This window comes from Bacteroidota bacterium (genome assembly GCA_037133915.1).
Taxonomy (GTDB): Bacteria; Bacteroidota; Bacteroidia; order Bacteroidales; family CAIWKO01; genus JBAXND01.
Genome location: JBAXND010000017.1, coordinates 1 through 57,671, shown reverse-complemented (window position 1 = coordinate 57,671; position 57,671 = coordinate 1). Strand labels below are relative to the sequence as shown.

The window sequence follows — 57,671 nt, the reverse complement described above, 5'->3', positions numbered from 1 at the left end:
CAATAATTACGGATTACCGGCCACCGTAACCGAAAACATTGCCGGTGCCGGCTATAGCTACAATTATGCGTACGATAATTATTTAAACAATACGGCCATTACCTATCCCAATGGCTTGTTGGTAAACAATGTTTACAATGTTTACGGGCAACTCACTGAAGTGAAAGCAAACGGAAATCAGGTATGGAAAAAAACATCGGAAAATGCTGCCGGCCAGATACTGCAGGAGCTGCAGAGCAACGGGATACTGACAACCTATAGTTACGATGCGCAGAATCGCCTGACTCAGATACAAAGCCCCATACAAAATGATGTGTACACGTATGAAAATACAACAGGCAATCTAATCAGTCGTTCTGACCAGTTGAATTTATTGAACGAAACATTTTCGTATGATAACCTCGACCGGCTTACCGAAGTAGTGATGAACGACATTTCTACCAAATCAATGAAATATGCGCCCAACGGTAACATCAACCGTAAAACCGATGCTGGAACTTACGTCTATGATGCCGTCAAACTGAACGCGGTATTAAGAATTGCAGGAACACCGGGCACAACGGCCATTCCATCGTTTACGCAGGATATCACGTATACCGCTTTTAATAAAATCCAGCAGATAAGCGAGAACAATAAAAAGATAATATATACTTACGGTCCCGGTCAGCAGCGCAATAAAATGTCGGTGTATAATGGCACCACTCTCGTGAAAAGCCGCATCTATTGCGGATTGTACGAAAAAGAAACCACCGCTGCAGGAGCCGTAACAGATTATTGTTATATTGCTACATCAAACGGTGTAACAGCAGTGGCAATAAACGGCTTGATAAACTATCTGCGTAAAGACAGACAGGGCAGCATAACAGGTCTCATTAACTGGAACAAGGTATGTCTTGAGCAATACAGCTATGATGCCTGGGGGCGCAGACGCAATCCGCAAACATGGGAATATTCAGGCTTTTCAACACCAACCATGCTTAGCAGAGGTTATACCTTTCATGAGCACCTCGATGATTTTGGTCTTATCAACATGAACGGCCGCTGCTACGACCCGGTTGCAGGGCGTTTTCTGAGTCCTGACCCGGTGGTGCAGGCCACAAACCTTACGCAGAGTTATAATCGCTACAGCTACTGCCTGAACAACCCGCTGAAATTTTCGGACCCGAGCGGAAACACCTATTATCGTTGTGATGCTACTGCGGGTTGGTCGAACGGCATCGATTATAAAAACTGGATGAAGTACATTGATGAGCATAAGAATGATTATGACGACATGTCGTATTATGGCATGATTACGGCCATTAATAATATAATCGGACCTGGGTGCAACGGTATGAGTGGTAACGCCAGTTCGGCAGAAATGATTTACCCGAATTCTGAGCACCATCGTGAAACCCGGGAAGCGACCGCCAACGGCACCTACATTCAGGCTCTGAACGGTATGGCAATGGGGAAATTGCTCTCAGCCATTATAACCGCCTGCCCTATTATTGAGAAATTTATTTCATTGCCGGTGAGTGATGGTCCTGATGATCCGCCAACGAAAAATAGCACAAATTTGCCATCTGGCAGAATTAAAGATGAAAGGGTTGTACTTGATTATATGGGAATCAAAGTGAGTTACTTTGTAATAACGAAAGACAACGATCCTTCTGCTGTTGTAATTACTACTGACCAGTACGGGAATTATAAAAGCACCTCGTATGGTTATGGACCGATAATTACTGCAACAGTTGGTGCAGATGGTTCACTCAAATTAGGAGGGTTAGGCAGTAATGTCGGATTTGATAAAAATTTCAACATAATTATGGATGGCGCCGTGCCAACCGGAACAACTTCGCGAGCCGGAGTAAGTGTAAAAATAAGTAGTGATTTTATTGAAAGTTTATTTCAATCTGCTGTTTCAATGGAATTTTTAGATTATTGTTTAATATTAATTGCGCTGTAACGTATATGTGCAAATTCAACTGTTGACCTGCCAATAAATAACTTAACTTATTATGAAAAAGAAAACTAAAATTTTTCTATTCTCCGGAATTATTGCAATGATACTTGTCGGAGGTGGAACATTCTATTATGCTAATATGTACCATGTAGAGTGGGAAAATTGTGAACGCTTCAGTTGGGTTTTCAAAGACTCTGCATGGTCAAATATTGATAAAGATTTGTGTTTAGGCAATGTAGGTAAAAACGATGTACATAAAGGGTACGTTTACAAAAGGAAGTACTATGTTGAAATTTGGGAATTTTTCAATTTGCATGATGCTAATCTGTCAGATGTTCCTTTCAATACAGATATTGTTTTAGATAAGGTCGAAATACAACGTGGCGAAATAATTCAGAAAGATGTATTCCCATGTCCACAGATTACAGTAAAATTTAGGCCGTATTTTAATAAAATGAATATCAATTTCAACGTGGGATCAAAGATTATCAAAACTTTAAATGCCCCTAAATATAAAGGATTTTACGGCAATACTTCAAGGATAACGCTTACAAATGAAAAAGATGAGAATGAAGTTATATTTGATTTTCATCAAGAGGACACTACTATTTTCCTCGCTGTTAAAAATTTCTCAAGATTCTATTTGATTATAGTAAATTCCAAAGAGAAATTCGATGACAGCATTCTTAATATTTTCAATTTGGAATAGAAATATTGCACGGCATCAATTAATTGTGAATAATATTGAGAATACAGGTCAAACCTAATATTGTAAAAAAAATAAAATTAATCACACACCATGCACCTTAGCAAAACAGACATTAAACAGATAAAATATGAATTACGCCCGGGAATAATATTTTCGATAATAGTCCTGTTCTTTGGCGGGCTGTTCAATGTGTTGTTTTTCACATCGGAAAATTACAACAGCCGGATATTATTTATTGTGGTGGCTGATGTTGTAATTATGTGCTCAAGCCTGCTGGTATTTTATGCAATGAATCGAAAGTACATCAAAGACCTGAGAGCCGGAACGAAACAGAGCAAAACGGGGACTGTTGAGAATAAAGAAGAAGAGATATCATATGAGGCAGGCAGCGGGAATTTACACATCCCCATTTTGGGCGATATTTTTCCAAAAATATGGGGACAGAAGATGAAAGAAAATACAAAGTTCTTTTTGATTATCAGCAACCGAAAATATGAGGTTGAAAAAGAATTTTACGACAAGGTGAACAACGGAGATTTATTGGAAATATATTTTTCTGAATACAGTGAAATATTACTAGGTCTGGAAATGAAAAAATGTCTGTCCGCCTCCGGCGGAAAAAATAACAAAAACAATTAAATCAAAAAATCATGAAAAAACACATTGGACAATTATGCAGTCGGTATAAAAACGGCTTGATTCTGATTTTAATGTTGTGGTACCTGCCATCAAATGCGCAATTCAGCGTGGGTGTGTCTTTGGGTCCGGGATGGGGGATTATAGGTTCTGAGTTCAAAACCCGCACCTGCCAGATGCTGTATTATTCGAATGCCGTGACGCGGGAAACAACCTACGCTGACACCAGTTTTTCATGCGGAGGCGGCCTGCACGCTGTATTAACAGGCGTCTACACCTTTACCAAATATCCCTGGCTCAGTGTTCAGCTGGGAGCCGGTTATGCAGGCGGGCAGAAACTTACTGTTAAAGGCGGATACCTGCAGGACGTGGCGGGCAATTCCGCTTATTTTGTTCACTACAATACCACATACCGACTGCGCGGCCGGACAGCATGGCTTGAGCCTGCACTGCGGTTTTCATATCCCGGAAAAAGATGGTCGCCCTACCTGAGTATTGGTCCTCAGATAAGCTACCACTTTATAGATGAAACAGCCGATTTGCAATGCGCCGTATCGCTTTCTTCATACCGTCCCTATCAAAGAATCAATACGCAATTGCAGTACCGGCGAGGCTTATCGGTGGGATTAGCATTAGCAGGCGGTATAGATTTAAATGCGGGAGCCGGCTTTCATGTGTTTCTTGAATGTGCAGCAGCATATGATAATTACACACCCAAATCAGCAAAAATGGTAAAATACAATTTAGATGGCGGCACCCGCTTACCGCAAATGACAACGAGTGCGAAAGAGTTTGAATTTACTGATAATGCAAATGCGTCATTTTATAACAAGGACGGAGAATTTGTTTCCTTATTACTGGTTGAACCCGATTATGCCGGAAACCCCCAACAGGAGCCCGATAAACCGTCGGAGTTGCGAAGCTATTCGTTCTCATTTTCGAATGTTGCCATTAATATTGGTTTGCGGATCACCATAAGTCGTTACGAATAAAAATAATTTACCTGAACATTAAACAAATAAATCGTCATGAAAAAATTATCAATCGTTATTATGTTGCTGCTTGTGGCTATGAGCCTGGGCGCACAAACATTCGAATACACCTACGACGCTGCCGGAAACCGGGTAAAGCGACAAATAGTTGTCATGAAAAATCTTGAATCGCACGACAGCCTTTCCGATGCTGCCAATACTCCCGTTTCGGAGCAATTGGGCGAGATGACCATAAACGTTTTCCCGAATCCCGTGGAACAGCGGCTTAATGTGAATATCGCGAATTTGCCGGCAGAAATTACGGGAAAAATCGGTCTTTTCGATATGGGCGGCCGTGAACTGATGAACAGAACAAACCTGAGCACTGCAAACACCTTTGACATAAGCACATTGCCCTCAGGCCTGTATATCCTAAGACTTACAGCCGGAAACGACCAAAAAGAGTGGAAGATTATAAAAGAATAGCGCCTTTTCTATTTTCTTATTTAGAATCAGAATAATTTGATTAATTTTATCCTGTGATCAATTATGCGATTCTATGAAAGAACGAATTCCTGAGCTGTTCAACGATGTAAAGCAGATTTTCACAGCTTACATTGAACTGAATAAACACCGGAAAACACCGGAACGCTACACTATTCTGAAAGAAATTTATCTGTTCGACGGTCATTTTGATATTGAAACACTCTATATCAGAATGAAAAACCGCCGTTACTCTGTAAGTCGCGCAACCCTATATAACACTATGGATCTGCTTCTCGACTGCGGTTTGGTTACCAAGCACCAGTTCGGAAAAAACGCGTCGCAATACGAAAAATCATACAAGTTTAAACAGCACGACCATATCATCATTATGGAAACGGGCGAAGTGATTGAATTTTGCGATCCACGTATTCAGGAGATTAAAAGCTCTCTGGAAAAAACTTTGGGTTTAGAAATTGCACACCATGCACTCACGTTTTTTGCCCGTAAAAAATCGACCGAACAATAAACTGCAATAAGACCTATGAAAGTAGATGTAATACTCGGGCTTCAGTGGGGCGATGAAGGCAAAGGCAAGGTGGTTGATGTAATCAGCCCCGGTTATGACATTATTGCACGGTTTCAGGGCGGTCCCAACGCAGGACACACCATAGAATTCGACGGCGGCCGTCACATTCTGCATTTATTGCCAAGCGGCATTTTTCATAAAAACACGACCAACATTATTGGCAATGGCGTAGTGGTGGATCCGCTTATCATCATGAAAGAAATTGCCGGCCTCTTGCCTTTTGGCATCAGCGCCGAACAAAATCTGATAATCTCCAAACGCGCGCATCTTATTCTTCCTTCCCACAGGCTGCTCGACGCCTGTTTTGAAGCCATCAAAGGCAATCTTAAAATAGGTTCAACACTTAAAGGAATATCGCCCGTCTACACCGATAAAGCCGCGCGAAGCGGCCTCAGAGCCGGAGATATTTTTTCAGAACGCTTTTTTCAGAAATACGGACAGCTTAAACAGGCACACCTTCTAACCGCCCAGAGTACCGGACACGATTATCGGCACATACTTATCGACGGACTTCCGTTTGGGGAGTACGAAGAAAAATGGATGGATGCCGTGCAGCAGATGAAGAAGCTGCGCTTCGAAGAAACCGAAGTTTTCATCAACGAAGCATTGCGTTCCGGAAAAACGGTACTTGCCGAAGGCGCGCAGGGAAGTTTGCTTGATTTGGAATTCGGGAGTTACCCATTTGTCACTTCTTCAAATACGGTATGTGGCGGCGTTTGCACCGGTTTGGGCGTATCGCCTCACAGCATCGGTACGGTTTACGGCATTTTTAAAGCCTATTGCACCCGCGTGGGCAGCGGTCCTTTTCCGACGGAACAATCAAATGAACTGGGCGACGAGCTGCGAAAATCAGGCAACGAATACGGCTCCACTACAGGCCGTGCAAGGCGTTGCGGATGGCTCGACCTGCCGGCACTGAATTATGCAGTGATGATAAACGGCGTAGATGAACTTATTATGACCAAAGCAGACGTGCTGAGCAATTTTGCGGAAATTCAAATCTGCACAAGCTACGCACAAGACGGCAAAGAAATGAATTATCTGCCGTTTGACCTTGGTGAAAAAAGTGTAGTGCCATCGTACAAAAAATATTCAGGATGGAATTCCGACCTTGGCAGCATAACAGCATTATCTGAATTGCCCGCTGCTACCGCAGCATATATCGATGTGATTGAAAATTACGTTCAGAAAAAAATATCCATGGTATCGACCGGACCGGGTCGCGAACACATTATAAAAACAATTGTATAAAAGTATAAAGAACCGTATCATGAGAGCAAAAGCAATCTTCTTATTAAGTTTATTAGTCATCATGGGAAGCGCGCTGAGCGCGCAAATCAAAGCAACGGATGTGCCACAGGATGTGGTCGTCAGCTTTAAGTATAAATATGCTGATGGCGTAATTCAGGAGTGGCGTAAGGATGCGGAAGATTACATCGCGGCATTCACGCTGAATAATCAAGAAGCGGCAGCACGTTTTGATGCCGACGGAAAATGGCTTGAAACCAGATTCACCGTCAAGGACAAAGAATTGCCCGGTCAGATTATCAATTACTACAAAGAAAATTTTAAAAAGCAAGAATACGTGATTGCCTCGTCCGACCTGGTAAAGAATAATAAAGGGGAGAATTTTTATCAGGTATTTGTAAAGAAAGAAGGTATCAACCAGCCCGACCCTATTGAACTGTATTTTGACCTTTCGGGAAATTTTCAGAAAAAAGTGGATCCCGAAGAAGTTAAAATAGAAAAAGATTTTGATGATCCGGGCAAAACCGATGTTAAAACCGGCGACAAGGATAATAATGAAATGCCTCTTAATTCAGACGTTTCAGTTAAAGAATTGCCGACACCGGTGAACTCCTACATTAAAGCCAATTACAAAGAATTCACCATCAAGGAATCAAAATACATCAATGAACTCGGACTAGGCAATGTGTATCATCTGGTGCTTAAACAGCAGGGACTGAAAGGACAGATAGATTTATATTTTGATTTAAGCGGTGCACTTTTAAAAACGCTGAATTCAGCAGATAAAAAAGAAGACCAACAAAAAAAAGACAGCAAGAACGGCCAGGTAAATCCTACGCAAAATCAATCACAACAGCAAACACAGAATGAGACACAACCCAAAGACGACTGGGAAAAATATATAGTTGCCGATACCAAAGTTCCTGCCACAGCGAAGCAGCATTTCCTTACAAAAAATAAAAAAGCCACGAACGTATCCTGGTATTTTAAAGAAAAAAAATACATTGTAAAATACGTTATCAGTACTAAAAAAGGGATGAATACCTATTCTGAAGAAGGTGTATGGCTTGAAACACGCATCGAACAGGATGAGGTTAGTCTGAGTCCGCTTATCACCAATTATCTCAAAGATAATTACCGTTCATTACAGATTTCATTGATATACTATTATCAGGTACCCAAAGACAAGTACTACGATATTTATATGTATGACAAGCACAGCAAGGAAAAACCGGCGCCCATGACTATAGTAACATTTGACGGAACGGGAAAATTCCGCAACATCGACAAACCGGAATTGGCCGATCCGAATAGCGCTGCCGAACAGAAAAGAAGGGAAAAAGAAGAACAGGAATTTCAGGATAAAGTAGATGCCGGAGGCGCTAAAATAGATGCCGGAAAAACAGTGAACGATGAAGTAGATCCAAAGGAGCTGCCCACACCTATTATAAAATACATGAAGGACAATTACAAGGAGCACATCATCAAAAAGTCGCGTTATATGGCCGATGCAGAGCTGGGGCAGGTATATTATCTGGAGATTAAAAAAGAAGGGCTGAAAGATATCATTAAATTGTATTTCGACGTCACCGGAAATCTGCTGAAAAAAATAGACCCTGCCGACGATAAATACATTAAGGAAAATGAAATCCCCGATGAACCGGTTACTCCGCAAGGTAATACGGACGAAAAAATTAATTTAAAAGAATTGCCTGCAGGCGTTTCAAAATATGTAAAGTCTAAATATCCTGAGTATAAAATTGAGCAGGCTTTTATGAAAACATCTGAGGAATACGGCAACCACTATAAAATTGATTTGAAAAAGCAGGGAGTCAAAAAAACAACCATACTTTTGTTCGACCTGAACGGTAATTTCATTAAAGTGGACAGTGATAATGATGCGGAAGAGTAACAGATAATGCTTGTTTCTAAACTATTTTACAGATTTTATTTCCCGGCAGCACTGCTGTGTATGCTCATTGCAACGCAGTGCGAAGCGCAGCAGAAAACAAGAAAAATAGACCTTGTGAATGCTGATAACGCCATGTATGATAAAAGTAAAGGTGAATTCACAAGGCTTATCGGCAACGTAATTTTTCAGCACGAAGAAACGCTGATGTATTGCGACAGCGCCTACCTGTACGATGAATCAAACAGCCTGATAGCCTTGGGCAAGGTTCATATTAAAGTAAATGATTCGATTAATATTTACAGCGATTCACTGCATTACGACGGGAATACAAAAATTGCAGAACTGCACAGAAACGTAAAACTAATAGATAACCAAATTACACTTACTACCGAACATCTCACGTATAACATGCGCGATAAATTGGGGCGCTACTACGATGGCGGTAAAATTGTGGATCCCGACAATACACTTACCAGCGTCATTGGATTTTACTACTCAGAGAAAAAAGATTTTTTCTTCAACGATTCCGTCGTGCTTGTTAACGTCAATTATACGATGCATTCCGATTCGCTGATGTACAATACTAAATCAGAGATTTCGCATTTTTTTGGTCCGACTACCATGACAAGTGAAGAGAATTTTATATACTGCGAAAAAGGCTGGTACGACACCAAAAAAGATGCTTCCGAGTTTACAAAAAATGCATGGATGCGCAACGATAAACAGAAGATGAGCGGCGACAGCATTCTGTATAATCGAATCACAGGCGTAGGACTGGCATATCATAATGTAACCATTACCGACACTTCGCGAAGCTCCATCATCAAAGGAAATTTTATCCGATACGATCAGAAACATGAATACTCGCTGGCCACCGACAGCGCACTGCTTATGCAATACGACAAGGGCGACACGCTGTATCTGCATGCCGACACACTGCTGGCAACTTTTGATACAGCCACCCGAAAAGCAAAAACAATTTATGCTTTTCATAAAGTAAAATTCTGGCGCACTGATTTGCAGGGAATGGCCGACTCACTGGTATATCGTTACAGCGATTCTACCATCAATTTGTTTTACAATCCGGTGTTGTGGACAGAAGACAAGCAACTCAAGGCAGATACTATTGTGATACATCTTGCCAATAATCTTGTGCGAATGATTGATTTATTCAGTGCGGCCTTTGTGATAACCTGTGACGACAGCACTGCAGGCAGATACAATCAGGTGAAAAGTCTGAATATGAAAGGTTTTTTTAACGAAGGAGAACTTTATAAAATTGAAGCATACACCAACGCGGAAACTATTTATTACCTAAGAGAAGATAATGGGAAACGCATTGGTACAAATAAGGCCGTGAGCCGTAATCTTGCAATCTACATTAACAATAATGAAATAAAAACCATCTCTTTTCTCGATAAACCGGAAGCAACGCTTTATCCCGATAAGGACGTGAAAGGCGATGATTTGTATTTGAAAGATTTTATCTGGCTTGACAAAAAAAGGCCCAAAACAAAATTTGCCGTTTATACCTGGAACTAGCGCATCATGACCTTGTTTTACGCACCGGAAATATCATCGTCGGGCTGCATACTGAATGCAGAAGAATCGACTCATTGCGTAAGGGTTTTGCGGCATGTGGCAGGCGATACTATCAGACTCACCGATGGTCTTGGATTTTTTTACGAAGCCACCATTATTACAGCGAATCCCAAAGCCTGTGTTGTAGAAATTACCGGCAGAACAGAAGAACCGGCGCCCATGCCGTTCAGGCTGCACATGGCCGTTGCACCACCCAAAAATGCAGAACGTTTGGAATGGTTCCTTGAAAAAGCTACAGAAATAGGCATTTCGCAGGTCACACCCATTATTTGTGAACACTCGGAACGCAGTCGCATCAATCACGAACGGCTTATGCGCATTTTGATTTCTGCGATGAAACAGTCGGAACGCGCCACCCTGCCTGTACTTTCAGAAGCCACAGCATTCAGTAAACTCATTGAACAGGCTTCTGAAGATATTAAGTTTATTGCACACTGCGAACCGCAGAAAAAAAGCACGATTGGCGAGTTTTATAAAAAGAACCATTCGGCTTTAGTGCTCATCGGGCCGGAAGGAGATTTTTCAGTCAATGAAATAAATCAGGCACTGAAATCGGGATTCAGTCCAATAAGTTTGGGAAAAAGCCGTTTAAGAACAGAAACAGCAGCTTTGGCTGCATGTACAATACTAAATTTTATTAATGAATAAGGTAATGAAAAGAACTATTGCATCTCTGATATTCCTCCTCTTTGTACTGCAAACGCTCAGCGCACAGTCAGTGCAAATAGCACTATTGAAGTATAAAGGAGGCGGCGACTGGTACGCCAATCCAACATCGCTCACCAACCTGATTAAGTTCTGCAATCAGAATATCAAAACCACGCTGAATGCTGAATATGCCACTGTAGATGTTGGCAGTTCAGAGATTTTCAATTACCCTTTTGTCCACATGACCGGTCATGGAAATGTAATCTTCTCCAATCAGGAAGCCAAAAACCTGCGCGATTATCTTATTTCAGGCGGGTTCCTGCATATCGACGATAATTATGGACTGGATCTTTTTGCACGCCGCGAAATGAAAAAAGTCTTTCCTGAGCTTGATTTTGTTGAGTTACCGTTTAACCATCCCATCTACCATCAGAAATATAATTTTAACAGCGGCCCGCCAAAAATACACGAGCACGACGGTAAACCTGCTCAGGGCTTCGGATTAATCTATGAAGGGCGTCTGGTTTGTTATTACACCTATGAATGCGATTTAGGCGACGGATGGGAAGATCGTGAAGTACACAAAGACTCGGAAGAAATCCGCACCAAAGCCCTGCAAATGGGTGCTAATCTTATCCAGTACGTTTTTACGAAGTAGACTTCTTTAAAGAAGAACTTAAAGCGCAAATCCGCCACTGGCGGGAAGAAATAAATAAACAGTCGAGAGTCAAGAGTCAAGAGTCGAGAGTCGAGAGTCAGAGGTAGAGGTCGAAAGTCCAATCGGTACACGTTTTATTGGGAAAGCTAAAAGAATCTATGTTTGAAATCTCCCGCCTGATAGCCTTCCCACAATGACGGTCTGCATTTTCACTATTAACTCAAATACCTGTTAACTGTTCACTATTACCTGTTACTTATTACCTATTACCTGTTACTTATTACTTATTACCTATTATCTATTGCCTGAAAAAAAAGCTGCCCCGAAAACGAGACAGCTTTTTTTAAAATGGTGTGTTCTGAAACTAGCGAACAAAGATTTTTTCGCCCATCATTTTGCCACCTGCAGTCATAATAACAAGGTATTCGCCTGTAGGCAGGTTGGTATTCAGATTCAGTGAATAATTACCGGCTGCTTTGTTGCCTTCCATATAACCAGCTACATATTTGCCGGCGATATCATGAATTTTGAAAGTAACATTGCCTGCATTTTCGATTGAATAATCAAGAATGGTTTGGCCTTCTGATGTATTTCTTGAGCTGAGTTTCATGCCCTGGAAAAAATTATCATTCACGCCAATATTGCCGCTGATAACTGCGAAGAGAGCTCCGTCGTTGTCAAGACCACCTGCTGTACCATTGTAGGTAAAGTAGTTTGATGTGGGGGCATAGTATGATGAGAAGTCAGGCATAACATAAGCACTCTGGCTGTACATGAGCTGCTGTCCGTCACCGTTATTATCGCAAATCAGATAAATGGTATCACCATTTACGCGGGGTTGGTGAAAATCGGCTGTGATTGCAAAACCATCAGGATTTGAACCGGAAACGAGGATAGGACTTGGGAAAGGCATATAGTTGAACACTAAACCGTTTGTGAGGGTGGTGTCAACATCTGCAAGTGTCATGTAGGTTGATCCGAGGAGTGTTCCGTCAGGAGCAGTTGTTGAATAGTAGAATTGAGGTCCCGGGCCGTATGTCCAGGTACCGCTGCTGTAACCAATACCGCAACCATCGGGTAACAGTTTGTTCAGGAGGAAGAAGATAGTATCGGTAGTACCATTGCCACCAACAACTTCTTTATTTACGCAATAGAATCCAATACCGGCAACATTGATGGGTGTTCCACCGGTGTTCTCGTAGCACTGAATCCAAACGTCCATAGCGGTATCAGCAGGAGCACCACTTGTTCCCCACCAGTAACCGATTTTGCCTAAACCTGTTTGTGTAAGACCGTAACCACCAACTAAGTCGGCAAGTACAATCTGAGGAAGATAATTTGAACTCAGACCAACGGTGTCACCGGCAGCTTTTGAATTGTCGAACATCGGAATTTGTTTGCTCATCATTGGCACAGCTCCGTATTGTTTTATTAAGGAAGCAGGTGCTTGCAGTTGCGCGCTGGCTATTCCGGCCACGAGTAACAATGCGATTAAAACATAAACTTTTCTCATGATTGTTTTGAGTTTTGGGTTAATTAAATTTGGTTAATAGTTTTCTTCTTGAATAGTACAAAAATAACAATTATTATATTATGAGTTTCGTTTTGAAATATTTTTTTGGGAAAAAGTTTCAACCAAATAAGCCTTTGCCTGTCAATATATTAATAAATCTCTTATCTATATATTTTGACACCAATTGGCATCCTTCGTGAAAATAGCAAGTGCGAATGTGCATCAAAATCCTTCTTTTCATGAACTTTTAATTTCTGTAACCTACAAATCAAAAACATTATCGTATCGGCCTGTTTCACTATATTTGCTGAAATTTGTGAGATAAATACCCATTTTAATGATGAAAAAACTTTTGTTTGTTACGATTCTCAGTGCTTATACAATGCTGTGTTTTGCACAGAAAGAAGCAGGGACCATGATTTCAATGAAACGGAATCACACTTATTCAGCCAAAACAGCTACCGATACCCTGCTTCCGGGAAACCTTCAGGGAAACTGGCTGGACAGCATTCATCCGGTACTTATTTCCGGTATTGATGGTGGCTATGTTCTTGGCAATAATTCTTATGGCGATGTTTGTAAAGGCGAGTTTTTTCCTGTAACATTATCGTATGTGCTGGAAGGCGGCATTTTTTGGTTTGGCGATAAAACCATCATAGGAACACCTGATACCATTGAGTTTGCTGCATGGGACATGAATGGCTATGGCGGTTCTACCTTAGCCGGTTCTCACAATCAGGGCTGTCCGGGATCAAAGCGCAACAGCATAAAAGTACCGATGGATGCCGTTGATACCTCATCATCCTTTGCCAACGCCCATGTTGCTTTGTTCTCATCGCCGGAAATCATGTATTACGATTATTTACTCGGCTTCGACATGACGGGTTTTGTTGATGATACTATTGGTATGGTAAGCTCATCAAACGGCGAAGGTGACAGCCTTGAACGCGTGTGGGAAAAATGGAGCGACGGCTCCTGGTATACCTTACAGGCGGCAGGTTATGAAGATTATTCCCTCAATATTGACGCTATGATTTTTCCCGTCGTAGATATGACCAACGCCGGCTTATGCGAATCGCCCTTTGTAAACGGCATACGCATGAACATCTATCCGAATCCTGTATCAGAAATTCTTAACGTTACCGCCGAAATGCAAGAACCGTCTGTAAATGTCCGCATAATGCTGCTCGACGCAAACGGCCGTACGGTATTAGAACCGATAAACATTAGTGCTGCCGTTCTTGGTGCAGGATATCAAATTGATCTTTCATCGTTGCCGGCAGGCAATTATTATTTGCTGCTGAACTCGGGCAGCAGTAGGCTTGCGCAGAAAATTGCAGTCAGTAGGTAAATTACTTTTCGCACAATAAAAAAGGCGGGTGCTTGAAAGCCCCGCCTTTTCTGTATTAAACCCCCACTTTTATTTATATGATTCAATCGGTTCGCAGGTGCACATCAGGTTGCGATCGCCGTATGCATCATCAATGCGCGTTACCGTGGGCCAGTATTTATCATTGGTTGACCATGGCATCGGGAAAGCCGCTTGCTTTCTGCTGTATGGCAGCACCCAGTTATCGTCGGCAATCATCATGGCAGTGTGCGGTGCATTCTTAATGAGGTTGTTTGCCTTATCAGCCCTGCCTTCCATCACTTCAATAATCTCCGCATGAATAGAAATCATGGCTTCTACAAAACGGTTCAGCTCCGAGTAAGGCTCGCTTTCGGTGGGCTCTACCATCAGCGTTCCGTGAACCGGGAATGCAACGGTTGGTGCATGAAATCCGTAATCCATAAGCCTTTTAGCGATATCTATTGCATCAATACCAACTGCCTGCCTGAACCCGTTACAGTCTAAAATCATCTCATGAGCCACTCTTCCTTTTGAACCGGAGTACAGCACCGGATAATAAGGTTCCAGACAAACTTTCAAATAATTTGCGTTGAGTATGGCGTATTTAGTGGCTTCCATCAGTCCGTCGCCACCCATCATTTTTATATAACCAAAAGAAATCGGCAGTATCAGTGCACTGCTGAACGGTGCTGATGACACGGCTGTCGGACATTGCGCTCTGCAGTCTGCGTCAAAAATGTGACCGGGAAGATAAGGCACAAGATGTTTTGCAACACCAATCGGACCAATGCCCGGACCACCTCCACCGTGAGGAATGGCAAATGTTTTATGCAGATTCAGGTGGCACACGTCGGCACCAATAAAGCCGGGGCTTGTAAAACCAACCTGTGCATTCATGTTGGCACCATCCATGTAAACCTGCCCGCCATTTTCATGAATAATTTTTACAATCTCGAGAATATTTTCTTCAAACACGCCGTGTGTAGAAGGATAAGTCACCATAAGTGCCGCAAGCTGATCTTTATTTGCCTCAGCTTTTGCTTTCAGATCTTCAGTGTCAATATTTCCCTGAGCATCGCATTTCACAACATTCACTTTAAGGCCGGCCATTACAGCACTTGCAGGGTTTGTTCCGTGTGCCGATTCAGGAATCAGAACGATATCACGATGTCCGCCGCCATGAGCATTGAGGTACTGTTTGATTACCATCAATCCTGCGTATTCACCCGCTGCGCCTGAGTTTGGCTGAAATGAAACTGCTGCAAAACCTGTAATTTCACACAGGGATTTTTCAAGTTCTTCGAGCATGCTCATATAACCTGCAGCCTGATCAATGGGTACAAACGGATGCATGGCGCCGAATTCGGGCCAGCTCAGTGAAAACAGTTCGCTGGCGGCATTCAGTTTCATAGTGCATGAACCCAGCGGTATCATGGAACGGTTGAGCGACAAATCTTTTACTTCCAGTTTTTTGATGTAGCGCATCATTTCCGTTTCCGACTGACAAGTGTTGAATATCGCATGTTTCAGAAATGATGAGGTGCGTTTTAGATTTTCGGGTATGGTTGAAATCTTTGAACACTCTTTCGGGTCGCACACAAAAGCATTGAATTCTTTACCGTTCGCTTTGGCGAAAATTGAAAGAATGGTATTCACATCGGTGAGTGATGTGGTTTCGTCAAGCGAAATGCCGATGTATTCTGTTCCGTCGTAGCGGAAATTAATTTCGTTTTGCAGCGCGGCTTTGCGGATGTTTTCTTGTATCGTGGCCGATGGCATTTTCACATAAAGTGTATCAAAGAAATAGTCGTTCATTTGTTCAAAACCATATTTCTTGAGTTCTGCGGAAAGCACACCGGTGAGAATATTTATGTGACGTGCAATTTCTTTCAGACCTTCAGGACCATGCCATACAGCGTACATGCCTGCCATGATGGCGAGCAATGCCTGCGCCGTACAAATATTGGATGTAGCACGTTCTCTCTTGATGTGCTGTTCGCGTGTTTGCAAAGCCATGCGGAGCGCCCTGTTTCCCTGAGCATCTACAGAAATACCAATGATTCTTCCGGGGATGGCTCGTTTGAATTTTTCAGTAGTGGAGAAAAATGCAGCATGCGGTCCGCCAAAACCCATAGGTATTCCGAAACGCTGAGTTGAACCTAAAACAACGTCGGCACCCCATTCGCCCGGAGGCGTAAGCAGCGTGAGTGAGAGCAGGTCGGCAGCAACCGCAACCGAAATGCCCTTTGCATGAGCTTTTTCAACAAATGCGGGATAATCGGAAATTTTACCTTTCTGATTCGGATATTGTATCAGGGCGCCAAAAGTTTTCTCATCCAGTTCAATGCTTTGATGGCAACCTATCACAAGTTCAATATTCAGCGAAAGCGCACGGGTTCTAAGTACATCAATGGTCTGCGGAAAAATATTCTGCGACACAAAAAATTTATTGGCACCGGTTTTAACCGCTTCGCGCGAACGATTGTTGAAAAACATAATCATTGCTTCGGCCGAAGCAGTGGCTTCATCCAACAAAGACGCATTGGCAATGGGCAAGGCCGTAAGATCAGAAACCATCGTCTGAAAATTCAGAAGTGCTTCAAGTCGCCCTTGCGAAATCTCTGCCTGATAAGGTGTGTATGAGGTGTACCAACCCGGATTCTCAAGAATGTTGCGTTGAATTACCGGAGGTAAAATCGTATTGTAATATCCCAATCCAATGTAATTCCTGTACAATTTATTCATCGCCCCTTTTTGGCGTATCGCCTGAAGGTATTCGTACTCGCTTATTCCTTTGGGAAGATTAAGCGGAGCTTTGAGGCGGATGGTTGCAGGTATGGTTTGATTTATGAGTTCATCAAGCGAAGAAGCACCTATTTTTTCAAGCATCCGGCCGGTCTGTTCTTTATTCGGTCCGTTATGTCTTTTTGCAAAATTTCCGGTTATCATTTCAGTATATTTTATGTTAATCAACAGTAGTTTATTATGCAGGCACAAATATAATTGTTATTTGAAAAACAGTGATTAAAACATGGATTTACTTTTTTAAGAACGAATGCTGAATACTAACTACCGAACATCAACGAAAATAGCTACTTATAAAACATTTTTTGTATATCCAAAAAATATTAATTATGTTTACGCTTGGTTTCCAATGCAATTTTAACAAATAATAAAAACAATTAATCATGAGGCAATTACTGCTAGGCATGGGGATGCTTTTATTCTCATTGATATCATCAGCCCAAAGTGTTATTTACCACGAGAATTTCGACCCCTCGTCATTAGCCGACAGTGTAACCTCTAACGGCACGCCGCTTGGCTGGGCAGTCAGTTCGCGGTTGTCCGTAAGCGGACCAAACTGCGACACAAATTACGTTCAGATAAACGATACGTCATATCTGGTAACGTCCGCGTTCAGCACCACAGGACTTTCCTATGTTTTTCTCGACTTTGACCATATTTGCAAAACCGAAATTGTGGATGGTGGTGAGATTCAGGTTTCCGTGAATAACGGACCCTGGACAAAGCTGACGGCTACCGAATACATAGATCCGGGCAATTCACAATTTGTGAACAGCGGTAACAAATTCTGCGGAAACACCTACCCTATCGACTGGCAGTCAACCAATGCTATTGCGAAACCTCAACAGAGCTGGTGGAAACATGAAACCTTCAATATTTCCCTGCTGGTAGGCAATCAGGCCAATGTAAGAATCCGTTTTGCTTTGCGCGATGGCAATATGAATGGCAGCAACGGTGCCCGCGGATGGTTTCTTGATAATATAAAGGTTACGGCATCTTTTTCGGAACTCACACCCCCGACAATAACCTATATAGCACCTAATTTTCAGGGAACGGTGTACAATCTCGGCCCCTTCAATATCAAAGCAAAAATAAGCGATGGTTCGGGAATTCAAAAAGCATATACCTATTATAAAGTAAACAACTCGGCCATTGATTCTGTGCTGATGACCGTTACCGGCGGCGATACCATGGTGGGAATCATTCCATCTGTATTAAATCTTGATACGGTGAAATATTATATCAAAGCCTGGGACAACAGTCTTGCTCATAACAGCGCGCTCAATCCAAACAGCGGATTCCGTTCGTTTGTGGCAACCTCAGGAATTACATTTCCTTATATTGATAACTTTGACGGTGCCGGTCTGACATGGGTTGATACAAGTCTTACGGCAGGTTCTAACTGGGAACTTGGAACACCCGCATATGGAACAACCAACAGCGCTCATTCAGCGCCCAATGCCTGGGATGTGAACTTAAATACGATTTATGGTGCAGGCGCAAATTGCATGCTTTTTTCGCCGGTATTCGATTTTTCTTCTACGGTAAATGCAAAGATGTCGTTCTGGCTGAATTATTATGTTGAACAGGGCTGGGACGGAACACGCATTGATTATACAATCGACGGCATTACATGGAATGTGCTGGGTGCCATGGGCGATCCCAATGGCGTAAACTGGTATAATTATGCTTCACTCAATTCCAGCCAGAAACCCGGATGGTCATATCAGTCGGGCGGCTGGGTAAAATGTGAGTATACCCTTACCCAACTGAACAATGTGGTTGGACCGGTTCAGTTCAGGTTCGTTTTCACATCCGACGGCTCCGGTCAGTACGACGGCATCAGCATGGACGATTTTTCCATTGTTCCTCCTTACCCGCTGGATGCCGGTGCGGAAGCTGCCCTTACTCCTGATTTCAATACATGCCTCGTTTCAGGCAATCACAATGTAACAGCAGTCATTAAAAACTTTGGTTCACTTACGATGCACGGACCGGTTAATATTGCGTATAAACTCGATAACGGCGCCCCTGTGGTCGAAGCATGGAACGACAGCCTGGTGGCAGGAGCCATTGACACCTTCGCATTCAGCACTCCCATGACGGTAACTGCCGGAAATCACACCATTAAAATATATACGATGCTTAGCGGCGATGGTCTGAGTTTTAACGATACACTCACCGTGAATTTCAGTGTTCTTGCACCCATCGCGCTACCCTATTTTAATGATCTGGACTCATTGGCGTCACTGAATGATTTTTGTATCACCACCGGCGCTCAGGGCAGGGTGGATTTCCTTGCAGCAGCAGGAAATAACAGTCCGGGCGGTATCGCCATGGATGTAAATAATTATATTAACTGGAACATCAGCAATCCTGATACGAATATACTTTCGCCTTACTACTGCTGGCTCCCCACGGTAAATCCTTCGCATCTGGCAACAACCAAACTGGTAGTCAATACAACGGGTTACTCTGTGTTGAAACTAAAATTTGATGCCATGCTTTTGTATGCTTACGCGAATGAATACACCAATTTCAGGGTAACCGTTAATGGCACGATGATAACTCCGCACATGAGTCCTGCCGGAGCTAATTCGCTCTATACAACCTATGAATACATGCTGTCATCGTTCTTGCCGGCGCCCTACCTGATTATCGAATTTCAGTCTAAAGTTTATTATCCGCGCGATTATACCACACCAAACGGCAATGGTGTTTATCTTGATAATATTCAGATATTCGAACCGCCTGCCCAGGAAGCCAAACTGCTGAAAGTAACATCGCCTAACGACGGTTGCGGACTGGGTATGGAAGACGTAACGATTCAGTTTAAGAATACGGGCTCCGACACAATTTTCGGGAATCTTGCGGCCGACTATCAGATTGCGGGAGCCACAGCCATTCCAGCAGAAACAATACCCGGAACCTTTGCTCCCGGTGACACGGCATTATATACTTTTTCTGTTCAGGCAAACCTGGCTGTTGTTTCGGCAGATTCTACCTTTGTTATTAAAGCATGGATTGCACTGCCCGGCGATCCGTTTGCATTCAATGATACTCTTGTTAAAAGCGTTGGCTCAAAGTTTATTCCTGCAGCGCCTGTCGTCACTGCCGTGTACGACATACCCTATGCTACCGATACACTGCTTCATGCTTCATCGCCGGTCACTGTTTACTGGTACGACCAGCCGTCGGGAGGCAATTATTTAGTAATGTCGCATGATTACACTACCCCCATACTCTATGATACAGCCTATTTTTATGTTGAAGCCAAGAATGGATCAGGCGGGACCGATTTTGATATTGGAACCGGGAATCTTGTAAATACGACATACAGTTATCCTTGTCCGTACGGCAATTATTATAAGGGTGCCAAACAGCAAATGTTGATCCCTGCATCAGAACTTCTGGCGGCAGGCATGGGCCCCGGACCAATTCAAGGATGTGCTTTTGACGTAGTAAGCCCCGCAGGCAGCGCTCTTTCAAACTTCAATATTAAAATCGCAGCAACAAATATTAATTCGCTGACATCATGGACCAACACTGGTCTCACACAGGTTTACAACGTAAGTTCATTTACAAATACAATCGGGTGGAATTCTCATCTGTTCTCAACACCATTTATTTGGGACGGCGTCAGCAATATTCTCATTGAAACCTGTTTCGACAACTATCCGTCAGCATACACTACGAATGCCATTTTGAACCAGTCGACAACCACCTACGCTTCAACACTGGATTATCATTCCGACGGTGGTTCCGTTTGCCCCAGCCCACCATCATATTTTAATGCTATTTTCCAACGGCCCAATATTCGCTTTAAAGGCACTTCATCAGGCTGCTCAAGCAATAGAGTAATGGTTCAGGTGAATGTAACAGGCATTCCGCCTTTTGATGCAGGAGTTGTTGCAATTGATACTCCGAACACTGCAATAAATCTAACAGCCGCAGAACCAATTTCAGTGAGAATAAAAAACTTTGGCTCTTCTGCCATCAGCGGTTTTCCGGTATCATTCCAGATTAATAATTTTGCGCCGCTTACTGAAATCGTGAGCACAACCATACAACCCGGCGATACACTTTCATATCTATTTACAGGAACTGCAGGTCTTGGAATGCATGCCATTTATAATCTGAAAGCCTTCACCGGCCTTTCCGGCGACAATACCCACATCAATGATACAGCCTACAAATCGGTAGAGAACCAGATGCCTGTGTATTGTGCTTCAGGAGCAGCTACAACTGCTGACGACGATATTACGCATGTTACTTTTGCAGGAATCAACAACAGTTCACCCAGCCCGTATAACGGCACTTACAGCGATTACACCGCATTGACACCGGCTCACTGTTTTCTGGGCAATAGCTATCCGGTTTCTGTAGGTATTGGTTTCAGCGGCTCTTATGGTTATGCCGGGTATGTAGAAGCATACATTGACTTTAACGCAAACGGTATTTTTGAAGAACCGTCTGAAGTAGTATGGGGTTCGGCCTATACAAACCAGTTAACCCAAACCCTCACAGGAACGATAAACATCCCGGTAACGGCAACAGCCGGGCTTACCCGCATGCGTATTGTTGCGGTTGAAAGTGGAGATGCCGTCAGTGTTACTCCATGCGCCTATTATTATTATGGCGAAACCGAAGATTATAATGTATTCATTTCGCCCCTGCTTCACAAAGATGCGGGCGTACTGGCCATTGTAAAACCAGAGCCTGCCGAATCGGAAGGCACGCCCATTCCGGTGAAACTTGTAGTTAAAAATTATGGCCTTGATACGCTGAGTGCATTCGATATTAAAACTGTATTTAACGGCACAGCGCAGGTATTTCCATGGTCGGGCACCTTGTTCCCGTCGGCGGTTGACACAGTAAGTCTTCCTTCAGTCACACTCAACCCCGGAATGAATCTGCTTGTTGCTTATACCGTTCTTACAGGTGATTCAAACGCCTTTAACGATACAGCCATACAGCACTGCTTTGGCATTCCCCCGATTTTATATTATAATGACAACTTTGAACAAAACAACGGATGGACAGTAAACTCAGGAAGTCTGTGGCAGAGAGGCGTGCCAACAGCAACAACCATTCATTCGGTGCATAGCCCAACACGCTGCTATAAAACCAGACTTGTAGGAACCTATCTTAACAGCAGGAACGATTACCTGATTTCGCCTTCAATAAATCTGCAGAATATACAGGGCGCCGTGCTTACATTCTGGCATTGGATGGATACCGAACCCAACGACGGCGGAAATGTGCAGTATTCCATTAATGGAGGCACAACCTGGATAACGCTCGGATATCAAAACGACCCGGGCGCCGTAAATTGGTACAATACTTTTCAGAACGGAAAATACTTATTTAACGGGCAATTCGGACATTGGGAGGAATCCATTTACGACCTGGCGCAATTTAATAATAAACCGGATTTCAGAATACGTTTCTATTTCACATCAGATGCAACTATAAACACTTACGATGGCTGGGCCGTTGATGATGTTCAAATTCATGTTCCCAAAATTCCGAAAGATGCCGGTGTTATCAGAATTTCAGATCCTACAGGCGGCACAATTGGAGGTGCGTTTGTGAATCCTAAAGTTACCATTATGAACTTTGGTATCGACACGCTTACAACCATCCCGGTAGCCTATCAGGTATCGGGTGGCGGACTCATGGTAGAAAACTGTATGGCGACCCTGCATCCGGGAGATACCGTGGAATACACGTTTACGAACCACTATCAGGCACCATTAACCGGTTATTCGTTGTGTGCATTTACAAAATTAGGCAGCGATTATTACCGCATAAATGATTCTACATGCACCGCACTTACAAATACATCGGGTATTGAAGGTGCTGATAACAACGGCTTTGGTCTGGGGCAAAACATTCCGAACCCGGCAGGTATACTGACCATTATTCCGTATTCTTTGCCTGAAAAAGGAAAAGCAGTGTTTACAATTACCGATATTTTAGGTAAAATTATTTATACAGAAACCATAGAAACTGCAGCAGGTGGCAATACACTCAGCTTGAATCTGAAGGATTTCGGCTCAGGCGTGTATTATTACGGTCTTGCATTTAAAGGGCAGCGACTCGTGCGAAAAATGGTCATAGTGAAATAACTATTAAAAAAAAAGCTGTCTAAAAAGACAGCTTTTTTTCTTATACTGCAACCGATTTAAGATCGGCTCTGTCGAGATTCACTGTGAAGTGGCGCATAATGGGCGCTTCGTTAACAATTTTCAATCCACGGGTGATTGACTCCCGGCGCTCATAAACATTTCCAAGTGCGGCAGCCACGTAATCCATATGATTATTGGTATATACACGACGGGGTATGGCTAGTCTGAGAAGTTCCAGACTGGGATAGCGATTCTCACGCGTGTCAGGGTCGCGGTCGGCAAGCAATGCGCCTATCTCAACACCACGCACACCACCTTCAATATACAGCTCAATGGCCAGTGTCTGTGCCTGAAATTCTTCTTTAGGAATGTGAGAAAGAAATCTTTTTGCATCTACAAAAATAGCATGTCCGCCAAATGGTTCCTGCAAAGGAACGCCATAACCTTTGAGCAGTTTTCCTAAATAAGCAACCTGCTTAATGCGGGTATCGAGATAATCGAATTCAGTACCTTCTTTTAATCCTTGTGCAATGGCATTCATATCACGGCCGGCAAGTCCGCCATACGTAATATAACCTTCGAACATTATATTAAATACACTGGCTTTATGAAACAGTTCTTCGCTGCGCATTCCAATAAAACCGCCAATATTCACGATAGCATCTTTTTTGCTGCTCATGGTCATGGCATCGGCATAGCTGAACATTTCTTTCACAATCTGCCTGATGGTTTTATCGGCATAGCCTTCTTCACGCATCTTAATAAAATAGGCATTTTCAGCAAAACGTGCGGCATCAAATACCAACGGAACATTATATTTTTTCGCAATCTTATGAACCTCTTTGATATTCTGCATGGAAACAGGCTGTCCACCCGATGAGTTGCAGGTAACCGTTATTATAATGAAAGGAATCTTTTCTATCGGATTGGTTTTAAAAACATTCTCGAGTTTGGCGATATCAATATTGCCTTTGAAAGGATGAACAAGTGTAGTATCAAATGCTTCATCTATTGTGCAATCAACGGCATGGGCCGCACGGAACTCTATATGTCCTTTGGTCGTATCAAAATGTGAGTTGCCCGGGATGATATCACCGCTTTTAACCAATACGGAAAACAGTACATTTTCAGCGGCACGCCCCTGATGCGTCGGCAGGAAGTAATCAAATCCCAGCAACTCCCTGATTGCCTCTTTCATTTTAAAATAAGAGGAGGCACCGGCATAACTTTCATCACCCAGCATAATCTCCGACCACTGTCGGTCGCTCATAGCGCCGGTTCCGGAATCAGTAAGCAGGTCAATGAAAACACGGTCAGCCGGAAGGTTGAATAAATTAAAGTTCGCTTCTTTGATCCATTGTTTCCGTTCTTCGATTGTACTTTTACGAATAGGTTCAACCATTTTAATCTTATACGATTCTGCAAAAGGTAATTCCATAATTTCAGTGCGTTATTCACCGGGAATCATTTCCCTGTGATGTCGATTCAAAAGTACAATTGTTTTATAAATATCAACACAAAATTGAAGTGAAAACGAATAACTTCAATATAAAAACCTGAAAAATGAAATTTAAGAAACTGTAAATTATAGATTTAATTACCGGCAGCATTGCAATATTCAAAAAAAAAAACCGGCAAAGTGTTATGCTTTACCGGTTGTACGCAGCCACCCATTGAGGCGGTACGCTAATTTTTGATAATACATTAAGAACTCTACAGTAATTATATCGCACAACCTTCAACTGGTTACTTACACGTATTTATACGAATAGTAGTTAACGCAGCAACAGTAATTTTAAGGGGCGATAACAAACCGCGAAATTAATCGCCGCAATTCATAATGCACTCAATAATGTTCAATACCGCATTCTGACGGAGGAAATAGAACATGTTTTTTCCTTCCCTCTTGGAATCCAGTATACCATAGCTTTTCAGCAGGTTCAGGTGGTGTGATGCCTCCGGTTGAAGGATATTCAATCTTTTATGAATATCGGTTACACACAAGCGGGTCTCTTCTTCAAGCATGGTAATTATAGCAATGCGAGCAGGATGAGCAACCACTCTTAAACGGCCGGCGGCCTTTTCTAGTTTAACAGGATCGATTGATGCCATTGTTTTATGTTATTATGTTTTTACATGACAAACTTACGACTATTACCCTCCCATTACAACAGTATTTTAACCTATGTTTAATATAATATTTGATTTTTTTTACGGGTTGTATTACCTATACGTTTGTTTTTCAGATTCTTAATTTTTTTGATATTATCATGCGATTTCTCTATTTTAAGGGGAATAATATGTATTTCAGCATCAAGCTTACTGAGAATACCTATCTATGAATCTATATTTATGACTAATAAAAAAGAGCCGCACAAAAAATGTACGACTCTTTTGAGTAGAAAATAATATTAAAAACTACTGTACGATGGTCATTTCATCAATCAGATTTTTAGCGCCGGCATATTTGTCGATAACAAACATGACGTAACGGATATCAACACAAATAGTGCGTTGCAGCTCCGGCTCATAATTAATGTCACCGCTCATAGCTTCCCAGTTGCCATCAAATGCAATGCCGATAAGTTGTCCGTTTGCATTGATTACAGGGCTTCCTGAATTACCACCGGTGATATCAAGATTTGCGATAAAGCAAACAGGCACATCGCCGTTTACACCATAGCGTCCAAAATCTTTGGCATTGTATAATTCTTTAAGCTTGGCAGGAACAATAAACTCATCGTTTTTAGGATCTTCTTTGGCCATAACGCCACTCAGCCAGGTCTGGCAATCGAAATGCTTGCCGGAAGCTGTATAGTCAGCAACTTTACCGTAGGTTACACGCATGGTAGAGTTTGCATTCGGATACCATTTTTTACCCGGGTCCATTTCCATCATTCCTGCAACGAACAAGCGGTTTCCTTTATTAATTTTTGTTTCAACATCGCCTACTTTTCCATAGATACCACGGATACAATCCACCATGGAAAGAGTTACCGCAAACCCGGGATCCTTGCTGATTGCCTTCCAAGTGGGTTTCTCGAGAAATGCCATCATTTTTTTATGGTCAACAAAAATAGACTTGGCATAAATTTTATCTGCCCATTTCTGGAAATTGCCTTTGTATTTTTTATCTACTTCGCGGAAGATTTCGGGCTGCTGCTCCTGCTGCACTTTGTCGTAATACATTTTGAGCAGTGCAACAAACAGTTTTTTGTCTGTAGGTTGGTTGAAATCCTTAAAGAATTTCTCTACTTCAGGTTTAAAAGCATCGGCCAGTGTTTTGATGTCGCCATCATACATTGCTTTCGCTTTTTTGCCTTTGGCATTAGCCTGTGTCTGCAGTTTCATATAGAGCTGATAGGCACCGAATGAAAAATAAATATACTCAGGACCCTGGAAAACGGCTTCTTCCAGATATTTCAGACTGAGGTTGTATTTTTTCATATCCTTATAACCGTCGGCAATAAGCTCAAGCGCGTTGCCATACTGGTCCTGTCGTTTGCCATCGGCCTTCACCCATTCGGTAAATTTCTTTTCAATTTCCTGCTTTTGGCCCAATACATTGAGGTCTTTCAGGCCTTTTGTCTGTCCAATAAAATATTTCCAGTAGTTAGCACTTGAAGCGTATTTGGAAGCGTACATTATTTTTACTTTGGGGTCGGCATCCATATCGGCTTTCATAATCTCAAGCTTCTTGGTACGAATATCAACTACGGTAGGATTTGATTCTTCGGTAGCCAATTGTACGCCATAAGATGTAAGGAAACGATCGGTGGTACCCGGATATCCCCAAATCATTGCAAAATCATTCTTCTGAACGCCATTCAGTGAAATCGGTAAAAAATGTTTTGGTTTCAGAGGCACGTTTTTATCTGAGTATTCGGCAGGAGTTCCGTCGGGAGCGCTGTATACGCGCAGCATCGAGAAATCACCGGTGTGACGAGGCCACATCCAGTTATCGGTATCACCACCAAATTTGCCGATGGCCGAAGGAGGTGCACCCACAAGGCGTACATCTTCATAAACGGTATAGACGAAAAGATAGAACTCATTATTATCGAAAAATGGTTTTACATCTACCACATATTTGCCTTTTTCGGAAGCTGCTTTTTCTAACTTGTCAGAGTTTTTCTTTATGATGGCATCGCGCTCATCTTCGGTCATTTCAAACTTTACACCTTCAAGAACTTTGGCAGTAACATCTTCCATGCGTTCCAGAAAAGCTGCCGTAACGCCTTCGCAACGGAGTTCTTCTTTCTTGCTCATGGCCCAGAAGCCATTGGTGAGGTAGTCTTTATCAACAGAACTTTGCTGTTGAATAGCGTCGAATCCGCAGTGATGATTGGTAAGCATCAATCCCTGATCAGAAACAACTTCTGCCGAACAGAAATGCATGGAAGGACTTTCAGCATTACCCAGACCAACAACAGCATCTTTCAAAGAAGAATGATTTACACTGTAAAGTTCTTCGGCAGTAAGGTGCAGGCCGGCTTTCTGCATATCAACATAATTCAAGCGCTCAATGAGCATGGGCAGCCACATACCTTCGTCGGGAGGATTAACGGCAAACGCGCCAAAACTCAGAACAAGAGCCATCAGCGCCGAAAGAAACATCTTTTTCATAAAACCAGTTTTAATTATTGTTTGTTATAAATTGATTTTTTCAGGTGCGCAAATATAATTAGCATTATTCAAAAAAGCCGATAATATCATATGCAAAACATCATTTTAAATATCGTAAGACAAAATTACGCTGCCCTTGCGGATAAAAATAACAAATTATACCAACGGGCACTATTGTTCCACATCATGACCGGTTTGCTCATCCAACGGTTTGTCCGAATGTGCCATGTTGGCTGTTCGAGCTTTCTTAATCCTTCTGAAAATCGCAAAAAGCAATCCTGCAAAGATTAAAACAACGCCCATCCACATCATGGCAATATAGGGGAAGTGTACCACTTTAACGGACACGAAGTCCACATTCTGAGTATAAATATCTGTTTTAAGTTTTTTACCCTCGTCCCGCCCTAAAACAATGCGTAAACCGGTTTCGGGGAAATCGGCAGGAGTAGATACCAGATCCTCCTTTGTGAGAACAAATGATGCTTTGCCCGTAACCAGTTTTCCTCCGGCATTAACCACACTCAACCAAACATTACAGGTAGAATCGGGAGTCATAGTCCATTGAATACTGTCGGCAGTTATCATCACGTGTGCGGCACTAAAAGGCACACCACGCTCAACTTCGAATGTCTGGAGCAACTTGTATTCTTCATCTACAATGCCGGCATCCGTCAGATAGGTAAACACATCTCTGTCGATAAAATGCCTGGTATCGGGGACAAAAGCCTTGCCCATGGTCTCGCTGATTTCAATAGCAGGGAACAGCGAATATTTGAAAAAATAATCATTTCCCTTTTTCTCCAGAAAATCAAGCTGGTAATGAACGGTACTGTTTTCGGTGACCCGTCCTGAATATGAAACATATTCATCGCCGCACTGCTTCACCTGGCCTTTCACAAGAATCATGGTTTCACTCATCACCTTCACGCCTTTTTGTGTCAGCTGCTCATTTTGCGATACCACATATTTGCCGCTGAATGTAATGAGCACACCCATTAAAAAGATTCCAAATCCGGTGTGCGTAAGCGCTGCAGCAGGATTCCCCAGATGACGGTGCAAACGAAGCATCATATCAAGCGAACCAATAATGGTGAACAGAATAAAGAATGAAAAAATACCATATGCAAGGCTATGGAGCATAAGTATTGCTACGGGCATTGTAATTACAAGTGCTATAACAACAGAAAAAGCGATGCGTTTCATGAGTCGCTTCAAATCATTTTTCCCGTAAGTGAGAAATTGTGAAAGCACCAGAAGCAGACAGGCAGCAACAGCGAACATCATCTGCCATCCGTTATAAAATGAAACAGGATCGGGTGGAAGCGCCAAGTTGCTGCCGCTGATGCGGTTCATTACCGGCAACGATGTTGTGAAAATTACCTGAAATGCAGACAGTACAAGTATCACAGCTCCGATAAACATAAAGAATTCGCGTGAAAACGGGGTTTCCTTTTTCTTTTCGTGCCCCGGCACACGGTTTAACAGTGCAATTATCAATGGTATGATGAACAACAATCCCATCATTACCAGATAGCCTGATGAAGCGCCGCTTTCGCTGAATGAATGTGCCGAAGTGTCTTTCAAAACGCCGCTTCGCGTAAGCCAGGCCGAATAGAGCACAAAAATAAAAGGCAATATGGAAAAGATGCGCGCCGTAGAAACTGTTTGACGGTTGACTTTAGACGTAAGTATGAAATGTAAACCGGCGACCAACAACAGCCAGGGTACCAATGATGCGTTTTCAACAGGATCCCATGCCCAGAAACCGCCAAAGGTAAGATCTTCATAAGCCCATGCACCACCCAGTATCAGTCCGGCGCCTAAGGCGGTGATGCTGAACAGCGCCCATGGCAAAGCCGTTTTTTGCCAGCCGGTTTTATCTTTAATTACAATAGATGCAAAAGCAAATGCATAGGGCACAAGGGCTGCAGCATATCCAAGAAATAGTGCAGGCGGATGGGTTGCCATCCAGGGGTTGCGCAATAAGGGATTCAGTCCATTGCCGTCGGTGATGAACGAAAGATAATCGGAGCGTGCAAACAGTGCATAATCGGCATAAGCAGGCATGTCGCGCAAAAGCGCAAATGGAGACGTGCCAATAATGATGCTGCCCACGTCAATGCCGGCAACCATCAGACAAAGAAAAACCTGCACCAGAGAAAACACAATCATCACGGGCTTTTTATATTGACCCGAAGTGAACATCAATATCATGCCGATTATAGCTGTCCACAATGCCCATATAAGCAGGCTGCCCTCTTTCCCTGCCCAGAAACATGAAATAATGTATTTCAAGGGCAATTCGTTTGACGAGTATTGCCACACGTAATTGTATTCGTAAAAATGTTGTTTGAGCAGCCAGAAAAGGATGCCGGCAGCTGTCAATACGGCCAGTGTATTCAAACCAAAAAAAGCGTCAGCGAGGCGGGTCAGCCATTTCTTTTCTGCGTGTTCTTTGTTGCTGCCGACAATATAAAGCACCATTGATAATAATGCTGCACCCATAGCCGCATAAATAGCCGTTTTGCCAATTATACCGGGCAGCAGGTGTTCATGCACATCAGAAATTCCTATCATAAACTTGTTGTTTTTTATTGGATAACAAAAACGAAAGTTTCAGTTGGGTAAGTAATTATTGTTTTTTACGAACTATCTTCGCATTAGAAACAAAAGTAGCAAAAATAAGCAGCCTGAGTGCTTCTTAAAGGCTAAGTACAAAAAAGAAATCCTTCAAATACAATAAGCATATGAAACTTGGAATTATAGGTGGCTCCGGCCTTGAGAAATTAGACATTTTCCGTGCAGAAGATTCGCTCTTTCCGGAAACCAAATACGGACATCCGGGTGCACCCCTGCTGTGTGGTCACATCGGCACCATGGAAGTTGTGTTCCTGTCACGTCACGGTAAGGAGCACACCATACCGCCCTCGCAGGTACCTAACCGCGCGAACATCATGGCACTGAAGAATGCAGGTTGCACCCACATAATTGCCACCACAGCCTGCGGCAGCCTCCGCGAACACATTGGTCGTGGCGATTTTGTAGTATTAGACCAGTTTATTGATTTTACGCGTCACCGCCCTATCACCTTCCACGACCACTTTGACCCGCATCTGGCGGTGCATACACCCATGGCCACACCTTTCAATGAAGAATTACGCACACAGATTATTCACAGCTCCCGCGAGATAGGCCTGTGTTTCCACGAAAAAGGTACCGTTGTAACCATTGAAGGACCGCGATTCTCCACGCGTGCCGAATCAAATATGTTCCGCATGTGGGGCGCGGATGTAATCAATATGAGCACAGCCCCCGAAGCTATCCTTGCCAATGAAGCAGGTATTCCGTATGCAGCCATCGCGCTCAGTACCGACTATGATTGCTGGAAGACAGACGAGGAGCCGGTTTCGTGGGACGCCATCGTGGAAGTGTTCAATAAAAATGTAGCGAATGTTACCAAGCTGCTGATGCGGGTGATAGAAAGGATGAGTTAGTCGTAAGCCGCCTGTCCGCCTTTGGCGGATGAGTCGTAAGTCGTAAGTCGGGAGTCGAGAGCCGGGAGTCGGGAGTTCATAAGGTTTGAAAGAAGCTGTTGAAAATAGAAGACAGAAGTCAGAAGAAAAAACAATTGTGGTCTTCGACAAGCAAAATGACACACTTTTCTGAACACTCCCTAAAGAACTCCCTGAAGCAACCTATTTTCGACTCGTGAGACGAAATGAACGACTCGCTCCAACATATTTTCGACTCGCAAGACGAAATGAACGACTCGCTCCAACATATTTTCGACTCGCAAGACGAAATGAACGACTCGCTCCAACATATTTTCGACTCGCAAGGCGTAAAGAACTCCCTGAAGCAACATATTTTCGACTCGTGAGACGAAATGAACGACTCACCACACGAGCGCCGGGCCACAAAAAAAACCGGCGCCCTGAAAAGGAGCGCCGGCAGTCAATCATATTTGTTACTGAAAATACTATCGTGCATACTTGAATTCCTTACCGGGATATTTTGCAGCGCCGGCAAGCAGTTCCTCAATGCGGATAAGCTGGTTGTATTTTGCAATGCGCTCTGAGCGGCATGCGGAGCCGGTTTTGATAAGTCCGGTGTTCAGCGCAACGGCGAGGTCGGCAATGGTGGTGTCTTCTGTTTCGCCCGAGCGATGGCTCATTACGGCAGTATATGAACTGCGATACGCCATATCCACAGCTTCCATGGTTTCGGTAAGTGTGCCTATCTGGTTCACTTTAATAAGGATTGAATTGGCTACGCCTTTTTCAATGCCTTTTTTCAGGCGTTCGGTATTGGTAACGAATAAATCGTCGCCCACAAGCTGAATCTTTGAACCCAGCGCTTTTGTCATCAGTCCCCAGCCTTTCCAGTCGTCTTCTGCCATGCCGTCTTCTATGGAGATGATGGGATATTTGTTTACCCATTCTTTCCAGAAGTCAACCATTTGTGACGGTGAAAGTTTTTCGCCGGTTGATTTTTTCAGATGATACACGTTTTCTTCCGGGATATAATACTCTGAAGATGCCGGATCAAGGGCGATATAAACGTCTTCGCCGGGTTTGTAACCGGCCAGTTCAATAGCTTTCAGAATTACCTGAATGGCTTCTTCGTTTGATTTAAGATTGGGAGCAAAACCGCCTTCATCGCCCACGTTTGTTGAATATTTTGATTTTTTCAGAACGTCTTTCAGCGAATGAAATACTTCGGCACCCATGCGGATAGCTTCCGTAAAGGTTGGTGCGCCTACGGGCATAATCATAAACTCCTGAAAATCGATGCAGTTATCGGCATGCGAACCACCGTTGATGATGTTCATCATCGGGATGGGTAGTGTATTTGCGTTGGCTCCGCCAACATAACGATACAATGGCTGGTTGGTAAGAGTTGCTGCAGCTCTTGCACACGCCAGAGAAACGCCTAAAATGGCATTGGCACCCAGATTTGATTTGGTAGGTGTGCCGTCAATCTCAATCATGGTTTTATCAATCAGGTTCTGTTCAGTAACGAACATACCGCGGAGTTCTTCGGCAATAACTTTATTTACGTTCTGCACTGCTTTCAGCACGCCTTTTCCTTTGTACACATTTTTATCGCCATCGCGCAGTTCATGTGCTTCGTGGATTCCGGTAGAGGCTCCCGAAGGAACGGCGGCGGTTCCAATCACGCCTGAATCGGTCATTACATCGACCTCAACGGTCGGATTACCTCTTGAATCAAGGATTTGCCTTGCATAAATATTTGAAATTGTACTCATGTTTGTGGTATTAAATTAATGCGGATAAAATTACTCTTTTTCTGATAAACCAAAAGGATAAAGCACCAGGTACTTTATCCTTCAGGGAAAAATTCTTTATGAAGAAAAATTATTTTGTTTCTTCTGAATCTTCAGCTTTGGGCTGTGCTTTTTTGGTAGTTTTCTTTACCGGTTTTTCTTCCTTAGGCTCTTTTGTTTCCTTAGGTTCTTTGGCTTTTGCTTTAGGTTCAGCTTTTGCTTTAGGCTCAGCTTTTTCTTTAGGTTCTGCACCGGTGGTTTTCTTGGCAGCAGGTTTACGTCTGCGGGTAGCCTTAACAGTTTTGGCTTCTTTGGTTCCGAGCAGGAGCTCATTATAGTCAACCAGTTCGATGAGTGCCATTTCGGCGGCATCACCTTTGCGTTTTCCCAGTTTCAGGATTCGGGTATAGCCACCCGGACGGTCGGCAACCTTTACTGAAATCTCGCGGAATAACTCTGTTACGGCTTCCTTATCGCCCAGCATGCTGAACACGATTCTGCGCGAATGCGTTGAGTCGTCTTTAGATTTGGTGATAATGGGTTCTAAATAAGTTCTGAGCGCCCTGGCTTTGGCTAGGGTTGTTTCAATTTTCTTATTCATGATCAGGGAGCTGCACATGTTGGCAAACATTGCCTTACGGTGTGAACTTGTCCTGCTTAAGTGGTTAATTACTCTGTTATGTCTCATTTCGCTTAATCCTTATCCAATTTATATTTAGCAACATTCATCCCGAAATGAAGTCCTTTGGCTTTCACCAGTTCTTCGAGTTCGGTGAGAGATTTTTTACCGAAATTTCTGAATTTAAGAAGGTCATTTTTGTTGAAAGCAACCAAATCGCCCAGGGTTTCAACGTCGGCAGCTTTGAGGCAGTTGAGTGCCCGAACGCTGAGGTCCATATCAACCAGTTTGGTTTTGAGGAGTTGCCTCATGTGAAGTGAGCTTTCGTCAAATTCTTCAGCCACGGCTTTTTCTTCAGTGTCAAGGGTAATCTTTTCGTCTGAGAACAGCATAAAGTGGTGAATGAGTATTTTGGCGGCTTCTTTGAGTGCTTCTTTGGGTTCAATAGAGCCGTTGGTGGTAACTTCGAGAATCAGTTTTTCGTAGTCGGTTTTCTGCTCAACGCGGAAATTTTCAATCATAAACTTCACGTTCTGAATAGGCGTGAAGATTGAATCGATGAAAATGGTGCCGATGGGCATATTTGAAATTTTATTTTCTTCGGCAGGAACATAGCCTCTGCCTTTGTCAACGGACAGTTCAACCACTAACTTCACATTGGATTCCATGTGGCAGATTACCACATCAGGATTGAGTACCTGAAATCCCGAAAGGAATGAGTTGATATCGCCGGCTTTAAAAACTTCTTTCCCTGAAATGGTCACGATTACCTTTTCGCTGCTCACCGTGTCGATTTGCCTTTTGAAGCAAACTTTCTTGAGGTTGAGAATAATCTCGGGAACGTCTTCCAGCACTCCTTTCATTGTTGAAAATTCCTGGTCAACGCCTTCGAACCTCACGGCTGTAATAGCAAAGCCCTCCAAAGATGATAATAAAATCCTGCGGAGTGCATTTCCTACAGTTGTGCCATAACCGGGCTCAAGCGGACGGAACTCGAACTTTCCGAAAAACTCGTCCGATTCGATCATGATAACCTTATCGGGCTTTTGAAATGCTAATATTGCCATTTATTCTTATTGTTTTATTTGAACAAAAAAACTTTTACTCATTATTATTTAGAGTACAACTCAACAATCAGTTGTTCGTTGATGTTTTCGGGAATCTGATCTCTTTCGGGATAGCTTGCAAATTTTCCGGTTTGTGTTGCATCGTCCCACTCCAGCCAGTTATAGCGATTTCCTCTGTGATTGATGGATTCGCCGATAACTTCGAGTGATTTTGATTTTTCCCTGACACCAACAACGTCGCCCGGTTTGAGGGCAGCTGACGGAACATTCAACACACTGCCGTTAACGGTAATGTGGCAATGGCTGACAAGCTGGCGAGCGGCTGAACGTGTAGGGGCGATACCAAGGCGGTACACCACATTATCCAGACGTGACTCGATAAGCTGCAGCAGGATTTCGCCGGTAACGCCTTTTTTGCGCTGTGCGCGCTCAAACGTGTTTTTAAACTGACGTTCAAGAATGCCATAAGTGTATTTGGCTTTCTGTTTTTCCTGGAGCTGAATTCCATACTCAGAAGTTTTTTTCCGTTTTTTGGAATTACCATGCTGTCCCGGGGGAAAATTCCTTTTCTCGAAATTTTTATCGGGGCCGTAGATAGGCTCCTTGAACTTACGGGCTATTCTTGTTTTTGGACCAATATATCTTGCCATACTGAAAGAAAAATTATTTATTCTTTAAAAATATTTCATTTAACCTGACGCTTCTTTAAAAATGCCAGGGATCTCCAATTGTTGTATTATACCCTGCGCCTTTTAGGAGGCCTGCAGCCATTGTGTGGCAATGGGGTAACGTCAACAATCTCGGTAACTTCGATACCTGAATTATGGATCGACCTGATTGCTGATTCGCGTCCCGAACCGGGGCCTTTTACAAATACTTTCACTTTTCTCATGCCTTGGTCGTGGGCCACTTTTGAACATTCAGCAGCGGCAGTTTGACCTGCATAAGGTGTATTTTTCTTTGAACCGCGGAATCCCATTTTACCGGCCGAGGCCCATGAAACCACCTGACCGGTACTGTTGGTCAGGGTAATGATGATGTTATTGAATGAGGCAACAATGTATGCTCTTCCTATCGCATCAACTTTAACCACTCTTTTTTTCGTGGTTTTGGTAGCAGCAGCAGCTTTTGCCATAATTATATTATTGTACTTATGTTATTAATTTCGTGATAAATCTTAACCCTTGGTTGCTTTCTTCTTGTTGGCAACGGTTTTTCTTTTTCCTTTACGGGTACGGGCGTTGTTTTTGGTGCTTTGTCCTCTAACAGGTAAACCTGAACGATGACGTACTCCGCGGTAACAACCAATATCCATAAGGCGTTTGATGTTCATCTGAACTTCAGAACGCAGGGCACCTTCTACCCTGAATTTTTCATTGATGATATTACGAACAGCTGTCTGCTCGGCATCGGTCCAGTCCTGGACTTTCTTTGCGAGTTCGATACCTGCTTCAGCAAGAATTTTGCGAGCCGATGAGCGGGCAATGCCGTAGATATAGGTTAAACCTATTTCCCCGGATTTGTTTTTTGGTAAATCTATACCAGCAATACGTGCCATATATTCTTATATAATTTTGATAATGAATTATTTCTGCCTTTGTTTGTACTTAGGATTTTTCTTGTTAATCACAAAGAGTACACCTTTCCTTCTGACGATTTTGTCTTCCGGGGTTCTTTTCTTGATACTGGCTCTGATTTTCATTTTGCTTTCTTATTTATATCTGAACGTAATTCTACCTTTTGTTAAATCATAGGGAGATATTTCTACCCGCACTTTATCTCCGGGCAAAATCTTGATGTAATGCATGCGCATTTTTCCTGAAATGTGCGCAATAATTACGTGCCCGTTTTCCAATTCAACTCTGAACATGGCATTACCCAGTGATTCGAGTACGGTACCATCTTGTTGAATGGATGTTTGTTTTGTCATAAATACTTTATTAAAAAACTACTTTAATATTATTGTTGTTAACTTTTTCTATCAATTCAAACGTTGACAATATCTCTGTTCTTCCCTTCATTATCGCCACGGTATGTTCAAAATGTGCCGATGGTTGTCTGTCTGCTGTTCGTATGGTCCATCCGTCTGCCGCCTGCACTACTTCTTTTCTTCCGAGGTTGATCATCGGCTCAATGCAGATTACCATTCCTTCTCCCAGTTTCACACCGCTGCCTCGTTTGCCGTAATTAGGCACCTGCGGTTCTTCGTGCAGGTTTGTTCCGAGTCCGTGCCCCACCAGGTCGCGCACAACAGTATATTTGTATTGCTCAACATGGCTTTGAACGGCATTTCCGATATCACCCACCCTATTGCCTGCTTTGGCAGCTTCAATTCCTTTGTACAGGCTTTCTTTGGTTATTCGCAGCAACTGCATCCGCGCTTCGTCGGTTTCGCCTATTATAAAAGTATAAGCAGAATCACCGTAATAACCATTCATAATCGTTCCGCAATCAACAGAAACGATATCGCCGTCCTTAAGAATTTTTTTGCCCGGTATTCCGTGTACCACTTCCTCGTTTACCGAGATGCAAAGGGTGGCGGGATATCCGTTGTAATTCTTGAAGCCCGGCACTGCTCCATTATCCAGAATGTATTCTTCAGCAATTTTATCGATTGACTGAGTGGTAATTCCTGATTTAAGCATGCCCGCAACTTCGGCCAGGGTCTTTCCAACAAGCAAAGAACTTCTTCTTAATAACTCAATTTCTTCTTCTGAACGGTAATGTATCATGTTCCCAGTTTCAAAATCAACCGGTCATTCCAACCGTAGAGCGTCCTTTTATCCTGCCTGATTTTGTAAGCCCGTCATAATGACGCATCAGCAGGTGACTTTCTATTTGTTGCAATGTATCCAATACAACGCCTACCAAAATAAGTAATGATGTGCCGCCGTAGAACTGTGCAAACTGTGAGTTTACACCCATCAGCCTTACTAAAGCAGGCATGATAGCTACCACTGCCAGAAACATAGAGCCCGGCAGGGTTATCTTCGACATTACATTATCTATAAACTCAGCAGTTTTTTTACCGGGTTTAATTCCGGGAATAAAGCCACCGTTTTTCTTCATATCATCTGCCATCTGATTCGGGTTCACCGTAATGGCGGTATAAAAATACGTAAATAATACGATAAAGACACCAAAAGTGAAATTATACCAGAATCCGTTGAAATCGGTAAATGTACGTGCAATGCCCGACAGTGCCTCAATGTTTGCATAGCTTACAATGGTAAGTGGCAGAAACATGATAGCCTGAGCAAAAATGATAGGCATAACGCCGGCAGCATTCACTTTAAGAGGAATATACTGACGTACACCACCGTACTGTTTGTTGCCAACGATTCTTTTGGCGTATTGTACCGGAATTCGCCGGGTTCCCTGAACAAGCAAGATACACAAAAGTATTACAAGTACCAGCACCACAAGTTCAACGATGAATACTACCAGACCTCCGCCCTGCTCTTCCATACGTGAAACAAATTCACCCACTAAAGCGAAAGGCAGACGGGCAATGATACCAATCATAATAATCATGGAGATACCGTTACCAATTCCTTTATCGGTAATTTTTTCGCCGAGCCACATCACAAACATGGTACCGGCAACAAGTATTACAACCGATGAAATCCAGAAGAAGGTTGTTGGTGCAGCTTCCGGATTGAATGGCGTAATCGCTTGATTGGGGAGTTTGCTGACAAGATTGGCAACATAACCAGGCGCTTGCGCTGCAGTAATAAATACTGTCAAGTAGCGAGTAATCTGGTTGATTTTTTTGCGTCCACTTTCGCCTTCTTTCTGTAAGCGCTGGAAATAGGGTATTGCCATTCCGAGCAGCTGTACAACGATTGAAGCCGAGATGTACGGCATGATTCCAAGTGCGAAAATAGACGCATTGGAGAAGGCGCCGCCGGAAAACATATTCAGAAGGCCAAGCAGACCATCTGATGATTGTTTATGGAGGGCGTCCAGATAATGGGGGTCAACACCAGGAAGGACGATATAGGATCCGAGCCTGTATATAAGAATGATTCCCAAAGTATAGAGAATTCTCTTCCTGAGATCATCGATCTTATAAATGTTGCGAACTGTCTGAAAAAATCTTTTCATTATCCAATTTTTGTTGCGGTTCCACCAATTGCTTCAATTGCTTTTGTTGCTGTAGCCGAAAATGCATGGGCTGTAACATCAAGTTTAATCTTGAGTTCGCCTCGTCCGAGAATTTTTACCAGGTCTTTTTTGGCTGCAAGGCCATTCTCAACAAGGACTTCAACAGTAATTGTCGTAAGATTTTTCTCTTCGGCAAGTGTTTGTAAGCGATCAAGGTTGATACCATGATACTCTACCCTATTGATATTTTTAAACCCGAATTTCGGCAACCTGCGTATGAGGGCCATCTGACCACCTTCAAAAGCGAGTTTGCGTGAATAGCCGGAACGTGACTGAGCGCCATTGTTACCTCTTGTAGAAGTACCGCCTCTGCCTGAGCCTTGTCCCCGACCAATACGTTTGCGTTTTTTTGTTGAACCGTCAGCGGGTTTCAGATTACTTAAATCCATCTCTTTTATTGATTAAAATGTTCAATATTATAATTCTACTACGGTCACCAGGTGCCTTACTTTTCTTACCATACCCACAATCTGTTCGGTGGCTTCGTGCTCAACCGTGTGGTGCATTCTTCTGATTCCGAGAGCCTTCAGGGTCGCTTTCTGGCGTTCGGGGTGTCCAATGCCGCTTTTTATCTGTGTGATTCTTATCTTCTTCATTTCAAGACGCTGTTTTAAGAATAAAATCGGATTATCCGTTAAATACTTTGCTCATGGGGATGTTTCTCAACATAGCCACCGTATAAGGATCTTTCATTTTCATCAGTGCATTCATGGTAGCTTTTACCACAGAGTGCGGGTTCGATGATCCTTTTGATTTGGCAAGCACGTTCTTTACACCAACGCTTTCAAGCACGGCGCGCATGGCACCGCCGGCAATAACACCGGTACCGGGAGCAGCAGGTTTAAGGAATACGAGAGCACCGCTGAATTTACCGAGCATTTCGTGAGGAACGGTAGCATTGAAAACGGGAACTTTTACCAGATTTTTCTTAGCATCGTCAATACCTTTGGCGATAGCTGCCGTTACTTCTTTTGCTTTACCCAGGCCATAACCAACAACGCCATTTTCATTTCCTACAACCACAATGGCTGAAAAACTGAAGGTACGACCGCCCTTGGTAACCTTGGTAACCCTTTGAATGCTTACAAGCCGGTCCTTGAACTCGATTTCGCTTGACTTAACTCTTTTGATGTTTACGTTCGGCATAATTTATTATATTTTTAAGCCAGCTTCTCTGGCTGAATCTGCTAATGATTTAACTCTACCGTGATACAAGTACCCGTTCCTGTCAAAGACAACGTTTGTTATACCTGCTTCGATTGCTTTCTGAGCTATAAGCTTTCCAACTTTCTTAGCCTGTTCGGTTTTTGTTGCTTTTTCGGAAGTGACTTCGGGAGCCGTTGAAGATGCTGCTGCCAGAGTAACGCCTTTCAGGTCGTCAATAAGCTGAACATAAATGCTTTTATTGCTTCTGAAGACTGACATTCTCGGCCTTTCGGCGGTGCCCTTCACTACCTTCCGGATCCTTTTCCTGATCCTGAACCTTCTGTATTCTTTAGAACTCTTGATAGCCATTCTGTGTGAAGATTTATAATATTATTAATTATTTCTGTACTGCTGATTTACCGGCTTTTTTCCTGAGAATCTCGCCTTTGAAGCGGATACCTTTTCCCTTGTAAGGTTCAGGTTTACGGTACGAACGGATTTTGTGAGCCACCTGTCCGAGCAATTGTTTGTCAATTGATTCGAGGATAATCGTGGGAGGCTTACCCCTTTCGTTAATGGTTTGTGCCTGAATTTCGGGAGCCAACTCGAAAATAAGGTTGTGCGAATAGCCCAACGCCATTTCGAGCAATTGCCCTTTGGCTTCTGCTTTATAACCAACACCTATGAGTTCCTGCTCGGTGCGAAAGCCTGTTTTCACGCCTGTAATCATATTGGCAATGAGTGAGCGATACAAGCCGTGTCTTGAGCGGGCTTCGCGTTCATCGTTTGCGCGTGATACAATAACTTTATCTGCACCTACCTCAACGGTAATCAGTTTATCGACTTCCTGAGTAAGCTGTCCTTTGGGACCTTTTACCGTAACCACATTGTCTGCTGAAACGGTAACTTTAACGTCGCCCGGCAAGTCTATTGGTAATTTACCTATACGTGACATACTGCAATCTCCTTTTTAACTTACGTAACAAATTACTTCGCCACCAACTTTAAGTTTGCGGGCTTCTTTATCGGTCATCAGACCTTGTGATGTGGATATGATGGCAATGCCAAGACCGTTCAACACGCGGGGCAGTTCGTCGGCGGCTACGTATTTACGCAGACCTGGCGTACTGATCCTTTGAATGGTGCTGATGGCCGATGTTTTCGATGCCGGATGATACTTCAGAGCGATCTTGATATTTCCCGGTTTCGGCATATCCTCAAATTTGTAGTTCAGGATATAGCCTTTTTCGAACAGTATTTTGGTCATTTCCTTTTTAACATTTGAAGCAGGAATTTCAACCATTCTGTGATTTGCCATAACCGCGTTTCTGATTCTGGTCAGATAATCTGCAATTGGATCGGTATTCATGTGTCTAATCCTATAAATTATTAATAAACAATATCTCTACCAACTAGCTTTTCTTACACCCGGTATCAGACCGGCCAATGCCATTTCCCTGAAGTTGATACGGGAAATTCCGAATTGGCGCATGTAGCCTTTGGGTCTTCCGGTAAGTTTGCAACGATTGTGCAAGCGAACGGGTGATGCGTTTTTCGGGAGTTTTTGCATTGCGATGTAATCACCGGCAGCTTTCAGGGCAAGTCTTTTTTCTTTGCCTCTTTCAACCAATATCTGCCTTTTTACTTCTCTAGCTTTGACTGATTCTTTAGCCATGACTTATTTCTGGTTTTTAAATGGGATTCCAAATTCTTTCAATAGTGCAAATGCTTCCTGATCTGTTTTGGCTGAGGTTACAAACGTAACATCAAGACCATTGATTTTATTGATTTTGTCAATATTGATTTCAGGAAATATAATCTGCTCGGTGATGCCGAATGTATAATTACCGCGGCCGTCAAAACCCTTGTCGTTGATACCGCGAAAGTCGCGGATACGAGGGATGGCAACTGAGATAAGCCTGTCAAGGAATTCGTACATAATGATTCCCCTGAGGGTAACCCTTACACCGATAGGCATTCCTTTTCTGAGTTTGAAGTTGGAGATATCTTTCCGTGAGCGAGTCTGAACGGCTCTTTGTCCGGTGATATTCGACATTTCTTCAGCGCCTGTCTCAACCAATTTTTTGTCGGCTATTGCATGTCCGAGTCCCTGATTCACACAAATTTTAAGGAGGCGGGGAACCTGCATATTGTTCTTATACTGAAACTGTTTGGTCAGTGCCGGAACAATTTCCTCATAATACTTTATCTTGAGTCTGTCGTTGGTATTCATTATTTAAGCACCTCCATCTTTTCTGAATTCTTTGAATATCTTACCAGTTTCCCGGATTTCTCATCCGTTTTTCTGCCGGCTCTGGTGGGTTTGCCCGATGAGTCGTTGATCATAAGGTTTGAAATATGGATGGCTGCTTCTTTTTTCAGGATACCGCCCTTTGAGTTTTGCGCATTGGGTTTGGTATGCTTGGTCATCAGATTAACACCTTCCACGATGGCCTTATTTTTTTCGATCTGCACTTTCAGGACTTTTCCCGTCTGGCCTTTAGAGTCGCCCGCAATTACAGTCACGAGGTCTCCTTTTTTTATTTTGATCTTGGGTGACATATTAAAAAGTGTTTATTAAAGCACTTCGGGTGCCAGTGAAATGATTTTCATAAATTGTTTTTCCCTCAGTTCGCGGGCAACGGGTCCAAAGATACGGGTTCCCCTGAGTTCTTCGGCAGGGTTTAGCAGAACCACTGCGTTATCGTCGAAGCGGATGTAAGAGCCATCGGCCCTTCTTACTTCTTTCTTGGTCCGCACAACGATGGCTTTGGAAACTGTTCCCTTTTTGATGCCACCTGAAGGAATAGCGCTTTTTACTGTGACAATAATTTTATCGCCCAGTGAAGCGTATTTTTTTCTGGTCCCGCCCAACACGCGAATGCAAAGTACTTCTTTGGCACCGCTGTTGTCGGCCACTATCAAACGTGATTCTTGCTGTATCATAATTATTTGACCTTTTCAATGATTTCAACCAATCTCCAACATTTATTCTTGCTCAGGGGGCGGGTTTCTGATATGCGCACGGTATCTCCGATGCTGCATTCGTTTTTCGCGTCATCTGCCATGAATGTGCTGGTTTTCTTGACGAATTTACCGTACTTAGGGTGTTTTACCTTCCGTACCACGTTCACTACGATGCTGTTTTGCATCTTGTTGCTTTTAACAACCCCGATTTTCTCTTTTCTGAAATTTCTTTCTTCCATTGCTATGATGATTACTTTTGGGTTTTCGTTCCGGTTTTTGAAGTTTCGGTCAAAGCCTCGCTGTTTATTACCCTGCGCCTCAATTCGGTGTTCATGCGAGCGATGGTCTTCTTATAATCCTTCAGTTTCATCGGATTTTCAAGCGGCGACACTGCGTGGTTCATTCTAAGCTTAAGCAGCTGTTTCTTCTCTGCGTCAAGCCTTTCAAGCAGTTCCGGTGTCGAAAGCTCAATGATTACTTCGTGTTTCTTCATTGGTTTAAGATGTTTTATTCTTCTATGTAGTCTCTTCTGACTACCATTTTTGTTTTTACTGACATTTTCTGGGCGCCCAAACGGAGAGCTTCCTTGGCTATGGCCGAGGATACGCCATCTATTTCGAACATGATGCGACCGGGTGTTACGCGGGCTACATAATATTCCACGGCTCCTTTTCCTTTACCCATACGAACTTCGGCGGGTTTTTTGGTTACCGGTTTGTCGGGGAATATCCTGATCCACAACTGACCTTCACGTTTCATGTAACGTGTGATGGCCTGACGGGCTGCTTCTAACTGCCGAGCGGTGATCCAGGCTTCGTCCATTGTTTTGATTGCGAAAGATCCAAAAGCGATCTGGCTGCCTCTTTTGGCATTGCCTTTCATCTTTTGTTTCTGCATCTTCCTAAATTTCGTCTTCTTCGGCTGTAACATTACTGTATTATATTAAGCTGTTAATCTTCAAGTCGTTGCGTTACGATTATTTTCTTCTCCTTCTGGGACGTCCGTTGTCTTTGGGAGCATTGTTGTTGCCACCTTCCTGTTTCACTTTTATGCCAACAGATGAGGGTACCAATTCGGTTTTTCCGTAAACAAGCCCTTTACAAATCCAAACTTTAACACCAATGAGTCCGTAAGTGGTCTTTGCCTCTGCCAGAGCGTAATCAATGTCAGCACGCAGTGTGTGCAAAGGAATACGGCCATCTTTGTAGTGCTCGCAGCGTGCCATTTCGGCGCCACCAATACGACCGGATGCCTGTATTTTGATTCCTTCGGCACCCATTCTCATGGTAGATGCGATGGATGTTTTAATAGCCCTGCGGTATGCAATTCTGCCTTCAATCTGTTTTGCTACGGCCATTGCAACCAGTAATGCGTCGAGTTCAGGACGTTTGATTTCTGAAATATTGATCTGAATCTCCTTGCTGGTGATTTTTTTCAATTCTTCTTTCAGCTTGTCAACTTCCTGGCCGCCTTTACCAATTATGATACCCGGGCGGGCAGTATTTATGGTTACGGTAATCAGTTTAAGCGTACGTTCGATGATTATCTTTGCGATGCCGGCTTTTGACAGACGTGCATTCAGATATTTCCTGATCTGGTTATCTTCAATCAGTTTGTTTTCGAACTTTTTACCGCCGAACCAGTTAGAATCCCATCCTTTGATAATTCCTAATCTCAGGCCTATTGGATTTGTTTTCTGTCCCATTAACGATCTTTATTATAATTATTTATTTCTTTGATTCTTCTTTGATTGCAACTTCGGCTACCGGCTCAACGGATTTTACTACGTATGAGTCAACGATGAGCGTTACATGGTTTGAACGTTTGCGGATGCGGTGAGCACGACCCTGAGGAGCTGTGCGTATCCTTTTAAGTGAACGGCCGCCATCAACAAAGATTTCTTTCACGAACAGGTTGCTGTCTTCAATTCTTACGCCTTCGTTTTTGCTCTGCCAGTTGGCTATTGCCGAAAGCAGTAGTTTATGAATGCGGTCTGAAGGCTCTCTGGTTGATATTTTGAGAATGTTCAGTGCCTGTTCTACATTCATTCCCCTGACTAAATCGGCCACTTCCCGCATTTTCCTCGGTGAGGTGGGGCAATTGGTCAGGCGCGCCTGGTAAGTGGTCTTATTGATCTCTTTCCGTTTTTCTGCGCTGATGCGTTTTCTTTCTCCCATCGCTATAAATATTTTCTCTGTTGCTTAATTACTTATTCCTGTTACCGGCATGACCTCTAAAGATACGGGTCGGTGAAAATTCGCCCAACTTATGGCCAACCATATTCTCGGTTACATAAACCGGGATGAATTTATTTCCATTATGAACCAGAAAGGTCAACCCAACAAAATCCGGAGAAATCATTGAACCTCTTGACCAGGTTTTAATGGATGCTTTTTTCTTTGAATTATTAGTAGCCTCTACCTTCTTCTCTAATTTGTAATGAATGTACGGGCCTTTTTTTAATGATCGACTCATAGTGAATATTATAAGATCAGTTCTAACTTACTTTTTATTTCTTCTTACAATGATGTATTTATCGCTCTGCTTCTTTTTATCTCTGGTTTTGAAACCCTTTGAAGGAACGCCGTTGCGTGAGCGTGGGTGTCCGCCAGAAGCTTTTCCTTCACCACCACCCATGGGATGATCTACAGGATTCATTGCTACACCTCTTACCCTTGGGCGACGGCCCAGCCAACGGCTGCGTCCTGCTTTACCTGATTTCTCGAGGTTATGGTCGGGGTTTGAACAAAGTCCAACAGTAGCTCTGCATGTCTGCAATATCAAGCGGGTTTCACCTGAAGGCAGTTTGATAACTGCGAATTTACCATCACGCGACATCAGTTGACCAAATGTTCCGGCTCCGCGGGCCATTTTGCCACCCTGTCCGGGTCTCAGTTCAATGTTATGAACGATGGTACCGAAAGGAATTTCGCTCAAAAACAATGTGTTACCAATTTCAGGAGCCACGCCTAAGCCCGACATCACTGTTTGACCTACTTTGAGTCCGTTGGGAGCAAGGATATATTTTTTCTCCCCGTCAGCGTAAGCCAGAAGGGCTATACGTGCGCTGCGGTTAGGGTCATATTCCACTGACTTCACAACTGCTGGTATATTGTCTTTATCTCTTTTGAAATCGACAATACGGTATTGTTTTTTATGACCGCCACCCATGTAACGCATTGTCATTTTACCCGTACTGTTCCTTCCTCCGGATCTTTTAATCGGAGCCAATAAACTCTTTTCCGGTCTATCGGTCGTGATTTCATCGAACGCGCTGATCAGCTTGAAGCGCTGACCCGGTGTGGTCGGTTTAAGTTTTTTTAACGCCATTTCTATTAGATATTGCTATAAAAATCAATTGTTTCACCTTTTGCTAATGTTACGACTGCCTTTTTGGTCGCGGGCTTTCTGCCGGAAATATATCCGCCTTTTGTATAGCGGTTCTTCTTCTTCCCCTGGTATCTCATGGTGTTGACCGCGTCAACCTTAACTTCGTAAAAAGATTCAATGTCTTTTTTTATCTGAAGCTTATTGGCACTGACTTCCACCATAAAACCATAGCGGTTCAGTTTATCTGCCTGGGCTGTCATTTTTTCTGTTATGACCGGCTTGATGATTACGCTCATTGCTATGACCTTTATTTAAAGATTAATCGTTTTGTTTACTATTGAACATCTCTTCGATGTGCCTTAACGAACTTTCGGTAATTACCAGGCTTTTAGCTCCCAGAATCTCGTAAGTATTAATGCTGTCGGCAGTCACGATCTTGTTCTTTTGCAGGTTGCGTGCTGATAGTGCAACGTTACCTTCTATTTTGCTCACCACTATCAACGTCTTTTTGTCGGCTACTTTCAGGCTTTCAAGAATTTTCTTGAACACTTTGGTTTTCGGCGCTTCCATATTAAAATCCTCTATAATAAGGATGCCGTTTTCCTTTGCCTTGTATGCCAGCGCTGATTTGCGTGCAAGCTGTTTTACTTTTTTATTCAGCTTAAACCTGTAGTCGCGGGGCTGTGGGCCAAAAACCCTGCCGCCACCCGGGAACAAGGGTGATTTGATATCACCTGAACGGGCTCCGCCTGTTCCTTTCTGGCGTTTCAGCTTACGTGTGCTGCCGTGTACCATTGAACGCTCTTTTGAGCTTGCGGTACCCTGCCTTTGGTTCGCCAAATATTGTTTAACATCCAGATAAATTGCGTGATCGTTGGGTTCAATGCCGTAAATGGCCTCGTCAAGTGTCACCTTTTTGGATGTCTTGCTTCCGTCGATTTTATAAACTTCTAGCTCCATCTTTCAATAAGTATATATGATCCGTTAGGACCTGGTACAGAACCTTTTACTACGATTAAATTCTTTTCGGGAACGATTTTGAGAACCTGAAGGTTGATCATTTTTCTGCGCTCGTTACCCATACGGCCACCCATTCTCATTCCTTTGAATACTCTCGATGGATGCGATGAAGCACCAATTGAACCGGGAGCTCTGAGCCTGTTATGCTGACCGTGGGTTTTTCCACCTACGCCCTGAAAACCATGACGTTTTACAACACCCTGAAATCCTTTTCCTTTGGTAAAGCCAACAACATCAACAAATTCACCTTCAATGAAGACATCAACGCCTATCACCTGACCGAATTGTTTACGCTGTCCTTCTTCAAACCTCGAAAATTCGGCAAGGTATCTTTTCGGTGTGCAACCGGCCTTAGCAAAATGTCCCTGCATGGGTTTGGGTGTATGTTTCTCCTTCTTGTCATCATACGCGAGTTGAATCGCATCGTAACCGTTCTTCTCCTTGGTTAAAACCTGGGTTACGTGACAAGGACCGGCTTCCAGAACGGTGCATGGGATGTTCTTCCCATTTGCGTCGTAAATGCTGGTCATGCCTACTTTTTTTCCTATTAATCCTGACATCTTATAATTATATTAAGCTGTTTCTAATAATTAAGTCCCAATCCGTCAACACTATACTTTGATTTCAACTTCTACGCCGTTGGGGAGTTCCAACCTCATCAAAGCATCAATCGTTTTCGAGGTAGTGCTGTAAATGTCCAGCAGCCTTTTGTATGTGCAGAGCTGGAATTGCTCCCTCGATTTTTTGTTCACGAATGTTGAACGAAGAACGGTAAAAATCTTTTTGTTGGTCGGCAATGGAATCGGACCGCTTACAATAGCGCCCGTCGATTTCACGGTTTTTACAATCTTTTCAGCCGATTTGTCAACCAAATTATAATCGTACGATTTCAATTTAATTCTGATCCTCTGGTTCACGTTATTTCTTTTTGGTGTTATTATTACTGATGATTTGTGGTATGATATCCTTTGATCTTGTAAATAATCTCGTCTGTAACTTCCTTGGATGTTTCCTGATAATTCGAAAACTCCATGGATGAGGTGGCACGTCCCTGTGAAACTGACCTCAGTGCGGTAATATATCCGAACATGTTGGCGAGCGGTGCTTTTGCTTTAACAACCTGTATTCCGATACGGGCTTCAACACCTTCCAGATGTGCCCTTCTTTTATTCAGGTCGCCGGTTACATCACCTAAATATTCTTCAGGAGTAACCACTTCAAGTTTCATGATGGGCTCCAGTAAAATGCATTTCGCTTTGCGGCACGATTCTTTGAATGCAATGCGTGCGCAAATCTCAAATGACAGTGAATCGGAATCAACCTGATGGAAAGCGCCGTCGATAAGACGAATCTTCACACTCTCGAAGCTGAACCCGGCAAGTACACCATTCTGCATAGCGGCTGTAAAGCCGTTCCTGACAGCAGCAATGTATTCACGGGGAATAACACCGCCTTTTGTTTCATCAATGAACTGTAATCCTTTAAAACCTTCGTCGGCGGGTGAAATTTCAAATTCGATTTCAGCAAATTTGCCTTTGCCGCCTGTTTGTTTTTTATAAGTTTCGCGATGACGAACCGTTGATTTGATAGCTTCTTTATACGCTACCTGCGGTGCACCGCTGTTGCATTCTACGTTGTATTCTCTTCTGAGGCGGTCGAGTATGATCTCCAGATGGAGTTCGCCCATGCCGCTGATGATGGTCTGTCCGGTTTCTTCGTTAATCCTTACTTTAAACGTAGGATCTTCTTCGGCCATTTTGTTAAGTGTGATGGAGAGTTTTTCAATATCGGCAGAAGTTTTAGGTTCTACGGCCACATTGATAACCGGCTCGGGGAAACTCATGGATTCAAGAACGATGGGGCTTTTCTCGGCACAGAGGGTATCGCCGGTTCTGATTTCTTTGAATCCAACGATGGCTGCAATATCTCCGGCTTCAATCAGCTCAATAGCGGTTTGCTTGTTGGCATGCATTCTCATAATACGGCTGATGCGTTCCTTGCGGCCGGTATTTGCATTGAGAATATAACTGCCGGAATTGAGTGTTCCTGAATAAACGCGGATAAATGCGACTTTACCGACAAATGGGTCGGTGGTTATTTTGAATGCCAGGGCTGCAAATGGTGCAGTAGCGTCGGCAATTCTTTCTTCTGATTTTTCGGTATAGGGATTAAGACCTGTAACAGCGGGAACATCGTCCGGGCTGGGAAGATAATTTACCACGGCATCCAACAGATGCTGAACGCCTTTATTTTTAAATGACGAACCGCACAACACCGGTGTGATTCTCATTTCAATGGTAGCTTTTCTGACTGCAGCAATAATTTCGCTTTCAGTAATGGAATCGGCATCTACCAAAAATTTCTCAAGCATGCTTTCGCTTTCTTCGGCAGCGCCTTCAATAAGCTTTGTTCTGTATTCGCTCACCATTTCCTTCATTTCTTCCGGAATAGGTACTTCAAAGAAACTGGCTCCGAGGGTATCGTTATCCCACTCGTAAGCTTTATTTGTTACCAGGTCAACAATACCTTTGAACGTATCTTCTTCACCGATGGGTAACTGAAGGGGAATTGCTTTGGCAACGAGTTTCTTTTCGATATCAGCCACTACGCGGAAAAAATCGGCGCCCTGGCGATCCATCTTATTAACGAAACAAATACGGGGAACGTGATATTTGTCGGCCTGTCTCCATACAGTTTCCGACTGGGGTTCTACACCACCAACGGCGCAGAAAAGTGCAATGGTACCATCGAGTACTCTGAGGCTGCGTTCCACTTCAACAGTGAAATCGACATGCCCGGGGGTGTCGATGATATTAACCTGATATTGTTGTTCGAAATGACTCCAGTAAACGGTAGTTGCTGCTGAAGTGATGGTGATGCCGCGTTCCTGCTCTTGCTGCATCCAGTCCATAGTGGTATTACCCTCGTGGACTTCACCCATTTTATGGTTTATGCCAGTATAGTACAGTATGCGCTCAGTAGTTGTGGTTTTACCCGCATCTATATGAGCCATAATGCCAATATTTCGTGTGTGTTGCAGTTTCTCTGACATTAACTGGTCTCCTGATCTCAATATGTTAGGCAGTCCCCTACTTAGAATTTAAAGTGGGAGAAGGCCTTATTAGCCTCTGCCATACGGTGCGTGTCTTCTTTTCTTTTAAAAGCCGAACCTTCTTCTTTGTAAGCTGCCAATATTTCTGAAGCCAACTTCTGGCTCATTGATTTTTCGTGACGTTTGCGTGAAAACTTGATGAGGTTTTTCATTCCAATGGATTGTTTCCTGCCCGGTCTGATCTCCGAAGGGATCTGGAACGTGGCACCACCAATCCTGCGGCTGCGTACTTCTACTGCAGGGGTAACGTTAGCCAAAGCTTTTTTCCAAACATCAAGTCCGTTCTCACCTGTTTTTTGAGATACGGTTTCGATTGCATCGTAAAATATGTCATAAGCAACATTTTTCTTGCCTCTGAGCATGATGTTATTCACGAACTTTGAAACCATGGTATCACTGAACTTCGGATCCGGGATGATTATTCTTTTCTTTGGTTTGGACTTCCTCATTTTATGATAATTTTCTTAATTGCGAATGTATAGACTAATCTTACTTTTTAACTTTCGGACGTTTAGTTCCGTATTTTGACCTTCTTTGGTTACGACCTTCTACACCGGATGTATCAAGCGCACCACGAATAATATGATAACGTACACCGGGTAAGTCTTTTACCCTGCCACCGCGGATAAGAACCAGCGAGTGTTCCTGAAGGTTATGACCTTCACCGGGAATGTACGAGTTCACTTCTTTACCATTGGTCAGACGAACCCTTGCAACTTTCCTCATTGCTGAATTCGGTTTCTTCGGAGTTGTGGTGTACACCCTTACGCATACGCCCCTTCTCTGAGGGCAAGCATCGAGGGCACGCGACTTGCTTTTAACTACTAATTTCTGGCGCCCTTTTCTAACCAGTTGTTGTATTGTAGGCATATCAACCGTTTTAATGATTTATTGTTATCCCGTAAATTTTGGGACTGCAAAGGTAAAAACTCTTTTTATATTAACAATGACTTTGTTAAAAAATATTTGGAATACTGCGTTATAACGTCAAAATTTATTTTATTTGCCTATATATCAATCTATTAGTGATTGATATTTTTCAATTTATTTTTTGTATAACCGCTGTTTCCGGCAAAATAATGTACCTTTGAAGGCTATATTTCATATCATGACCAACGACATACTTTCAGAACTCAACGAATCTCAACGACTGGCTGTTTCCTGTACCGAAGGGCCCGAACTTGTTATTGCGGGTGCCGGCTCAGGTAAAACCAGAGTGCTTACATACCGTGTGGCTCACTTACTTAACATCGGAGCCGACCCTTTTAATATTCTCGCTCTTACCTTTACTAATAAGGCTGCACGAGAAATGAAAGAACGCATTATCAAACTTGTGGGCAATTCTGACGCCCGTAATGTGTGGATGGGTACCTTCCACTCCATCTTTGCCCGCATCCTCCGCTCTGAAGGTGAACGTATGGGATATCCTTCAAACTTTTCAATTTATGATTCGGAAGATTCTAAAGGCTTGATTAAAAGCATTCTGAAAGAGCAAAACCTTGATCCTAAGGTATATATTCCGGCAGTAGTCCACAATCGTATTTCGTCCTCAAAAAACAGTCTTGTTTCTGCAGAAGACTACAATAATAATATAGAGATTACCGAACAGGATACGGCAGCCGGCCGCCCCATGCTCGGTCGCTTATTCAGAATGTATCAGGAACGGCTTAAAAAAGCCTCTGCCATGGATTTCGATGATTTGCTGTTTAATACAAATGTGCTGCTTCGCGATTTTCCGGATATTCTGCATAAATACCAGCAAAAGTTCAAATATATTCTGGTGGATGAGTATCAAGATACAAATTACGCACAATATCTGATAATCAAGAAATTATCGGCAAATAACGAAAATATTTGCGTGGTTGGCGACGATGCTCAGAGCATTTATGGCTTCCGGGGAGCAAATATTCAGAACATTCTGAATTTTAAATCAGATTACCCTGATGCGCAAATATTTAAACTGGAACAGAACTACCGTTCCACCAAAACCATCCTGAGTGCCGCCAACAGCATTATAAATAAAAATAAGAATCAGATTCACAAAGAATTATGGACTGAGAATGATGAAGGCAATCTGATTAAAGTCCTCAAAGCCTCTACCGACAACGAAGAAGGTTCTATGGTGGCCAACAGCATTTTTGAAACTAAAATGACCAACCTGCTGCCCAACGACGCCTTTGCCGTTTTATACAGAACCAATGCTCAATCAAGAGCTGTCGAGGAATCGCTGCGCAAGCTTAATATTCCATACCGTATTTATGGCGGATTGTCGTTTTACCGTCGTCGCGAGATAAAAGATGTGCTTGCCTATTTCCGTCTGGTAATCAACAATAAGGACGAAGAAGCGCTGTTCCGCATCATCAATTATCCCCACAGGGGAATTGGGAAAACAACACTCGAACGTCTGGTAGTCGTTGCCGGTGAGCAACAAAAAAGTCCGTGGGAAATACTGGAGAATCTGCAATTTTACAATCTCGGCATCAATTCGGGCATTCAGCAGAAAATTATTGATTTTGTAATGATGATCCGAAGTTTCAGTGCACAGCTGAGTCGTCTCAATGCCTTTGACCTTGCCAAACTCATTGCCAATTCAAGCGGTATTATCAAAGACCTTAAAAATGCCGAAACGCCCGAAGATGAAAACCGCATTGAGAATATTGAAGAACTGCTGAATGCAATAAAAGATTTTACTGAAAAAGAATCGTCAGAAGCGCTCATCCCTATTGGGGAAGATATTGCAAGTGCAGAACCCCTTTTACCGGAAGAAGCTGCCATTGCCGCCGGTCAGAACAGCGTTCGCACTCTCGACCTTTTTATGCGCGATGTGGCACTGCTGACCGATTCGGACAACGATGACCCCGACGACCGCAACCGAGTTTCCTTAATGACAATCCATACTGCAAAAGGACTGGAGTTCCCATACGTATATATTGTAGGGCTGGAAGAAAACCTTTTTCCGATTATGCAGGCTTTGGGAAATCGCGATGAACTTGAAGAAGAACGCCGGCTGTTCTATGTTGCCATGACGCGCGCCATGACCGGCCTTACGATTTCTTATGCTCAGAACCGCTATCGCTGGGGCGATCTTATATTCTGCGAACCCAGCCGTTTTCTGGATGAAATAGACCCGGCCTTTGTGGACATGCCCCGCAAAAAACAATTGCCCACAGACGGCATGATAATAGGCAATCCGGCCCTGAATAAGGACCCTCTGGCAAAGAAGTTTGTACTGGGTAAACCCGATAAAAAATTCAAGCCGCTCAAACAGGCAACGCTTGCCGAAACCACGACTTCCACTGAGCCGGTGAATACCGATGAGATACAGGTTGGAATGACTGTGGAACACCAGCGTTTCGGGGTCGGTAAAGTGATATCTGTTGAAGGGAACGGCCCGAATAAAAAGTCAACGGTATTTTTCCAGGGAGTAGGCCAAAAACAGTTATTGTTGCAATTTGCGAAGCTTAAAATCGTTACTTAGTATCGCTCCATGACAGAAATAGCCGACCATACAAACAAACCCACAATTTGGACGAGCCGTATTGTTGATATTGGCGGACTCCCTTTGGGCGGTCATCATCCCGTAAGGATACAATCCATGACCAACACTCCTACCGGCGACACCGCAGCTACGGCAGCGCAGGTAGCTCAACTGGTTCATGCCGGTTGCGAATATGTGAGAATTACGGCACAAAACGTTCATGAAGCTGAAAACCTCGCCAATATTCGTGCTGCGCTTACCAAGCAGGATATCCGCATCCCCCTGATCGCCGATATTCATTTCAATCCGGCCATTGCAGAAACCGCAGCACGACTGGTTGAAAAGATTCGCATCAATCCCGGTAATTATTCAGACAAAGGCCCGGTTTCTGCGAAAGCGATGACAGAGGCGGAATACGCATTTGAACTTGAAAAAATTTCCGATAAGATTTGGCCACTCGTAAAAATATGTAATGAATACGGAACAGCTATTCGTGTAGGTACTAATCACGGTTCGCTCTCGAAACGCATAGTTGACCGCTACGGAGACACGCCTGAAGGTATGGTGGTATCGGCTCTTGAATTTGCCCGGATATTTGAAGCAATGGGTTTCAAAAAGCTGGTGCTGTCAATGAAATCGAGCAATGTTAAAATAATGGTTTATGCGTATCGCCTTCTGGTAAAGCGTATGATGGAAACGGGGCTGGATTATCCGCTCCACCTTGGTGTAACAGAAGCAGGCGCAGGATACGAGGCACGGATAAAATCAGCTGCCGGTACAGGTTTATTGCTGAATGAAGGACTGGGCGACACCATTCGTGTTTCGCTTACCGAAGCACCTGTGAATGAAATTCCCGTTGCACGGGCAATTGAAGCGCTTTTCGGAAGAACAAAAGCACAAAAAATATTTAATCCGAATACAGCCATTACCGAGTATTCGCGGCAAGAAACCCCTAAAACAGGTATTATTGGCGGCGGACAGAAGCCGGTTGTAATTATTTCCACCGAAAGTGAAAACCATTATCATATAGACTTCGGCAACACTCCGCCCGATTTCATTTACAGGAGCGGACAATTCTTTTCATACATGCAGGAACAGGAATTGCCTGAAATGCCTGCCCATATTACCAAGAGAGCTTACGCTATCAAAGATGCGGATGAGTTATTGTTACGCGCATCGGCTGAACTGGCAGGCAATTTTGTGGACGGTACATCCGACGGCCTGTGGATAGAGAACAAATACTCAACTGAAGCAGCACTAAGCAAACTGGCACATGGCATACTGCAGGCCACGGGCAGCAGGCGCAGCAGTGCAGAATACATCTCCTGCCCTACCTGCGGGCGCACTTCGTATGATGTGGAAAAATTGTTATCCGAAATAAAATCACGCACAACCCACCTGAAACACCTGAAAATAGCTGTAATGGGCTGCATTGTAAACGGTCCGGGCGAAATGGCCGATGCCGACTACGGCTGTGTTGGCTCAGGCAAAGGCACGGTAGTTCTCTATAAAGGGAAAAATCCGGTTAAGCGAAACGTCGCGGAAGCGGAAGCCGTTAATGAACTTATTGCGCTGATAAATGCTAACGGCGACGGAGAAATAAAAGGGATGACTGACCTGTAACCCCAATTGTGTTTAGATATTTCCGAGATGATTCTTCAAAAGTGTTCCGCTACCGGTGCGCAAAGCCGCCTGATAATTGAATACTTCAGGTGCTTCTGCAGAATAACAGGACAGGCATCATAGTCAGAACTGCAGAAAAATATTTCTGCCTATTTTTCTCCTGTTACTAAAGTTTACTGATTAATTTTTAGAATTTTTACCGTCTTTACTATCCTGTTTTCCGAAGTAATGCGGATAAAATAGGTTCCGGTGGCAAGATGAGCTACAGGCAAAGAAATAGTTAAACCGCCAAGCACAGCGGTGAAACCCCTTTCGTAATATACCAAGCGCCCGAGTTGATCCATCATCGCAATTTCATAGGGTTGAGCCCCCGGCTTAGAAATAGAAATATGCAGTTGTTCGTTTGCCGGATTTGGGAACACTAAAACGTCCTCCGCCGGCTCAGTATTTTCAGGAACAGATACGAGGGAACCCGGCATTGGTTGCTGAAATCCCTGGGTAAGGATACTGCCGGAACCGCTAATGGTAGAAATTACTATTTCACCAATGGTGTAATCGATTGCCAGCGTTGTTCCATTGGTATAAGAACCGCCACCTGTAGCCACAACCTGCCGTTCTACCGACTGACCGAGGCAAAAAACGGCAGAAAGGTAAAAAATCAGAAGCACTGCTATTGTTCTCATGAAAATTGATTTTGACTTACTAATATTTATTACACAAATACGGTATAAATATACAATCAAAACATCCTCATTTCAAGCAAACTTAAATTTTTTTCACAATTAGCCTGAAGTCGAAAAGTGTTGTAGAAATAATAAAATATTGCATTTATTGATCAGCGATCTACTTTGCGGCGCATTTTCGGGTCGAACAGTTCGAGTTCCATATCTTTTTTGTGGCGTTTTTTCTTGATAAAGATATTTTTAAAATCATAGAAGAAGCCATCGTGCTTGGCAACACGCCTTGATTTCTTCTTATAAACGTGCATTTTTACGAAAGCCTTCTTTTTGGTGCCGCCCCAGGATGAAGTTTCGCGCTCGTGCTTGCGTCTGAGGAAACCACCGCTTTTAACGGTACGTCTGGTATTTTTATTGAAATGGTACCAGCTTTCGCGCTTCGCAACTTTTCCACCGAATGAGCCCGCAGAGCGGTCACGCCATATTCCGCGTGACGTACCTTTTTGCTTCACTACGGCTTTATTCTTTTTACTGAAAGAGAAGCCGCCGGACACGCCACGGCGTTTTCCGCCGAAAGAATCGTTTGTTTTTTCGCGTTTCACGGCTTTAAACAGGAAGAAACTTCCTTTGGTAACAACGCGGTTTTTCCCTTTATTAAAACGGAAATCGCTTCCGCCCTTTCGTGAGCGCACTGAGAATGATTCTTTCCCGCCGAAGCTGCCTGAACCGCCTTTGGAAACAACACGTTTTTTCCCTTTGCTGAAAAAACTGCCGCTCCTTTCTTTTCGTGCACTTACGCCGAACGAATCGCGGCTGCGCTTGCTCTTAAAAAACGAGAATAATCCTTTTTTGGAAATAACTCTTCCTTTTCCTTCACTGAAATGACCGGCACCATTATAGCTGCTGCGCTTGCTGCCTGAGCCCCAGGCGTCGCGCCTCTGACCGTTCTGACCATAACTTTTATTATATCGGCCGCCTGAAAATTTCTCTTTGCCACCCTTAAAAATCCCTGAGTTAACACCGTGACTACCGGCCGCACCCTGATAGCGGTCGCGTCTTTCGCCAACGCCCCAGGCATCGCGCCTGGCACCATTTTTTCCATAGCCCTTACTGTGTCTGGTTCCGCCAAAATTCTCTTTGTACCCACCCGAAATGCCACCGTTAATTCGGTGAGAACCACCTGCATTTTCATAGCGATCTTTTTTGTTGCCTCTGCCCCAGGCATCACGCCTGGCACCATCACTATTATAACTCTTGCTGTGTCTGGTTCCGCCAAATATTTCACCGCCACCAAATACGCCTGAGTTTGGCTTATGCGTGCCACCGGCATTTTCATAACGGTCTTTTTTAT

At 43.4% G+C, this 57,671-nt stretch carries 58 protein-coding genes (1 of these 58 running past the window's edge); 16 read left to right on the top strand and 42 right to left on the bottom strand.

The features are described 5' to 3' along the window. From WCM76_07845 to WCM76_07795, 11 genes are all read left to right on the top strand, one after another. Positions 1-1,948, top strand: partial view of an FG-GAP-like repeat-containing protein gene (locus WCM76_07845; GenBank protein MEI6765539.1) — the end only. The gene continues 4,166 nt to the left of window position 1, outside the view; only the last 1,948 of its 6,114 coding nucleotides appear in the window; its start codon lies off the left edge, out of view; it ends in the stop codon at positions 1,946-1,948. Between the two features lie 52 nt (positions 1,949-2,000). After that, positions 2,001-2,654, top strand: a complete 654-nt coding sequence (locus WCM76_07840) for a hypothetical protein (GenBank protein ID MEI6765538.1) — start codon at positions 2,001-2,003, stop codon at positions 2,652-2,654. Between the two features lie 90 nt (positions 2,655-2,744). Then, positions 2,745-3,293 (top strand): hypothetical protein, encoded by a 549-nt coding sequence (locus WCM76_07835; GenBank protein ID MEI6765537.1) that lies wholly within the window; start codon positions 2,745-2,747, stop codon positions 3,291-3,293. Between the two features lie 11 nt (positions 3,294-3,304). Beyond that, positions 3,305-4,282: a hypothetical protein gene (locus WCM76_07830; protein ID MEI6765536.1), complete on the top strand. Its 978-nt coding sequence runs from the start codon at positions 3,305-3,307 to the stop codon at positions 4,280-4,282. A gap of 36 nt (positions 4,283-4,318) precedes the next feature. Continuing rightward, positions 4,319-4,747, top strand: a complete 429-nt coding sequence (locus WCM76_07825) for a T9SS type A sorting domain-containing protein (protein ID MEI6765535.1) — start codon at positions 4,319-4,321, stop codon at positions 4,745-4,747. 73 nt (positions 4,748-4,820) lie between these two features. Beyond that, positions 4,821-5,273 (top strand): transcriptional repressor, encoded by a 453-nt coding sequence (locus tag WCM76_07820; protein ID MEI6765534.1) that lies wholly within the window; start codon positions 4,821-4,823, stop codon positions 5,271-5,273. A gap of 15 nt (positions 5,274-5,288) precedes the next feature. Continuing rightward, complete coding sequence (locus tag WCM76_07815) at positions 5,289-6,584, top strand: adenylosuccinate synthase (GenBank protein MEI6765533.1); 1,296 nt, start codon at positions 5,289-5,291, stop codon at positions 6,582-6,584. Positions 6,585-6,603: 19 nt separating this feature from the next. After that, positions 6,604-8,493 carry a PepSY-like domain-containing protein gene (locus tag WCM76_07810; GenBank protein MEI6765532.1) on the top strand — a complete coding sequence of 630 codons (1,890 nt, stop codon included), beginning with the start codon at positions 6,604-6,606 and terminating at the stop codon, positions 8,491-8,493. Between the two features lie 60 nt (positions 8,494-8,553). Further along, the gene (locus tag WCM76_07805) at positions 8,554-10,035 is read left to right on the top strand and encodes an OstA-like protein (protein ID MEI6765531.1); all 1,482 of its coding nucleotides are present in this window, start codon (positions 8,554-8,556) and stop codon (positions 10,033-10,035) included. A 6-nt stretch (positions 10,036-10,041) separates the two neighbouring features. Beyond that, the gene (locus tag WCM76_07800) at positions 10,042-10,743 is read left to right on the top strand and encodes a 16S rRNA (uracil(1498)-N(3))-methyltransferase (GenBank protein MEI6765530.1); all 702 of its coding nucleotides are present in this window, start codon (positions 10,042-10,044) and stop codon (positions 10,741-10,743) included. 4 nt (positions 10,744-10,747) lie between these two features. Beyond that, positions 10,748-11,401, top strand: coding sequence for a DUF4159 domain-containing protein (locus tag WCM76_07795; GenBank protein ID MEI6765529.1), 654 nt, complete (start codon positions 10,748-10,750; stop codon positions 11,399-11,401). A gap of 364 nt (positions 11,402-11,765) precedes the next feature. Here the strand turns inward: WCM76_07795 and WCM76_07790 are convergent, their stop codons facing one another. After that, positions 11,766-12,914 (bottom strand): hypothetical protein, encoded by a 1,149-nt coding sequence (locus tag WCM76_07790; GenBank protein MEI6765528.1) that lies wholly within the window; start codon positions 12,912-12,914, stop codon positions 11,766-11,768. A 337-nt stretch (positions 12,915-13,251) separates the two neighbouring features. Here WCM76_07790 and WCM76_07785 point away from each other — a divergent pair, with 337 nt between their 5' ends. Beyond that, complete coding sequence (locus tag WCM76_07785) at positions 13,252-14,265, top strand: T9SS type A sorting domain-containing protein (protein MEI6765527.1); 1,014 nt, start codon at positions 13,252-13,254, stop codon at positions 14,263-14,265. 69 nt (positions 14,266-14,334) lie between these two features. Here WCM76_07785 and gcvP read toward each other — a convergent pair whose 3' ends face one another. Continuing rightward, the gene (gcvP, locus tag WCM76_07780; GenBank protein ID MEI6765526.1) at positions 14,335-17,214 is read right to left on the bottom strand and encodes an aminomethyl-transferring glycine dehydrogenase; all 2,880 of its coding nucleotides are present in this window, start codon (positions 17,212-17,214) and stop codon (positions 14,335-14,337) included. Positions 17,215-17,453: 239 nt separating this feature from the next. Here gcvP and WCM76_07775 point away from each other — a divergent pair, with 239 nt between their 5' ends. After that, the gene (locus tag WCM76_07775) at positions 17,454-23,201 is read left to right on the top strand and encodes a GEVED domain-containing protein (GenBank protein MEI6765525.1); all 5,748 of its coding nucleotides are present in this window, start codon (positions 17,454-17,456) and stop codon (positions 23,199-23,201) included. A 40-nt stretch (positions 23,202-23,241) separates the two neighbouring features. Here WCM76_07775 and WCM76_07770 read toward each other — a convergent pair whose 3' ends face one another. The 4 genes from WCM76_07770 to ccsA form a co-directional block, all read right to left on the bottom strand. Then, positions 23,242-24,639 carry a tryptophanase gene (locus WCM76_07770; protein ID MEI6765524.1) on the bottom strand — a complete coding sequence of 466 codons (1,398 nt, stop codon included), beginning with the start codon at positions 24,637-24,639 and terminating at the stop codon, positions 23,242-23,244. A 383-nt stretch (positions 24,640-25,022) separates the two neighbouring features. Beyond that, a complete protein-coding gene (locus WCM76_07765; protein ID MEI6765523.1) occupies positions 25,023-25,313 on the bottom strand; it encodes a metalloregulator ArsR/SmtB family transcription factor in 291 nt (96 codons plus the stop codon). 306 nt (positions 25,314-25,619) lie between these two features. Then, the gene (locus tag WCM76_07760; GenBank protein ID MEI6765522.1) at positions 25,620-27,827 is read right to left on the bottom strand and encodes a S46 family peptidase; all 2,208 of its coding nucleotides are present in this window, start codon (positions 27,825-27,827) and stop codon (positions 25,620-25,622) included. A 171-nt stretch (positions 27,828-27,998) separates the two neighbouring features. Then, a complete protein-coding gene (gene ccsA / locus WCM76_07755) occupies positions 27,999-30,404 on the bottom strand; it encodes a cytochrome c biogenesis protein CcsA (GenBank protein MEI6765521.1) in 2,406 nt (801 codons plus the stop codon). A gap of 170 nt (positions 30,405-30,574) precedes the next feature. Between ccsA and mtnP the strand changes: the two genes are divergently transcribed. Next, positions 30,575-31,321, top strand: coding sequence for an S-methyl-5'-thioadenosine phosphorylase (gene mtnP / locus WCM76_07750; GenBank protein MEI6765520.1), 747 nt, complete (start codon positions 30,575-30,577; stop codon positions 31,319-31,321). 485 nt (positions 31,322-31,806) lie between these two features. On the opposite strand, the gene eno is transcribed toward mtnP, so the two are convergent. The 34 genes from eno to rpsL all read right to left on the bottom strand — a co-directional run bounded on the left by eno (position 31,807) and on the right by rpsL (position 51,412). Beyond that, positions 31,807-33,096 carry a phosphopyruvate hydratase gene (eno, locus tag WCM76_07745; protein MEI6765519.1) on the bottom strand — a complete coding sequence of 430 codons (1,290 nt, stop codon included), beginning with the start codon at positions 33,094-33,096 and terminating at the stop codon, positions 31,807-31,809. 109 nt (positions 33,097-33,205) lie between these two features. Then, entirely contained in the window at positions 33,206-33,802 is a 597-nt protein-coding gene (rplQ, locus tag WCM76_07740) for a 50S ribosomal protein L17 (GenBank protein MEI6765518.1), read from the bottom strand. Between the two features lie 5 nt (positions 33,803-33,807). Continuing rightward, positions 33,808-34,800 (bottom strand): DNA-directed RNA polymerase subunit alpha, encoded by a 993-nt coding sequence (locus WCM76_07735; GenBank protein MEI6765517.1) that lies wholly within the window; start codon positions 34,798-34,800, stop codon positions 33,808-33,810. Positions 34,801-34,844: 44 nt separating this feature from the next. Continuing rightward, positions 34,845-35,450, bottom strand: coding sequence for a 30S ribosomal protein S4 (gene rpsD, locus WCM76_07730; GenBank protein MEI6765516.1), 606 nt, complete (start codon positions 35,448-35,450; stop codon positions 34,845-34,847). 86 nt (positions 35,451-35,536) lie between these two features. Continuing rightward, positions 35,537-35,935 (bottom strand): 30S ribosomal protein S11, encoded by a 399-nt coding sequence (gene rpsK / locus WCM76_07725; protein MEI6765515.1) that lies wholly within the window; start codon positions 35,933-35,935, stop codon positions 35,537-35,539. 42 nt (positions 35,936-35,977) lie between these two features. After that, positions 35,978-36,358 carry a 30S ribosomal protein S13 gene (rpsM, locus tag WCM76_07720; GenBank protein MEI6765514.1) on the bottom strand — a complete coding sequence of 127 codons (381 nt, stop codon included), beginning with the start codon at positions 36,356-36,358 and terminating at the stop codon, positions 35,978-35,980. Between the two features lie 27 nt (positions 36,359-36,385). Beyond that, on the bottom strand, positions 36,386-36,502 hold the full coding sequence (gene rpmJ / locus WCM76_07715; protein MEI6765513.1) for a 50S ribosomal protein L36: 117 nt from the start codon (positions 36,500-36,502) through the stop codon (positions 36,386-36,388). Between the two features lie 9 nt (positions 36,503-36,511). After that, the gene (infA, locus tag WCM76_07710; protein ID MEI6765512.1) at positions 36,512-36,730 is read right to left on the bottom strand and encodes a translation initiation factor IF-1; all 219 of its coding nucleotides are present in this window, start codon (positions 36,728-36,730) and stop codon (positions 36,512-36,514) included. 10 nt (positions 36,731-36,740) lie between these two features. Then, positions 36,741-37,532: a type I methionyl aminopeptidase gene (gene map, locus WCM76_07705; GenBank protein ID MEI6765511.1), complete on the bottom strand. Its 792-nt coding sequence runs from the start codon at positions 37,530-37,532 to the stop codon at positions 36,741-36,743. 16 nt (positions 37,533-37,548) lie between these two features. Then, complete coding sequence (gene secY, locus WCM76_07700) at positions 37,549-38,907, bottom strand: preprotein translocase subunit SecY (protein ID MEI6765510.1); 1,359 nt, start codon at positions 38,905-38,907, stop codon at positions 37,549-37,551. After that, positions 38,907-39,356 (bottom strand): 50S ribosomal protein L15, encoded by a 450-nt coding sequence (rplO, locus tag WCM76_07695; protein MEI6765509.1) that lies wholly within the window; start codon positions 39,354-39,356, stop codon positions 38,907-38,909. The genes secY and rplO overlap by 1 nt, the downstream gene beginning before the upstream one ends. 27 nt (positions 39,357-39,383) lie before the next feature. Next, positions 39,384-39,563 (bottom strand): 50S ribosomal protein L30, encoded by a 180-nt coding sequence (gene rpmD, locus WCM76_07690; GenBank protein MEI6765508.1) that lies wholly within the window; start codon positions 39,561-39,563, stop codon positions 39,384-39,386. Between the two features lie 31 nt (positions 39,564-39,594). Further along, positions 39,595-40,113 carry a 30S ribosomal protein S5 gene (gene rpsE, locus WCM76_07685; GenBank protein ID MEI6765507.1) on the bottom strand — a complete coding sequence of 173 codons (519 nt, stop codon included), beginning with the start codon at positions 40,111-40,113 and terminating at the stop codon, positions 39,595-39,597. Positions 40,114-40,119: 6 nt separating this feature from the next. Continuing rightward, complete coding sequence (gene rplR, locus WCM76_07680) at positions 40,120-40,482, bottom strand: 50S ribosomal protein L18 (protein ID MEI6765506.1); 363 nt, start codon at positions 40,480-40,482, stop codon at positions 40,120-40,122. A 28-nt stretch (positions 40,483-40,510) separates the two neighbouring features. Further along, positions 40,511-41,068: a 50S ribosomal protein L6 gene (gene rplF / locus WCM76_07675; GenBank protein ID MEI6765505.1), complete on the bottom strand. Its 558-nt coding sequence runs from the start codon at positions 41,066-41,068 to the stop codon at positions 40,511-40,513. A gap of 15 nt (positions 41,069-41,083) precedes the next feature. After that, a complete protein-coding gene (rpsH, locus tag WCM76_07670) occupies positions 41,084-41,482 on the bottom strand; it encodes a 30S ribosomal protein S8 (protein ID MEI6765504.1) in 399 nt (132 codons plus the stop codon). Positions 41,483-41,518: 36 nt separating this feature from the next. Then, complete coding sequence (rpsN, locus tag WCM76_07665) at positions 41,519-41,788, bottom strand: 30S ribosomal protein S14 (GenBank protein ID MEI6765503.1); 270 nt, start codon at positions 41,786-41,788, stop codon at positions 41,519-41,521. 3 nt (positions 41,789-41,791) lie between these two features. Then, positions 41,792-42,346 carry a 50S ribosomal protein L5 gene (gene rplE / locus WCM76_07660; GenBank protein MEI6765502.1) on the bottom strand — a complete coding sequence of 185 codons (555 nt, stop codon included), beginning with the start codon at positions 42,344-42,346 and terminating at the stop codon, positions 41,792-41,794. Further along, positions 42,346-42,675: a 50S ribosomal protein L24 gene (rplX, locus tag WCM76_07655; GenBank protein MEI6765501.1), complete on the bottom strand. Its 330-nt coding sequence runs from the start codon at positions 42,673-42,675 to the stop codon at positions 42,346-42,348. The genes rplE and rplX overlap by 1 nt, the downstream gene beginning before the upstream one ends. Before the next feature lie 15 nt (positions 42,676-42,690). Next, positions 42,691-43,059, bottom strand: a complete 369-nt coding sequence (gene rplN, locus WCM76_07650; GenBank protein MEI6765500.1) for a 50S ribosomal protein L14 — start codon at positions 43,057-43,059, stop codon at positions 42,691-42,693. Positions 43,060-43,061: 2 nt separating this feature from the next. After that, positions 43,062-43,319 carry a 30S ribosomal protein S17 gene (gene rpsQ / locus WCM76_07645; protein ID MEI6765499.1) on the bottom strand — a complete coding sequence of 86 codons (258 nt, stop codon included), beginning with the start codon at positions 43,317-43,319 and terminating at the stop codon, positions 43,062-43,064. Between the two features lie 11 nt (positions 43,320-43,330). Further along, on the bottom strand, positions 43,331-43,573 hold the full coding sequence (gene rpmC, locus WCM76_07640; GenBank protein MEI6765498.1) for a 50S ribosomal protein L29: 243 nt from the start codon (positions 43,571-43,573) through the stop codon (positions 43,331-43,333). 14 nt (positions 43,574-43,587) lie between these two features. Further along, positions 43,588-44,010: a 50S ribosomal protein L16 gene (gene rplP, locus WCM76_07635; protein ID MEI6765497.1), complete on the bottom strand. Its 423-nt coding sequence runs from the start codon at positions 44,008-44,010 to the stop codon at positions 43,588-43,590. 46 nt (positions 44,011-44,056) lie between these two features. Beyond that, positions 44,057-44,785 carry a 30S ribosomal protein S3 gene (gene rpsC, locus WCM76_07630; GenBank protein ID MEI6765496.1) on the bottom strand — a complete coding sequence of 243 codons (729 nt, stop codon included), beginning with the start codon at positions 44,783-44,785 and terminating at the stop codon, positions 44,057-44,059. A gap of 22 nt (positions 44,786-44,807) precedes the next feature. Next, the gene (gene rplV / locus WCM76_07625) at positions 44,808-45,257 is read right to left on the bottom strand and encodes a 50S ribosomal protein L22 (protein MEI6765495.1); all 450 of its coding nucleotides are present in this window, start codon (positions 45,255-45,257) and stop codon (positions 44,808-44,810) included. 28 nt (positions 45,258-45,285) lie between these two features. Then, a complete protein-coding gene (gene rpsS / locus WCM76_07620; GenBank protein ID MEI6765494.1) occupies positions 45,286-45,555 on the bottom strand; it encodes a 30S ribosomal protein S19 in 270 nt (89 codons plus the stop codon). Between the two features lie 27 nt (positions 45,556-45,582). Further along, positions 45,583-46,410 carry a 50S ribosomal protein L2 gene (gene rplB / locus WCM76_07615; protein MEI6765493.1) on the bottom strand — a complete coding sequence of 276 codons (828 nt, stop codon included), beginning with the start codon at positions 46,408-46,410 and terminating at the stop codon, positions 45,583-45,585. A 5-nt stretch (positions 46,411-46,415) separates the two neighbouring features. Continuing rightward, positions 46,416-46,706, bottom strand: coding sequence for a 50S ribosomal protein L23 (rplW, locus tag WCM76_07610; protein ID MEI6765492.1), 291 nt, complete (start codon positions 46,704-46,706; stop codon positions 46,416-46,418). Positions 46,707-46,728: 22 nt separating this feature from the next. Beyond that, positions 46,729-47,370: a 50S ribosomal protein L4 gene (gene rplD / locus WCM76_07605; protein MEI6765491.1), complete on the bottom strand. Its 642-nt coding sequence runs from the start codon at positions 47,368-47,370 to the stop codon at positions 46,729-46,731. Next, entirely contained in the window at positions 47,361-47,990 is a 630-nt protein-coding gene (gene rplC / locus WCM76_07600; GenBank protein ID MEI6765490.1) for a 50S ribosomal protein L3, read from the bottom strand. Before rplC ends, rplD begins: the two co-directional genes overlap by 10 nt. A 51-nt stretch (positions 47,991-48,041) precedes the next feature. Further along, positions 48,042-48,347, bottom strand: coding sequence for a 30S ribosomal protein S10 (rpsJ, locus tag WCM76_07595; protein MEI6765489.1), 306 nt, complete (start codon positions 48,345-48,347; stop codon positions 48,042-48,044). A 23-nt stretch (positions 48,348-48,370) separates the two neighbouring features. Next, positions 48,371-50,482 carry an elongation factor G gene (fusA, locus tag WCM76_07590; GenBank protein ID MEI6765488.1) on the bottom strand — a complete coding sequence of 704 codons (2,112 nt, stop codon included), beginning with the start codon at positions 50,480-50,482 and terminating at the stop codon, positions 48,371-48,373. Positions 50,483-50,523: 41 nt separating this feature from the next. Then, the gene (gene rpsG / locus WCM76_07585) at positions 50,524-50,991 is read right to left on the bottom strand and encodes a 30S ribosomal protein S7 (GenBank protein ID MEI6765487.1); all 468 of its coding nucleotides are present in this window, start codon (positions 50,989-50,991) and stop codon (positions 50,524-50,526) included. Between the two features lie 40 nt (positions 50,992-51,031). Then, positions 51,032-51,412, bottom strand: a complete 381-nt coding sequence (rpsL, locus tag WCM76_07580) for a 30S ribosomal protein S12 (GenBank protein ID MEI6765486.1) — start codon at positions 51,410-51,412, stop codon at positions 51,032-51,034. Between the two features lie 217 nt (positions 51,413-51,629). Here rpsL and WCM76_07575 point away from each other — a divergent pair, with 217 nt between their 5' ends. Both WCM76_07575 and ispG read left to right on the top strand, forming a co-directional pair. Continuing rightward, positions 51,630-54,020, top strand: coding sequence for a UvrD-helicase domain-containing protein (locus WCM76_07575; GenBank protein ID MEI6765485.1), 2,391 nt, complete (start codon positions 51,630-51,632; stop codon positions 54,018-54,020). Between the two features lie 9 nt (positions 54,021-54,029). Then, positions 54,030-55,643 carry a (E)-4-hydroxy-3-methylbut-2-enyl-diphosphate synthase gene (gene ispG, locus WCM76_07570; protein MEI6765484.1) on the top strand — a complete coding sequence of 538 codons (1,614 nt, stop codon included), beginning with the start codon at positions 54,030-54,032 and terminating at the stop codon, positions 55,641-55,643. Between the two features lie 173 nt (positions 55,644-55,816). Here ispG and WCM76_07565 read toward each other — a convergent pair whose 3' ends face one another. Both WCM76_07565 and WCM76_07560 read right to left on the bottom strand, forming a co-directional pair. Next, complete coding sequence (locus WCM76_07565; GenBank protein MEI6765483.1) at positions 55,817-56,326, bottom strand: T9SS type A sorting domain-containing protein; 510 nt, start codon at positions 56,324-56,326, stop codon at positions 55,817-55,819. A 152-nt stretch (positions 56,327-56,478) separates the two neighbouring features. Beyond that, a partial coding sequence (locus tag WCM76_07560; protein MEI6765482.1) for a hypothetical protein occupies positions 56,479-57,671 on the bottom strand: 1,193 nt, incomplete at its 5' end.

Excerpts from the sequence above, each read along its gene's own strand:
- rpsD (MEI6765516.1), bottom strand. The coding sequence starts at position 35,450 with ATGGCAAGATATATTGGTCCAAAAACAAGAATAGCCCGTAAGTTCAAG.
- WCM76_07795 (MEI6765529.1), top strand. The coding sequence starts at position 10,748 with ATGAAAAGAACTATTGCATCTCTGATATTCCTCCTCTTTGTACTGCAA.
- WCM76_07835 (MEI6765537.1), top strand. The coding sequence starts at position 2,745 with ATGCACCTTAGCAAAACAGACATTAAACAGATAAAATATGAATTACGC.
- rplP (MEI6765497.1), bottom strand. The coding sequence starts at position 44,010 with ATGTTACAGCCGAAGAAGACGAAATTTAGGAAGATGCAGAAACAAAAG.
- infA (MEI6765512.1), bottom strand. The coding sequence starts at position 36,730 with ATGACAAAACAAACATCCATTCAACAAGATGGTACCGTACTCGAATCA.
- rpmD (MEI6765508.1), bottom strand. The coding sequence starts at position 39,563 with ATGAAGAAGATAAGAATCACACAGATAAAAAGCGGCATTGGACACCCC.
- rplE (MEI6765502.1), bottom strand. The coding sequence starts at position 42,346 with ATGAATACCAACGACAGACTCAAGATAAAGTATTATGAGGAAATTGTT.
- WCM76_07785 (MEI6765527.1), top strand. The coding sequence starts at position 13,252 with ATGATGAAAAAACTTTTGTTTGTTACGATTCTCAGTGCTTATACAATG.
- gcvP (MEI6765526.1), bottom strand. The coding sequence starts at position 17,214 with ATGATAACCGGAAATTTTGCAAAAAGACATAACGGACCGAATAAAGAA.
- WCM76_07770 (MEI6765524.1), bottom strand. The coding sequence starts at position 24,639 with ATGGAATTACCTTTTGCAGAATCGTATAAGATTAAAATGGTTGAACCT.
- rpsQ (MEI6765499.1), bottom strand. The coding sequence starts at position 43,319 with ATGGAAGAAAGAAATTTCAGAAAAGAGAAAATCGGGGTTGTTAAAAGC.
- rplB (MEI6765493.1), bottom strand. The coding sequence starts at position 46,410 with ATGGCGTTAAAAAAACTTAAACCGACCACACCGGGTCAGCGCTTCAAG.
- fusA (MEI6765488.1), bottom strand. The coding sequence starts at position 50,482 with ATGTCAGAGAAACTGCAACACACACGAAATATTGGCATTATGGCTCAT.
- WCM76_07775 (MEI6765525.1), top strand. The coding sequence starts at position 17,454 with ATGAGGCAATTACTGCTAGGCATGGGGATGCTTTTATTCTCATTGATA.
- WCM76_07840 (MEI6765538.1), top strand. The coding sequence starts at position 2,001 with ATGAAAAAGAAAACTAAAATTTTTCTATTCTCCGGAATTATTGCAATG.
- rplW (MEI6765492.1), bottom strand. The coding sequence starts at position 46,706 with ATGAGCGTAATCATCAAGCCGGTCATAACAGAAAAAATGACAGCCCAG.
- rpsM (MEI6765514.1), bottom strand. The coding sequence starts at position 36,358 with ATGGCACGTATTGCTGGTATAGATTTACCAAAAAACAAATCCGGGGAA.
- WCM76_07800 (MEI6765530.1), top strand. The coding sequence starts at position 10,042 with ATGACCTTGTTTTACGCACCGGAAATATCATCGTCGGGCTGCATACTG.
- eno (MEI6765519.1), bottom strand. The coding sequence starts at position 33,096 with ATGAGTACAATTTCAAATATTTATGCAAGGCAAATCCTTGATTCAAGA.
- rplD (MEI6765491.1), bottom strand. The coding sequence starts at position 47,370 with ATGGAGCTAGAAGTTTATAAAATCGACGGAAGCAAGACATCCAAAAAG.
- WCM76_07735 (MEI6765517.1), bottom strand. The coding sequence starts at position 34,800 with ATGGCAATATTAGCATTTCAAAAGCCCGATAAGGTTATCATGATCGAA.
- WCM76_07815 (MEI6765533.1), top strand. The coding sequence starts at position 5,289 with ATGAAAGTAGATGTAATACTCGGGCTTCAGTGGGGCGATGAAGGCAAA.
- rplC (MEI6765490.1), bottom strand. The coding sequence starts at position 47,990 with ATGTCAGGATTAATAGGAAAAAAAGTAGGCATGACCAGCATTTACGAC.
- WCM76_07830 (MEI6765536.1), top strand. The coding sequence starts at position 3,305 with ATGAAAAAACACATTGGACAATTATGCAGTCGGTATAAAAACGGCTTG.
- secY (MEI6765510.1), bottom strand. The coding sequence starts at position 38,907 with ATGAAAAGATTTTTTCAGACAGTTCGCAACATTTATAAGATCGATGAT.
- rplQ (MEI6765518.1), bottom strand. The coding sequence starts at position 33,802 with ATGAGACATAACAGAGTAATTAACCACTTAAGCAGGACAAGTTCACAC.
- rplO (MEI6765509.1), bottom strand. The coding sequence starts at position 39,356 with ATGGATTTAAGTAATCTGAAACCCGCTGACGGTTCAACAAAAAAACGC.
- WCM76_07790 (MEI6765528.1), bottom strand. The coding sequence starts at position 12,914 with ATGAGAAAAGTTTATGTTTTAATCGCATTGTTACTCGTGGCCGGAATA.
- rpsE (MEI6765507.1), bottom strand. The coding sequence starts at position 40,113 with ATGCCGAACGTAAACATCAAAAGAGTTAAGTCAAGCGAAATCGAGTTC.
- rplR (MEI6765506.1), bottom strand. The coding sequence starts at position 40,482 with ATGGCTATCAAGAGTTCTAAAGAATACAGAAGGTTCAGGATCAGGAAA.
- WCM76_07805 (MEI6765531.1), top strand. The coding sequence starts at position 8,554 with ATGCTCATTGCAACGCAGTGCGAAGCGCAGCAGAAAACAAGAAAAATA.
- map (MEI6765511.1), bottom strand. The coding sequence starts at position 37,532 with ATGATACATTACCGTTCAGAAGAAGAAATTGAGTTATTAAGAAGAAGT.
- rplX (MEI6765501.1), bottom strand. The coding sequence starts at position 42,675 with ATGTCACCCAAGATCAAAATAAAAAAAGGAGACCTCGTGACTGTAATT.
- WCM76_07765 (MEI6765523.1), bottom strand. The coding sequence starts at position 25,313 with ATGGCATCAATCGATCCTGTTAAACTAGAAAAGGCCGCCGGCCGTTTA.
- rplV (MEI6765495.1), bottom strand. The coding sequence starts at position 45,257 with ATGGGAGAAAGAAAACGCATCAGCGCAGAAAAACGGAAAGAGATCAAT.
- rplN (MEI6765500.1), bottom strand. The coding sequence starts at position 43,059 with ATGATACAGCAAGAATCACGTTTGATAGTGGCCGACAACAGCGGTGCC.
- rpsK (MEI6765515.1), bottom strand. The coding sequence starts at position 35,935 with ATGGCAAAAGCTGCTGCTGCTACCAAAACCACGAAAAAAAGAGTGGTT.
- ispG (MEI6765484.1), top strand. The coding sequence starts at position 54,030 with ATGACAGAAATAGCCGACCATACAAACAAACCCACAATTTGGACGAGC.
- WCM76_07565 (MEI6765483.1), bottom strand. The coding sequence starts at position 56,326 with ATGAGAACAATAGCAGTGCTTCTGATTTTTTACCTTTCTGCCGTTTTT.
- rpsS (MEI6765494.1), bottom strand. The coding sequence starts at position 45,555 with ATGAGTCGATCATTAAAAAAAGGCCCGTACATTCATTACAAATTAGAG.
- rpsC (MEI6765496.1), bottom strand. The coding sequence starts at position 44,785 with ATGGGACAGAAAACAAATCCAATAGGCCTGAGATTAGGAATTATCAAA.
- rpmC (MEI6765498.1), bottom strand. The coding sequence starts at position 43,573 with ATGAAGAAACACGAAGTAATCATTGAGCTTTCGACACCGGAACTGCTT.
- rpsN (MEI6765503.1), bottom strand. The coding sequence starts at position 41,788 with ATGGCTAAAGAATCAGTCAAAGCTAGAGAAGTAAAAAGGCAGATATTG.
- rpsH (MEI6765504.1), bottom strand. The coding sequence starts at position 41,482 with ATGAATACCGATCCAATTGCAGATTATCTGACCAGAATCAGAAACGCG.
- rplF (MEI6765505.1), bottom strand. The coding sequence starts at position 41,068 with ATGTCACGTATAGGTAAATTACCAATAGACTTGCCGGGCGACGTTAAA.
- WCM76_07820 (MEI6765534.1), top strand. The coding sequence starts at position 4,821 with ATGAAAGAACGAATTCCTGAGCTGTTCAACGATGTAAAGCAGATTTTC.
- WCM76_07825 (MEI6765535.1), top strand. The coding sequence starts at position 4,319 with ATGAAAAAATTATCAATCGTTATTATGTTGCTGCTTGTGGCTATGAGC.
- WCM76_07760 (MEI6765522.1), bottom strand. The coding sequence starts at position 27,827 with ATGAAAAAGATGTTTCTTTCGGCGCTGATGGCTCTTGTTCTGAGTTTT.
- rpmJ (MEI6765513.1), bottom strand. The coding sequence starts at position 36,502 with ATGAAAATCAGAGCCAGTATCAAGAAAAGAACCCCGGAAGACAAAATC.
- mtnP (MEI6765520.1), top strand. The coding sequence starts at position 30,575 with ATGAAACTTGGAATTATAGGTGGCTCCGGCCTTGAGAAATTAGACATT.
- rpsL (MEI6765486.1), bottom strand. The coding sequence starts at position 51,412 with ATGCCTACAATACAACAACTGGTTAGAAAAGGGCGCCAGAAATTAGTA.
- ccsA (MEI6765521.1), bottom strand. The coding sequence starts at position 30,404 with ATGATAGGAATTTCTGATGTGCATGAACACCTGCTGCCCGGTATAATT.
- WCM76_07810 (MEI6765532.1), top strand. The coding sequence starts at position 6,604 with ATGAGAGCAAAAGCAATCTTCTTATTAAGTTTATTAGTCATCATGGGA.
- rpsG (MEI6765487.1), bottom strand. The coding sequence starts at position 50,991 with ATGAGGAAGTCCAAACCAAAGAAAAGAATAATCATCCCGGATCCGAAG.